This window comes from Ginsengibacter hankyongi (assembly GCF_008710285.1).
Classification (GTDB): domain Bacteria; phylum Bacteroidota; class Bacteroidia; order Chitinophagales; family Chitinophagaceae; genus Ginsengibacter; species Ginsengibacter hankyongi.
The window spans coordinates 1-57671 of the sequence record NZ_VYQF01000013.1 but is presented as its reverse complement, the minus strand read 5'-3'; the positions used below and the strand labels follow the sequence as shown (position 1 = coordinate 57671).

Sequence of the window (57671 nt, the reverse complement as noted above, 5' to 3'; positions counted from 1 at the left end):
TTATCTAACATGTCCACACCAAAAACAATTTCTTCATATGGCAGCCTGCATAAAGTGCCAAACATTCTGTCCCAGATACTGAGAACATCCCCGTAATTGCAGTCAGTATAAGGCTTTTGATAATGATGGTGCACCTGGTGAAGATTGGGCGTTATAAATACTGTGCTCACAATATCATCTAATTTATCAGGCAACCTGCAATTCATATGCACTAATAAATTGGATGTTATCTGGATGAGCTGGCGTAAAAAAACCATCCAGAATAAAGCGCCGCTCAAGAAAATCCATAAGAGTGTAAAACAGTTGCGGATAATATTTTCTCCCGGATGCTCCCGCAAAGTAGTTGAAACATCTACCACATAATCACTATGATGAACCGCATGGAACATCCAGAGCGTATTTACTTTGTGCATGATTACATGATAGATATATTCTCCAAAATCGAGTAAAACAAAGGATACCAGAAATAAAATAAATGCATTTTTTACGTGGAGCAAGTGGTACAACAACCCAACGTGATGCTGTCCTGTCCATTGCATCGTTTTCACAAATAGCAATCCCATCATAAACTGTGGCGCTATACCTGTAATGATAAACTGGACATTTAGAAAAGCATGATTCCATTTTTTATAACCACCTGCAAGGCCCGCAATGTTTTCAATATTCCAGCAAATAAATAAAACAGACGCAAAAATAAGCGCTTCAGTTTCGTCAGAACTGTAAGTGAGAAAATGAAAAATGTGGCGCATAATGAGGAAAGGAAGGATTTGAATTTTTAGAATTATATTTTTATAATCAACCAATAAAATGACAAAAAATCTTTAATAATGGACATAATTACTAATAAAAAGTTTTCGCCGGGATGCTTATAAGCTGATAGATGTAGCCACAGCAAAGGATAGTTGGGTTAAATAAAAAATAATATACTTGGGTGACAATCTTTAGTAAATTGGCGAGTGGGGGGTAGTTCACAAGCAGCATAATTCGTCCTTCAATAATATCTTGTCCAAACGCAAAATAAATATTTGGCTTATGAATAGTATATAAAGAACAGCCAATTCCAGGAAAGGAGTATCTATAAAATCCCGATTACTTTAATAGTTTCCTCCACCATTCTTTCAGTTACATCCAGGTGAAGTACCATTCTCACCTGGGTTTCAGAAATAGCCATTACAAGTATGTCATGTTTTCTGAGGACTTCTGCAAGACCTTTGGCGGTATAGTTTCCAATTACTTCGAAAATAATGATATTAGTTTCAACAGGCATCATTTTGCCGGTGAAAGGTTTTTTTAATAATGCCTCTGCAATTTTTTTTGCATGTTGGTGATCGATAACCAGCCGTTCAATATTGTTTTGCAATGCAAAAATTCCGGCAGCCGCAAGGTAGCCAGCCTGCCGCATTCCGCCCCCAAAAACTTTTCTCACACGTCTTGCTTTACGAATAAAATCCTTTTTGCCCAGCAATACACTTCCTACCGGCGCGCCAAGGCCTTTGCTCAGACAAACGGAAATACTATCAAATGTGGTCCCGTAATCTTTTGGGTTTTCTTTCATTTCCACAATAGCATTAAAAACCCTGGCGCCATCGAGGTGCAACGCGAGATTATTATCCACGCAAACTCCCCTGATATTCTTTATATCATCAAATTGATAGCAGCTTCCACCACCCCGGTTAGCCGTATTTTCAAGGCTTACTAGTCGGGTGACGGGCTTATGCAGGTCATCCGGATTAATAGCACTTCTCACTTGTTCAGCATTAATTCTTCCCCGGTCGCCCTCAATCGGTTTAACCTGGCAGCCAGAATTGAATGCAATGCCACCGCCCTCGTAGATATAAACATGACTTAATTTATCGCAAACTACTTCGTCGCCGGGCTGGGTATGACATTTGATGGCAATTTGATTGGTCATAGTGCCGCTTGGACAAAATAATGCAGCCTCCATACCAAAAGTTTCTGCTGCCAGGGTTTCCAGCTTGTTTACTGTAGGGTCTTCGCCAAAAACATCATCACCTACATCTGCCCTGAACATTGTCTCCAGCATTGCTTGCGAAGGTTTCGTAAATGTATCCGATCGATAATCTGTCATTCCGCTAAATTATTGAAGATTTAATTACTGTTCAGGACGAACTTTAGATTAAATGAACTTTATTGTAATGAAACTGTTATAATCTTAAATGATTTTATCCAATTAGATATTTATTTTAACATTCATTATGAAATGCAAAATCCGCGTTGTAAATTTGCAGATGTTTCATGAAGATTCGGTGATTAACACATCTTTTGCAGCATTCCCCCAACTATTTTTGTCTTATAAGCGTCTTTTAATTATTAACTATATACAAACATGAGGCAACTTAAAATTGCTACCCAGATTACCAATCGCGATTCACAAGCGGTTGAGAAGTATCTGCAGGAAATTTCAAAGATTGGAATGATCACTCCGGAAGAGGAAACTATTTTAGCACAGAAAATTAAAATGGGCGACCAGAGAGCTTTAGAGCGTCTCACAACAGCCAACCTACGTTTCGTAGTTTCAGTTGCAAAACAGTACCAGCACCAGGGGTTATCATTAAGTGATCTTATTAACGAGGGCAACCTCGGATTGATTAAAGCGGCACAGCGCTTTGATGAAACCAAAGGTTTCAAGTTTATTTCATACGCCGTATGGTGGATTCGCCAGTCCATTTTGCAGGCGTTGGCAGAGCAGGGCAGATTAGTCCGCTTGCCTCAAAACAAAATTGGCACGTACAACAAAGCTAATAAAGCTTACATGGCTTTTGAACAGGAACATGAAAGAGAGCCTTCTACGGAAGAACTTTCAGAAATTCTTGAAATGAGCGTAACCGAAATCAACAATATTTTCCAAAGCAATACCAGGCATACTTCATTGGACGCCCCGGTACATGAGGCAGAAGATGTTGCGATGGGCGATCTTTTAAAAGGTGGTGGAGAAACGGATGAAGATGTAATGCACGATTCATTAAAAAATGAAATTCGTCGTGTATTGAAATCATTAAGTCCGCGTGAAGCTGAAATTGTTAACGCATATTTTGGGCTGGATGGTGAAAATGGTGTAACCATTGAACAGATCGGCCAGAAATATGATTTAACTAAGGAGCGCATCCGCCAGATAAAGGAAAGAGCCATTAAGCGCTTGCAAAAAGCAAGATACAGCAGCGCGCTTAAAGCTTATTTAGGATAAAATAAATTTGATTTTTTTAGAAGCCGCCCGTTATGGACGGCTTTTTTTTGGCCTTACCAACCAATTTGCCAAAAACATAATCCTTTTAGTTCATGTTATTCGTGAAGATATCTGCAACACGTTAGCACGTGCAAGTGATAAATTCTGGAGACATTTCCCTTTTCAATAATTTTGCACCATGAAAATCTTTTCCGTACTGATTTGCGCTATCATGTTGTGTTCCTGCGTAAAGAATATTAATTTCAAATTAAAGGTAGTTCCTGATATTCTGGTGGTAGATGCCAGTATTGAAAACAATCAACCACCCGTTGTTGTACTCTCAAAAAGTTTTGACTACTTCAGTAAAATAACTCCGGAGATATTAGACACTTCATTTGTGCATAACGCAGTCGTGTTTATCTCTAATGGAACTCAAACCCAACAATTAAAGGAATATTCCATCAGTGCCTCAGGCGGCTTTTTTCTTTATTATTATTCTATTGATTCAGCCAACATCAATTCAGCTTTTTTAGGACAAGTAAATACAACGTATAATTTAAAAGTGGAAGTCGCAGGTAAAGAATATACTTCATTTACCACTATTCCTCCTTTGGCAAAAAAAATTGACTCGCTTTGGTGGAAGCCTACACCTTTTGCGGATGATTCTACTGAGGCAGATTTATTTGTACGGGCAAAAGATCCGCCGGGACTTGGCAATTATATCCGTTATTACACTAAAATCAATAATGACCTTTATTTTCCCGGGCAACAATCTGTTTTTGACGATCAACTGATTGATGGCACTACCTATGATTTGAAAGTTCAGCCAGGAATTGATAGGAATAATCCAATTGCTTTTGACAAGAATTTTTTTCATCACGGTGACACGGTAACTTTAAAATTGAGTAATATTGATCGGACTACTTACCAATTTTGGCTTACAATGGAATTTGCTTACCAAAGCATTGGTAATCCGTTTGCATCACCCAATAAAGTACTGGGAAATATTTCCGGCGGTGCACTAGGCGCTTTTTGCGGATATGCTTCTGATTTTAAAACCATTATTATTCCCAGGTAGATTTAGGATTTTTATGCAACAGGCTCCGGGTTTTCATTCTCAAAAAAGTTTACATTTGAAAAATTATATTTAAATAAATGGATACAAACAACGAACATGTACACTGTTTAATAATTGGCTCAGGACCGGCTGGTTATACAGCTGCCATTTACGCCGCCAGGGCCAACCTGAAACCAGTATTATACCAGGGAATACAACCAGGCGGGCAACTTACCATCACTACCGAAGTGGAAAATTATCCCGGTTATCCTGACGGGGTGCAAGGGCCTGAGATGATGGTGGAATTTGAGCAGCAGGCAAAGAGAATGGGGACCGATATCCGTTACGGCCTTGCAACCGAAGTCGATTTCTCGGTTCGCCCTTTTAAAGTGCAGGTAGATGAGGAAAAATGGCTTGAGGCCGATGCCGTTATTATGGCCACCGGAGCCAGCGCTCAATGGCTTGGCCTTGAAAGCGAACAAAGATTAAATGGTTTTGGAGTTAGCGCATGCGCAGTATGCGATGGCTTTTTCTTTAAAGGAAAAGAAGTATGCATAATAGGGGGCGGCGATACAGCGGCAGAAGAAGCTTTATACCTAAGTAAAATATGCAGTAAGGTTCACATGTTTGTAAGGCGTGACGAATTAAGAGCCAGTAAGATCATGCAGGAAAGAGTACTGAATGCTTCCAATATAAAAATGTATTGGAATACTGAAGTTGATGAAATATTAGGAGATGATAAAGTGGAAGCGGTAAGAGTTAAAAATAATAAAACAGGGGAGAAGCAGGAGATCGCCGTAAGTGCCTATTTTGTAGCAATCGGTCACAGGCCCAATTCAGATCTTCTAAAAGGCTGGGTGGATATGGACGAAAGCGGTTACGTAAAAACAATTCCCGGTTCAACCAAAACCAATATCGAAGGTGTGTTTGTTGCCGGCGATCTGCAGGATAAAATTTACCGCCAGGCAGTTACAGCCGCTGGAAGCGGATGTATGGCTGCTCTTGACGCGGAAAGGTATTTGAGCATGCTTGAACATTTGAAACATTCCAATAATTCCTTGCAGGAAAATAACCAGCAAATAAAAACCGGATCGTAATTAATTACACGCTAAATCTCCTTTACAATAAAATGGTTACCGTACACCTGCACGATCTTCGTTTCAACGCTTTTCATGGAGTGCATGAGGAAGAACGATTACTGGGCAATGAATATATAATAGATGCATCTGTCGAATTTCATGAAGACCTTCAGGTAATTAATTCAATAAACGATACGATAAATTACGCAGATATCTACAACATCATCAGGGAGAGAATGAATGTACCCACGCCTTTGCTGGAGAATGTTGTTATGGAAATCGGCAATGAAATTCATAACGAGTTCCCCCAGGTGCGGTCAATTAATATTTCTATAAAAAAATTGCATCCACCGATAGAGGGAATACGCGGTTCAGCAGGTGTTAACTGGCAAAAACAGTTTTAGAAGGTTCCGAAATATGAAAATATTCTTATGAAAATTCTTTTTTTTATTTGCCTGGTTGCATACTCCGGATTTTTGCACGCCCAGGATATTTCAGCTATTCTTAAAAACGCGGAACAGTATGAGACATCTATGAATGATGCACAGGCATTTAATGCCTACCAGGAAGCATTAAAAATTCTCCCATCCAATTTGGAAGCTTTGTGCAAATGCAGCGAGCTGTGCACAAGAATTGGCGCAAGGCTAAAGGAGGATAAAGTGCAGCAGGATGATTATTACCGGAAAGCTAAAACCTATGCCCAAACGGCATTACAAGTGAACCGGTTTTCATCAGATGCCAATTTTGTAATGGCTTTGGCGATGGGAAGGGAGGCAATGAAAAAAGACGGGAAGGAAAAAATAGATGCAGTAAGAGATGTAAAAAAATATGCTGATCTTTCGCTAAAGTATAACCCACACAATTATAAGGCTTGGTACGTTTTGGGCAAATGGTATTATGAAATAAACGGCTTAAATTATTTTGAGCGCACGGCGGTAAAACTTTTCTTTGGAGCCCTGCCTCCTGCAAGCATTGATGATGCTATAAATTGTCTTGAAAAAGTAAAATCATTAAACCCTTCTTTTATTTTAAATTATCTTTCTCTTGCGAAGGCATATAAAAGAAAGGATGAAGAAAATATTGCCAGGCAAAACCTTACGGTGATGTTTACTCTGCCTGACAAAACAGAAGATGACGAAAATATAAAGAAGGAAGGAAAGGCACTTCTTAAAAAATGGGATTAAACAATTCACTGCAGATTATTGAAAAGAAACCACAACTTAATTGCTTTAATTATCTTAACCTATATTCATAGTATTACCGGCGATCTGAAAATAATTCCATTTAATATAGTATTGTATTCTTTTATACACAAAGGAAATAATTTCACACAAAAAATAGACTAAGAAAATGAATGCAAAAAAACTAATAGCTTTTTTATTGATTTTATCCTGCGTTGCAGCGAAAGCACAAACTACCAATTCAACGTATGATCAACATGATTTGTTTACGCCCAATTTTTATCCTTCCGCTGTGAATGAGTACCGGGCTGCTGACGGAGAACCTGGCCCCAAATACTGGACTAATAAAGCCAGTTATAAAATAGCAGCCAACTTTGATGATGTAAAGGATGAAATTACCGGGAGTGTAACAATAACTTATACCAACAACAGCCCGGAAGCATTGCCGTTTTTATGGCTTTACCTTGATCAAAATTTATATACTCTTGAATCAAGAGGACAGGCGAAAACTCCTGCCACCGGTAGAAGCCGTTATGGTGATGTAAATTCAAAATTTGAAGGCGGCTTTAATATTAAATCCGTAAAACTTATTTCAACCGCAAAAGGCGGAGCAACTGCAACAAATATAACCAACGTAATTTCTGAAACAAGAATGCAACTGCGTCTACCCGATCCAGTTAAAGCGAACGGAGGAACGGTAAGTTTTAAAATAGACTATTCTTTTTTTATACCAAAATATGGATCAGACAGGACAGGAATACAGGATACCAAAAACGGGAAGATATATGCCATTGCCCAATGGTATCCCCGGATGTGTGTATTTGACGATATTGAAGGATGGAACACATTGCCTTACTTAGGCGCTGGTGAATTTTATCTTGATTATGGTGATTACGATTATAAGATTACAGCGCCTGCCAAAGAAATTATTGTTGGGTCTGGTGAATTGCAGAATGCCCAGGAAGTGTTGACAGCTACGCAAATAAAAAGATTAGCAGCCGCAAGACAAAGCGATAAAACGGTGATGATCCGCACGGCAGCAGAAATTAATGATCCCTCGTCCAGGCCACGGAAAACAAATCTTACCTGGCATTTTAAATTAAAAAACGCAAGAGATGTGTCCTGGGCTGCATCAACTGCTTTTATTTGGGATGCAGCAAGAATGAATTTGCCATCAGGAAGAAAGGCCCTGGCAATGAGTGTTTACCCGATAGAATCAGCAGGAGACAGCGCGTGGGGCAGAGCAACGGAATTTACAAAAGGCAGTATAGAAAATTATTCTAAAAGGTGGTACGAATATCCTTACAATACTGCCACTAACGTGGCCAGTAACATAAGCGGTATGGAATATCCAAGTATTGTATTTTGCGGTTACAAAGCAAAAGGTCGCGGGCTTTTCGGGGTTACTGATCATGAATTTGGGCACACGTGGTTCCCGATGGTTGTTGGCAGCAATGAAAGAAAATATGGTTGGATGGATGAAGGCTTCAACACTTTTATCAATTCATTGGCTAATCTTGATTTTAATAACGGAGAATTCAAGCAAGGACAACGAGACAAAGCTTCTTTCTATAAATATATGTTTGGACCTAAGTCTGAAACCATGATGAGTGAACCTGATGCGCTCAAAGAAGCAAATATTGGATTAGCCCTTTATACAAAACCCGGTTATGCGCTTGCACTTTTACGCGATGAAATCCTCGGGCCCAAGTTATTTGATTATGCTTTTCAAACTTATATAAAAAGGTGGGCTTACAAGCATCCGACTCCATGGGATTTCTTCAGAACCATGGAAAATGCAGGCGGTGAAGATTTAGGATGGTTCTGGAAAGGAATGTTCATAGAGAATGATAAGCTGGATCAGGCAGTTGCCGGTGTGAAATATGTAAATAATGAATCAACCCAGGGAGCCCTTGTTACTATTGAAAATCTTGATAGGATGGCGATGCCAGTTTACCTTCAATACGAAACGGCAAGTGGTAAAACAGGCATGGTTAAAATACCGGTAGAAGTTTGGCAAAATGGCAATACATGGATTGAAAAGCTAAATACAACTGAAAACATTAAAAATGTCACTATTGATCCTGAGCATATTTTCCCTGATATAAATTTTGATAATAATACATGGACTGGAAATTAGCTAATTGGCTAATTGGCTAATTAAATTTACTTTTGCAGCCTTTTATGAAACCCATTAGCGAAATATTTTCTTTAATTGAAAAACCAAAGAACATCGTAATTACTTTCCATCAGAAGCCTGATGCTGATGCGATGGGTTCCGGCCTTGGTTTGTATAATTTCCTTATACAGTTTGGCCATACCGTTTCTGTAATTTCACCTACTAACTGGCCTTCGTTTTTAAACTGGATGCCGGGAAGCAAGAACGTGGTTGATTTTGAAATGCATAATGACAAAGCAAAAACCCTGTTACAAAAAGCTGAATGGCTTTTTTGCCTTGATTTTAATGTGTTGAACCGCACAAAAAGAATGGAACCTGTTATAGAATCGCTCCTGGCTACAAAAATATTAATAGACCACCATCAGCAGCCGCAAACAGAAGCCTTCGATTATGGAATAAGTGATATAAGCAAAAGTTCTACCGCCGAGATGGTTTATGATTTTATTATTGCCGCAGGTTATTCCGACAAAATTAATGCTGAAACTGCAGAATGCTTATATGCAGGCGTAATGACAGATACCGGTTCATTCAGGTTTAATTCTACTTCTGCAAATGTTCACCGGATGATTGCCGATCTTAAAGACAAAGGCCTTGAGCACAGCCAGATTCATGAAAATCTTTTTGATAATTTTTTGGAAGGACGCTTTCGCTTTTTTGGAAATATCCTGCTCAACAGGATGGATGTTTTTTATGAATATAATACGGCGCTTATTGCCATTCCGCAATCTGATCTTATTAAATATAATGTAAAAACTGGCGATACCGAAGGGTTGGTGAACTTCCCGTTGAGTATAAAAGGCATTAAACTCGCCGCGGTTATAATCGATAGGGGAGATGAACGCAAAAGCTCATTTAGGAGCAAAGGCGGTTTTGATGTAAACACTTTTGCAAGAAAATATTTTAATGGGGGAGGTCACTTTAATGCTGCGGGTGGCAAAAACATTGAACCGCTGGACGAAGTGGTGCGAAAATTTAAAGCAGCCATTAAAGAAAATAAAGAACAATTAAACAGTTAACAATTATAAAAAAAATAAACATGAACAAAACAATCGGCCTTGTGGCACTTGCAATTTTACTATTTGCTGTGGGGTGTAAAGATCAAAACTTTAAAAAAACAAAAAGAACGGGGATAGAATATAAAACAAGTGGGGGCAGCGGCGATCCGGTAAAATATGGCAACGCGATCAAGTTCCAGGTGTTTCAATATTACAATGATTCCTTGATGTCAAGCCCATTCGATACCGTTGCACAGGTAATCGAAATTGATTCTACAAAATTAGGCCCTGATTATACCGAGATTTTTACCTCTGCTAGAAAAGGCGATAGCGTTTTTACCCGCATGGCGACTGATTCGTTGGCAAAATCAGGCCCGTTACCTCCCTACGCTAAAAAAGGCGCCGGCCAGTATTTCGGGTACCATTTTAAAATACTTGATATTATCACCGATCCTTCGAAAGTGCCTGCCATTAGAGAAGCTTCTATGGAAAGCATGAGAAGAATTGATTCTCTTTCAATGATCAAACAAAAATCTATTGATGACAGCATACTCACTGCATACTTAACAAAAAATAATATTAAAGCTACTAAGACAGCTAAGGGAACTTATGTAGAAATTACTAATCCCGGCACTGGTGCTGCAATTGACAGCGGCAAAGCCATTACGGTGGATTACAGGGGAATGACGCTGGCAGGAAAAGAGTTTGATTCAAGTTATGATGCAACTGGTAAATCTGTTAAGCCATTTACCTTCGTGGTTGGACAGAGAGGGTCAATCGAAGGATTTTCTGATGGGTTGGTTTATTTTAAGAAAGGAGGTAAAGGAAAATTATTTATTCCTTCTTACCTGGCTTATGGTTCAAGAGGTTCGGGTCCGGATATACTACCCAACACTCCGCTGATGTTTGATGTATCTGTAGTGGATGTTTTAACCCAGGATCAGTATCGTACTAAAATGGAAGCTCAGCAAAAAGAAATGCAGGAGCAAATGAAAAAGATGCAGGAGATGCAAAAGAATACAGCTGATTCCAATAAAAAATAAGTCTGAAAATAAATTAGTTTTAAATAATTAGCGAACGCCGGAATCAAAGATTCCGGCGTTTATGCTTTACCGTAAGCCTCTATAAGTATCGCCGCTTCTCTTGCTTCTTTTACATCATGAACTCTTAATATGGAAGCTCCGTTTTGTAAGGCGATGGTATTTAAAACTGTACTACCGTTCAAAGCATTTTCAGCAGTTGTATGCAACGTTTTATAAATAATTGACTTCCTTGAAAGTCCTGCCATTATTGGCCTTCCTAACATCTTAAATATCGATAACTTTTTAAGCAAGAAAAAATTATGCTGGATCGTTTTACCAAAACCAAAGCCCGGATCTATTATCACATCTTTAATTCCTGCAAGACGGCATTCATTTATTTTATTAATGAAAAAGTCAACCACTTCCTGTAGTATATTTTCGTAATGAATGGTAAGATGCATTGTTTCGGGGACACCCTTCATGTGCATGCAGATATAAGGGACCTCTAACGAAGCAACGGTATTCAACATATTTTTATCCATTTCTCCGGCGCTAATATCATTCACGATAGAAGCGCCTGCCTTTACCGCGGCTTCAGCAACTAACGGATGATAAGTATCTATTGAAAGCAAAGCGTTGTTTAATTTTTTTTCTAACATTTCTATAACCGGCAGAACCCGTTGCATTTCTTCTTCAGCCGTAATACGTTCACTTTCCGGCCTTGTGCTTTGACCTCCGATGTCTATAATATCTGCACCCTCCTCTATCATCTGTTCGGCTTTCATTACGATTGCGTCACGATTTTGAAACCTGCTGCCGGAATAAAAAGAATCATTATTTATATTGAGGATTCCCATTACCAAAGGCTTTTCAATCAATATCAGTTTTCCTTTGCAGTTCAATGTAAACATTGTGTGTTTATGATTAAATTTGGCGATTATTATGATGCAAGTTACCACCGATCAGCAATACAATGGCGCTATAAAAAGTTGCAGGGATATTTTTCTACAGAAAACAAAAGATTACGGGACGTCATGGCGTGTGTACCGCACTATTTCTATTGCAGACCAGATCTACATAAAAGCGAAACGCATCAGAAATATCCAGGAAAAAGGTGTGCAAAAAATTGATGATGATATTTCCGGAGAATTCAAAGGAATTTTAAATTATGCCATCATCGGCTTGATACAACTTGATATAAATGATGATGAAATAGAAGATCTTTCGTTGGAAGAAACAACCAAACGCTACGATGAAAAAGTCGCCATGGCTAAACAATTAATGGAAGATAAAAATCACGATTATGGCGAAGCATGGAGAGATATGAGCCAGGAAAGTTTTGTTGATTTGATTCTCGCCAAAATTCTTCGCATCAAACAAATTGTACAAAACGAAGGAAAGACCTTAATCAGCGAAGGCATTGACGCCAATTATTTTGACATTGTTAATTATGCTGCGTTTGCTTTAATATTATTAGTAAGTGAATAGCATTTAACGGTAGCCATTAGTAGCAATATAAACCTCACAGGTTTTAAAGCCTTTGGGGTTAAATTAAAATAAATACAATGAAAATATTAGTGAATATCTCAAGGGTTTTAGTGGGCGTTCTGTTTATTTTTTCCGGCCTTGTAAAAGCAAATGATCCGTTGGGTCTCTCTTATAAAATGCAGGAATTTTTTGATGTATGGGCGCAAAATCCGTCTCTCACAAACTTCATGCATTGGCTCGATAATTATTCACGTTCGTTTTCAATTATTATGATTACCCTGGAGATAATTGTAGGCGTTGGAATTTTATTAGGGATATGGAAAAAATTTTTCAGCCTCTTGCTTTTGTTGTTAATTGTCTTCTTTACTTTTTTAACAGGCTATGCTGTATTGTCTGGTAAAATAGCTACCTGTGGCTGCTTTGGCGATTGCATTCCGCTAACTGCCACACAATCTTTTTTTAAAGATTTAATATTATTCGTTCTTGTACTATTTATTTTATATGGATTAAAACATATAAAGCCTGTGTTAAATTCGGGTGAGGGTATTATTCTTTTACTCATTTCAACATTCCTCGTTCTCTGGCTTCAATGGTTTGTTTTACGCCACATGCCAATTATGGATTGTCTTCCTTATAAAAAAGGAAACAATCTTATTGAACTCAGGAAAATGCCTGCCAATGCGGTTCCTGATAAAAAGGATTTTAAATTCTTTTACAAAAAAGATGGACGAGAAAAAGAATTTACCGGAAAAAATTTGCCTGATTCAACCTGGGAATTTGTTAGAAGAGAAGATTTTATTGTAGAGAAAGGGAAAAATAATGAGCCGCCTGTAAAAGATTTTTATCTGACAACACTATCTGGAAATGATTCAACAGAAGCAGTCCTTAACACCCCCGGGCCTTATTGTTTATTTTTTATAAAAGATCTCTCCGCCGGTACTGATAACTGGATCAGTAATTTTGTTTCAGTTTATAATGTTACAAAAGCAAAAAATATTCCGTTATACATTGTGGCATCACAGGCTACTGAAGCGCAGGAATTTTTTAACCAAAGAAATAATTATAACCTTCCGGTTTTAAGCCTGGATGCGACGGCTTTAAAAACGGCAGCTCGTACTAATCCCGAATTGTATTTAATGAAGGGGCCGGTTGTAGAAAATAAATGGGGATGGGCTGATCTTAAGGATGCGATTAAATGAATTATGAGTTATGAACTATGAATTGATGCATTTTAATTTTCAATTTTTCATTTTGCATTTTCAATTGTAAGTATGTTTCATCTTCTTATAAAAAAATTATTGTATGGTGTTCTTGTGCTGGCAGGTGTTGTAGTAATTGTTTTTTTTATTTTCCAGGCATTTGCCGATCCTGCAAGATTAGTTGCGGGACAAACGGGCGATAAAAAAACAATGGACAACATCAGGAAAGAACTATACCTTGATCAACCTAAATGGAAACAATTTTTATTATACGTTAATGACGTATCTCCTGTGTCCATTGATACCAAAAAAGAAATTGAAGAAAAAAAATTACACGGATTTTTCATTGGAGGCAACCAACCCGATAGCTATCAGGTAGGTGTTAAAATCCCCTACCTACGCCGCAGCTATCAAACAAAAAAAGACGTTATTGATGTATTGCTCGATGCTTTGCCCGGCACTTTAATATTGGCAGTCGCAGCCATGTTTTTCGCAACGATTGCAGGAATTTTTCTCGGCGTACTGGCCGCAGTAAAGCAAAATACATGGATGGATACTTCTTCTATTTTTGCAAGTGTTATTGGTATTTCCGCTCCATCATTTTTTATGGCAATTGTAATTGCTTATGTGTTTGGTATCGTGCTGCATTCTTATACCGGGCTGTCATTAACAGGAAGCTGGTTCAACATTGATGAAACTAACGGTGAACGCTACCTGACGTTGCAGAATTTAATTCTTCCTGCAATTACATTAGGCATTCGCCCATTAGCGATCATAACACAATTAACGAGAAGTTCCATGCTGGATGTGCTCAACCAGGATTTTATAAGAACTGCTTATGCAAAGGGTTTAAGCCGCCGGCAGGTTGTTTACCGGCATGCGCTGCGCAATGCGTTGAATCCTGTTATTACTGCAATTACCGGGTGGTTTGCCGAATTACTTGCAGGTGCTTTTTTTGTTGAATATATCTTCGGCTGGCAGGGTTTGGGCAAAGTTACGGTAGAAGCATTGGAGAATTTAGACTATCCTGTGGTAATGGGTTCTGTGCTTTTTGCCGCAACAATTTTTGTATTGGTAAATATTCTTGCAGATGTATTATATGGAATAATTGACCCGAGAATAAAAATGAAGTAGGATGGGAGATATCGGGTACGGAATGTAAGAATCTGACTTGAACATTGTACATCAGACATTGTACATCAAACATCATTTTATTACCACTTCTTTAATTACTCTTTCGCCAAGTGCTTCGTTTACCCTCTCTATAATTTTTTCTTTCTGGTATAATAATTCATTCTTTAACGGCGCTACATTAGTTGTAATGTACAACGTAGAATTTATAATCTGGATTTTATCGGTGTACCTGGCAATCGTTTTTCCCATAATCTTTTCCCAGGCTTCTTCTACCTGTAACGCCTGTACGCCGCTTTTTAATTTGCTGTTTTTCAGAAATTGCTTTAACGCTTCACCAATGGATATTTCTGCCATAGAATAAAGGTAACATTTAACCCAATAATTCTATTATTTGAACTTCGCTACGAAATTCAGATAAAGCGTTTTCCAGTCTTTCCCGGTGCGTATCGGTTATAAAGACCTGGCCCGTATTTTCTTTGCAGACATACTGCAGGAGATTTTTCATTCGTAATTCATCCAATTTTTCAAATACATCATCCAGCAACAGAAGAGGTGGCGAGCCTTTCATTGCACGCAATATTTCAAACTCTGCAAGTTTACAGGCAAACAAAAGGCTTTTTCGCTGTCCTTGTGAAGCAAGGTTTTTAAAAATATTTTTATTCAGAAAAAAGACAAGATCATCTTTATGGATGCCCATGTTCGATCGTTGTATAACAATATCTTTTTGCCGTGATGCCTTAATTAACGTTGAAAAATCACCATCTTTTAAATGACTGGTATAGTCCATAGATATGAGTTCATTATTGCCCGATATGTCATTATAAAATTGCTGTACTAATGGAATTATTTTTTTACAAAATTGCGTTCTAACGTGGTGTATATATTCTCCCGGTTTTACCAGTTGTGCATCAAGTGCATCCAAAAACTGGGCGTCAAACTTAGTTTGGAAAGATTCATTTTTTAAAAAACTATTTCTTTGCTGGATAACTTTATTGTAAGTAATCAATTGCTGTAAATATTCTGCATCAACCTGGCTTATTAATGTGTCCAAAAATTTTCTTCGTTCCTCACTTCCGCCTGTTATCATTTCAATATCGTCCGGCGCAATCATTACACACGGAAATTTTCCTACATGATGAGAAAACTTTACATAAGCAACATCATCCAAATAAAATTCTTTTTTTAAAGAGGAACGATAAACACATACAATTTTTGTTGCCATCTCATGCCCGTTTTGTAATTCACCTTCAAGACGAAATCCTTCTGCTCCAAAAAAAATATTTAGCGCATCTGTTTTTGAAAAATAACTTTTAGTAAAACACAAATAATTTATAGCATCGAGCAGGTTGGTTTTGCCCTTGCCATTGAGTCCGCAAATGCCAACAATTCTCTGTTTAAAATAGAACGTTTCTGACTCGTAATTTTTATATCCCGTTAATGCGATTTTAGTGAATGCCATATTACTACGCAAGATACAAAGTATGCCTTTGTTTCAGATTTTGAAAAAACGCTAAAACCTAATAAGTAAATCTTTAAAAAAAAATGTTAACCAATAAGCCTGCGATGATAATTAACCTGCCCAAGGTGATAACTTAAATGTGCCATCAAATGCAAAAGAACATACGATGTAGATGAAGTTTTATTATTTATTGGAACAGGAAAGTCTTTTTCAAGATCTCCTGCTGATAAGCCGGGTAATGTGTTTTTTATAACCTCTATGGTCTTTTTTAAGTCTTCAGTCAATTGCACACGTGGAATATTTTTTAAAGAAAATTCCTTGTCTCTATCTCTTATATACAGCGTCCTGCCTAATGTTGCGCCAATAAAATGATTTAGGTTCCCAATAAGGTGTAGCGTTAAATTTCCGCCTGAATTACTAATGCCTTCTTTAATTTTCCAAAGATCTTCTTCATTCTTGTAGAGGTTTATTTCTTCTATCAATTTATTCAGGTCTCTTTCAAAAAGAGAAACAATTAATGTAGTCATTATTTAAAGAATTTTTACGCAAAAATAGATACTTACGATCTAAAACATTTCCTTCATACAACAATTGAGCAATCATTATTATATTTGCGCCCTATGACACAAGAGCAATTAAAAGATTTAAGAGACCGTTTGGTGGTTTTGAGGAGGTTTCTTTGACGTTGAGAACCGTCAGCAGAAAATAAATAATGATAAGCAACTTTCTCTTTCGCCCGGGTTTTGGAATGACAACCAGCGGGCAACTTCCATTTTAAAAGAAATTAAGTTAAATGAGTTCTGGGTGAACTTATATAATGACGTACAATCTAAACTGGATGACTTTGCCGTGCTTTTTGATTTCTGGAAAGAAGGCGAAGCAACAGAAGAAGAAGTGAAAGAGGCGTTCAACAATTCGGTTGCTGCAATTGAAGAAGCCGAGTTTAAGAGCACTCTCAATAAACCGGAAGACGAAATGGTTGCTATACTCCAGATCAACAGCGGGGCGGGGGGAACAGAAAGCCAGGACTGGGCAGAAATGCTTTTACGCATGTATAGGATGTATGGCGAGAAGCAAGGCTGGGCTGTTACTGAACTGGACTACCAGGCCGGTGACGGCGCGGGTATAAAAAGCGCTACGCTTCAGTTTGACGGCCCGTTTGCCTACGGCTTTTTGAAGGCCGAAAGCGGCGTGCACCGGCTTGTTCGTATTTCACCTTTCGATAGCAACGCAAGGCGTCATACCAGTTTTGCCAGCGTTTATGTTTATCCGTTAGTAGATGACACCGTAGATATAAAAGTGAGCCCTGCTGATGTTGAATGGGCTTTCTTCAGAAGCGGGGGGAGCGGCGGACAAAACGTAAACAAGGTGGAAACGGCAGTGCGGCTAACGCATAAGCCTACAGGTATTATCGTGGAATGCCAGCAGGCACGCACACAGGGTGAGAATCGTGAAAAAGCAATGACCATGTTAAAGAGCAGGCTGTACGAAGAAGAAATGCGTAAACGCCAGGAAAAATTAAACGCATCCAATGCAACCAAGAAAAAAATAGAGTGGGGAAGCCAGATAAGAAGTTATGTTTTTCATCCTTACAAAATGATAAAAGACCACCGTACCGATTATGAAGTGGGAAATATTGGCCCGGTAATGGATGGCGAACTGGATGGATTTATAAAAGCCTATTTGATGATGGAAGCTGAGGTTAACTGATAAAAGCCCTGCCAGCTATGTAATAAGCCAGCTCGATAAGTAATTAACCATAAAACTATCACATAAGAATTAAAACTAATCCGCGTTAATGTCTTAATTCAGTACATTTGAAATACCTGAAAAGAGATTTCCAAAAAATCCATTAAACTATTAAACTATGCCTTCCATTCTTATTATTGATGATGAAAAAAGTATCAGGAAAACGCTGACCGAAATATTAAGTTATGAAGGTTATAAAATTGAAGAAGCTGCCGACGGCGAAGAAGGTTTGAAAAAATTTAAAGAGAAAAATTTTGACCTTGTACTGTGTGATATTAAAATGCCCAAGCTTGATGGAATAGAATTTCTCGAAAAAGCAAAGGAAATAAATGATGAAATACCCATTATCATTATCAGCGGGCATGGAAACATTGAAACGGCTGTAGAGGCCGTAAAGAAAGGCGCGTATGATTATATTTCCAAGCCACCCGATCTTAACCGCATGTTGATTACACTCCGCAATGCAATGGAAAAAAATTCCCTGGTGGCGGAAACGAAAGTGCTCAAAAGGAAAGTAGGGAAGGTACAGGAAATTGTTGGCGAGTCTTTACCGATAAAAAAAATAAAAGAAACCATCGATAAAATTGCACCCACAGAAGCACGGGTTTTAATAACGGGTGATAACGGCGTCGGGAAGGAATTAGTAGCGAGATGGATACACGAAAAAAGTAATCGTTCTGACGGCCCTATGGTGGAAGTCAATTGCGCAGCCATTCCCGGCGAACTTATAGAAAGCGAATTATTCGGCCATGAAAAAGGAAGTTTTACTTCTGCGGTAAAACAAAGGATCGGAAAATTCGAACAGGCAAATGGGGGCACTTTATTCCTCGATGAAATTGGAGATATGAGCCTGAATGCACAAGCCAAGGTTTTGCGTGCATTACAGGAAGCTAAAATTACAAGAGTAGGCGCCGATAAAGATATTAATGTAGATGTACGTGTTATTGCGGCCACTAATAAAGACTTACTTAAAGAAGTTGAAAATAAAAATTTCAGGCTCGATCTTTATCACCGGCTTGGAGTCATAATCGTACATGTTCCTTCTTTGAACGACAGGCTGAGTGATATTCCATTATTGGTGGATCGCTTTCTCGAAGATATAGGAGCCGAATATGGCCAACCCAAAAAAGCCATTGACCGGAAAGCGCTCGATTTATTGCAGAAACACAACTGGACCGGCAACATTCGTGAGCTTCGTAATGTTGTTGAACGTCTGATAATTCTTTCGGGTAAAACGATAACAACAGACGATATTGAAAATTATGTATTGCCCAAAAAATAAATCAGCCTCATTGGCGGGCTAATATTTATGAAACATATTTATTGCATTAGTGGCTTTGGAGCAGATGGAAGGGTTTTTTCCAAATTGAATTTCGCCAATACTGATGTTCATTTTATTCCGTGGTTCAATCCTTTAAAAAAAGAAACGATTGAAGCGTATGCAAAAAGAATGAGTGCGCAAATTCATCATAAAGATCCTATACTTTTTGGTTTGTCTTTTGGTGGAATAATGTGTATTGAAATTGCAAAAATTATTTCAACAGGCAAAGTCATAATAATTTCCAGCATAAAATCATTTCATGAAATGCCGCTATGGATGAAGCTTACAGGCAAATTGCAACTGGATAAAATCGTTCCTTTAAAAACATTTAAGTTTATTGAGCCGTTAGAAAATTTCAATCTTGGAATTGAAAACAATGAAGAATTAAAATTAGTGAGTGAGTATCGTAAAACTATCGGGCAGCAATATACTAACTGGGCTACTCACCAAATATTAAACTGGAAAAATGAATGGCAACCTAAAACTATGGTACATATTCATGGCGGTAAGGATCATATATTTCCTTTAAAAAATATTAAGGCAGATTATGTTATACCCGATGGCGGCCACTTTATGATAATGAACAGGTCCCAAAAAGTAAATAACATCCTTGAAGAAATTTTAAACTAATCGTTTTTGTTAAACTAATGATAACAATTTTCGCATGGTTTTTTAAGTAGAGTTTTAAAACGGTACTTTTGTCCGCATTATAAAATATTTAAAATGAGTATAGGTTTACTTTTATTTATTCTTACGTTTGTTGCTGCTTTAATCGGTTTATACGGGATGTTTAAAAAGGCCGGCATTGCTCCCTGGAAGGCCTTAATTCCACTTTACAATACATGGTGTATGGTAGAAAAAATGGAGTTGAAAAGGATCTGGTTTTTTCTGCAGTTAATTCCAATTGTCGGCCAGTTTATAACAATATGGATTTGTATAAAATTCGTTGAACATTTTGGCAGATTTGGCTTTTTACATCATGCGGCAACAGTGTTGGTTCCCTTTATTTATTTTCCATACCTGGGTTTTTCGGATAAAGAAAGATATGCCGGAATACCCGTGGTAAAAAATTATAAAAAGGGCGCCATACGGGAATGGATAGACGCAGCGGCATTTGCTATAGTTGCGGCAACTATCATCCGCACCTTCGTATTTGAAGCCTATACTATTCCAACTCCTTCCATGGAAAAAACTTTGCTCGTAAATGATTTCCTTTTTGTAAGTAAATTCAGTTATGGCCCCCGTATTCCCAATACGCCCATAGCGATGCCTTTTGTGCATCATACCATCCCGGGGCTTAATACAAAATCTTACGTAGAGTGGATTCACATACCTTATACACGCTGGTTTGCAAGACCCGTCCATCGTAAAGATGTAGTGGTTTTTAATTTCCCGGTAAATGATACGCTAATTAATGATGAAATAAATTTTGGCTCAAGAGTTACCTATTACCAGGAAATAAGGCGAAGAATGCTGGAAGAACATATATCCGAAGCAGAAGCCAGGCAAAGAGTTTGGGATCAATATGGAGATGAAATTATAACACGGCCTGTGGATAAACGAGAGAACTTTATTAAACGATGTGTTGGTATTGCGGGCGATAGTTTACAAATAAAAAACAGGGTAGTGTATATTAATAACGTGGCCGAACCGTTACCCGAATTTCATGAATTTAAGTATGATGTAACCACCAGTGCGCCACTTGACCCGGATGAATTGAACAACATGGGCATTCAATATACTGATGATCCTAACAAAAACCAGGTTTACCAGCTTGAAAATAATTTATATGAAATAAGTATGACCGACGGTGAAATGGCTTCCCTGAAACTTTTACCAATGGTAAAAAATATTCAGCCTGCCGTACTAGGGCCTGGTGATAAAAGCCCCTATTTATTTCCATTTGCAGGCGCAGGAACTGAAAACTGGACGGTGGATAATTATGGCCCCGTATGGATTCCGAAAAAGGGCGCTACTATACAATTAACTGCGGATAACGTTATCCGTTATAAACGCTGCATCGCCGTTTATGAAGGCAATAAATTTGAAGAAAAGAACGGGCAATATTTTATAAATGACAAGCCCGCTACCAGTTATACTTTTAAAATGAATTATTACTGGATGATGGGAGATAACAGGCACAACTCACTGGACAGCCGTTTTTGGGGATTTGTTCCTGAAGACCATATTGTGGGCAAAGCTTCCTTAATCTGGTTCAGTTATGACAAGGGGCCACGCTGGAGCAGGATATTTAAAAAAATAAAATAAAGAAAAACCTCACAGGTTATGAAAACCTGTGAGGTTTTTTATCAATGTATTCTATCACCTCTCACCTCCATATCCTTCATAACATTTGTTTCATAAGCAATCCATTCTTTCCATCTCTTTCTTACTTTTTCTTTATTAATGTAAGCATCAGCCAGGTTAATGAATAGTGTATAATGGCCTGCTTCGCTTTCCATAAATTTCCGGTAAAAATTTTTCAGGTATTTATCATCAAGACCTTCACTCAATCGCTTGAAACGCTCACAGCTCCTTGCTTCTATTAAAGCCATTGTGAGTAATTGATCTAATAATCTCTCTTCGGGACTTCCACCTTTTTTTTGAAAATCCAGCAGTTTATTTACATATTCATCTTTGCGTTGCTTACCCAATTTCAAATTTCTTTTTTGCAATTCTGCGATCACCTGCCGAAAATGCCCCCATTCTTCTGTTACAATTGGCGAGAGTTCATTTACCAATTCTTCTTTATCATTATATTTTTGAATCAACGATATACAACTGCTGGCTGCTTTCTGTTCGCACCATGCGTGATCGGTTAAAATTTCTTCCAGCGAAATAGCGGCAAGATCTACCCACCGCGGATCAGTAACCAATCGAAGACCTAAAATATTTTTTGTATCCTGTGATAAAGTTTCCATTTTTCAAAAATACTTTAATTAGCTAATTAGCTGATTCACCAATTAGCTAATTTTACCAAATGAATGAAGATTTCCTGGAAGAAAAATTAAGTGAGAGAAGACAAAATAATGCTTATCGCTCCCTTATTTTTACAAGTGATAAAACAGATTTTTGCAGCAATGATTATTTGGGTATTGTAAAAAACAATTTGATCGAACAATCAATTCAAACTAATTTGTCGCATGGCAGCTCGGGCTCGCGGCTGCTTTCCGGAAACTATAAGCTTATTGAAGAAACAGAAAACTTAATTGCCAATTTTCATAATGCACCTGCCGGTGTAATTTTTAACTCCGGCTTTGATGCCAATACCGGGCTATTGAGTTGCGTTCCGCAAAAAGGAGATGTGATCATTTACGACCAGTTAAGCCATGCTTCTATAAGAGAAGGAATACGATTATCTTTTGCCTCATCTTTTTCTTTTTTACATAATGATGTTAATGATCTTGAGAAAAAAATAACTGCGTCTATCCCTCTTCATCAAAATATTTTTGTAGTTACTGAATCTGTATTTTCAATGGATGGCGATATGGCGCCGCTTATTGAAATTTCAGAACTCTGTGAAAAATATGATGCAGGTTTAATTGTTGATGAAGCGCATGCCACGGGAATTATTGGAGAAAAAGGAGAGGGGTTGGTTCAGCAATTACGTCTTCAGCAAAAATGTTTCGCACGCATTCATACCTTTGGAAAAGCCTGCGGTTGTCATGGTGCAATTGTATTGGGTTCTGTGCAATTAAAAAATTATCTTATCAATTTTTCGAGACAGTTTATTTATAGCACATCTTTACCACCTTCGGTAACAGCGGCTATTGCCGCATCTTATAATATATTTCCATCGTTAAATAATGAAAGAAATCATTTAAATAATTTAATTGCTTTTTTCAAAAAAGAAAGGCTAAAATATCCGTCATTAAACAGCGACACGCCCATACAAGTGGTTATTATTCCGGGGAACGAAGAGGTAAAAAAGGTTGCCATTTCTCTCCAGGAAAATAAACTCGATGTAAGAGCCATTTTATATCCTACGGTTCCAAAAGGAAAGGAAAGATTGCGGATAGTTTTTCATGCATTTAACACAATGGAAGAAACAGAAAATCTTATTAATTTATTATCGTAAGAGAGATGAATTGAATGAAATGCGTTCTCTTTTATCTTTTTAGTATTTTACATCTTTAAATTTATTTATGCGTATAATTCCTTTCGTCACTTTTGGAGTAATTACTACAGCACTAATTATAATTCTAAATTCAACTTTATTAGTTCCTGCGCCATTAGGTAAATTGTTGAGCCCCCAAAGCGGGATATGGCAAAATGCAGAGCCTGCAGATTATAATTACTCGGCTGATCTTTCTTTTAAACAACTGAAAGGAAAAGTAAATGTGTATTTTGATAACCGTTTGGTGCCACACGTTTTTGCTGAAGATGAAAATGACGCGTTTTTTGTACAAGGTTATCTTCATGCAAAATTTCGTCTATGGCAAATGGAGTTTCAAACACATGCCGCTGCAGGGCGCATCAGCGAATTGATTGGAAAGAAAGCAATTAATTTCGATCGTGATAAACGTAGGCTGGGTATGGTATTTGCCGCAGAGAATTCTTTAAAGGAAGTTGAAAAAGACCCGGAAACATTAGCCGAATGTGATAACTATACTGCTGGTGTTAATGCGTATATTGAATCTTTAAATGAAAGTACGCTTCCGCTAGAATATAAATTATTAGGCTATCATCCTGAAAAATGGACCAATCTAAAAACCGCGCTGTTCCTGAAATACATGAGCCTCGATTTAGCGGGTAGCGAAAATGATTTCGAATACACCAACGCCAAATCAGTTTTTTCTTCAGCAGATTTTGATAAAATATACCCGGTAATTATGGACTCGCTTGATCCGATAGTGCCCAAAGGAACGGTGTTTCCAAAGCCGGGAATAGAATTAAAAATTCCTTCTACTGCTGATTCACTTTATTTTGATGCAAAGGATTCAACCACCATACAGGAACAAAAGCCGGATCCTAATAATGGCAGCAACAACTGGGCAGTAGGTGGTTCGAGGACTAAAAGCGGGTATCCCATTTTATGTAACGATCCGCATCTTGGATTAAACCTACCTTCGCTTTGGTATGAAATGCAAATTTCAACACCAACCTACAACGCTTACGGGGCAACTTTCCCGGGAGCGCCTGCTATTATTATTGGGTTTAATGATAGTTGCGCTTTTGGATTTACCAATGCCATGCGTGATGTAAGAGATTACTACGAAATAAAATTTAAAGACAGTACCCGCAAAGAATATTGGTTTGATAACGAATGGAAGCAAACTTCTTTCCGCATCGAAAAAATAAAAGTAAAAGGTGAACCTGACTATTTAGATACCGTTGCTTATACCAACATTGGCCCCGTTATGTACGACAAAAGTTATAGCGGCGGCAGAGCTACCAACCATAAGTATTATGCCGTAAGATGGAAGGCGCATGACCCCAGCAATGAATTAAAAATGTTTACGCTTTTAGACAAAGCAAAAAATTATAATGATTATCTCGACGCAATTAAATATTTACACACACCCGGGCAAAATTGTTTATTCGCCAGCAAAAGCGGGGACATCGCAATATGGGACCAGGGCGAGTTTCCGGCAAAATGGAAACGCCAGGGCGATTTTGTAATGCCCGGTACCGATAGCTCCTATTTCTGGCAGGAGATGATACCACAGGATGAAAATCCTCATTTGGTAAATCCTGAAAGAGGATACGTAAGCAGCGCTAATCAATTACCAGCCGATACTTCTTATCCCTATTATCTTGGAGGTAGTTATCCGCCTTATCGCAGTTGGGAAATTAATAAACGGTTAAGTGCAATGGATAACATCACTCCTGAAGATATGATGAAGTTGCAAACAGATAACTACAATGTTTTTGGCGAAATGGCCCTGCCGGTTCTGGTAAATAATATGGAGGTTTTAAAACTTAGTAATGATGAGCTAAATTATTTTGAATTTCTTAAAACATGGAATTTAAGAAACGATGTAGATTCCAAAGGCGCTACATTGTTTGTACTTACCTGGGATAGTCTTGAAAATAAAGTTTGGGATGATGAATTTTTGAAAACAAACCTTCAACTGATGATGCCTTACGAAAGCACCTTACTTAACAATATCCTTAAAGATTCTTCCTTTAAATTCTTGGACGATATCAATACCCCACAAATAGAAACATTAGGCGATGATGTAACGGCAGCGTTTAAGAAGGCTGTTTCTGTTGCTGAAGAAGCAGACAGTAATGGGCGACTTGAATGGGGCAAATATAAAGATACCAAGGTATTACATCTTGCACGGCTTGACGCGTTGAGCCGGCTACATTTGCCTATTGGCGGCGGAACAAATACCATTAACGCTGCCAACCAGCAACATGGACCCAGTTGGAGAATGATTGTATCCCTAACGCCGCAAACGCAGGCGTATGGTGTGTATCCGGGCGGGCAGAGCGGAAACCCCGGTAGCAAATTTTATGACAATTTTGTGGATGCATGGGTACAGGGGAAATATTTTACCCTTTGGTTAATGAAGGCAACTGATGTTAATGATGACCGGATAAAATGGACGATGAGTTTTAAGAATGGTTAAGTGGTTAATTAGTTAACAAGTTAACTGGTTTGAATGTATAATCCAATTCGTGTAATTCATTTTAATTTCTATAATAAATAAAGTATGAAATTTATCGTCTCCATAATACTTACTGCTTTACTTAGCTTTTGCGCCTGCCTGTTTTTTCCATGGTGGAGCATTGCTGTTGTAGCATTTTTAGTTGCTGCACTTATTCCCCAGGCACCGTTAGTATCTTTTATTAGTGGCTTTATTGCATTGTTTTTATTGTGGGGGAGTCTCAGCTTTTGGATCAGTACCAACAATGATCATATTCTTGCTCACCGTGTATCCCTGTTAATTTTTAAAGTAGATAACCCGTTCTTGCTAATAATAGTCACCGCCCTGATAGGTGCCTTGGTAGGCGGGTTTGCAGCACTCACCGCGGGTTACATCCGCCCTTCGGGATTTGCTCAAAGCCGTAAGTAAAATATTAACCTGATTTACGTCTTACTTCTCCTTTAAGTAATTTAACTCTATGAAATTTTTTTTATTGCTACTGTTTTGCTTACACCTGGTTTCTGTATCGGCACAAAAAATTGAAGGCAAAGTATTTGACGATAAGGGAAACATTTTACCGTTTGCCTCTATCCTTATCAAAGGAACTACTCAAGGAGTTACTGCCAATAACGAAGGGTATTTCAGTTTCACTTTACAACCCGGCCGCTATACGTTAGTGTGTCATTATATTGGCTACGCTTCACAGGAGAGAAGTGTGACGGTATCATCAACAAACATGGTGGTAAATTTTAATCTCACCGTTCAAACGCTCACCCTAAAACCAATAGTTATAAACAGAGATGGCGAAGACCCTGCGTACGAAATTATAAGGCAGGCTATAAAGAAACGTCCCTTCTATGAAAAGCAGGTGAAAGCATACCAGGCAGAAGTTTATATAAAAGGCATCATGAAATTAAGAAAGCTTCCGGAAAAAGTTTTAGGTAAAAAAATTCCTCAACAGGACAGGAACGATATGGCCCTCGACTCTTCGGGAAAGGGAATTATCTACCTTTCGGAATCCGTTACAAAAATATCGAAGCAACAGCCCGGTAAAAGCAAACTGGAAGTCATTTCCGGCCGCGAGAGCGGCAGTAATGGCTTTGGATTTAACTTCCCCGTAACCATTAGTTTTTATAATAACAATGTAAACATCTTTGACGCACAACTAAATCCGCGTGGCTTTATATCACCCATTGCAGATGGTGCTTTAAACTATTACTATTACCGGCTGCTCGGCAGTTTTTTTGAAGATGGAAAACAAATTAACACGATAAAAGTTATACCCAAAAGAATTTACGAGCCCCTTTTTTCAGGAATAATAAATATTGCTGAAGATGATTGGCGCATTTATAATTGCGATCTCCTGCTTACAAAAGAATCACAGCTCGAAGTCCTGGATTCACTGGAAATCTCGCAAATATTTGTTCCCGTAAGCAATGATGTATGGCGTGTAAAAAACCAGGTACTGCACTTTAATTTCAAACAGTTAGGCATAGACGCAGTTGGCGATTTCGTAAACGTGTATTCAAAATATAATCTTGAACCAAATTTCCCAAAGAACTTTTTTAACCGGGTAGTTATAAAATATGATAGCGCAGCAAATAAAAAAACCAAAGCCTATTGGGATAGCATAAGGCCTGTGCCGCTTGAGCCAGAGGAAATAAAGGATTACAACATTAAAGACAGTATCTATGAAATAAGAAAAGATTCGGCTTACCAAAATATTGATTCACTCAAAAAGAAACAAGGCAAAGTAAAGTTTACAGAAATACTCTGGACAGGCGTAAACAGAACTCATTATAGTAAAACCAACACTTACCGGTACGAAGTTGATCCGTTATTAAAAGTGTTGCAGTATAATACCGTAGAAGGTGTTGCTATTAATCCGTCCTTTACTATTTCCAAACTGGTAAAACAGTGGAACACACGAATAAGTTTTCTAGGCGATATACGTTATGGATTTAATAACCATCATTTCAATGCATGGGCAGGACTCAATTTCAGAACAAGAGACTTTGATAATGATAAAAAATTAAAAAGGCAATCGTTTTATATCGCCGGCGGAAAGCGGGTGAGCCAGTTTTTTAAAGAAAGTACATTGGATGGATTAGGCAACACCATAGGCACGTTACTGTATGGACGCAATGAAATGAAAATATATGAAAACTATTTCGGGAAAGCCGGCTTCTCTAAATTATTTGAAAGCGGCGCCAGGTTTTTAATTGAAGGAGAATATGAAGACCGGATGCCTCTTGATAATACAACCAGTTATATTTTTAACGATAAATATCAATACAGGCTGAAGCCCAATTACCCGGTAGAAATTTTATCATCACAATTCACCCGACACCAGGCTGTGTTATTGCACGCTGCATTTAGTATTAAGCCCGGGCAAAAATATATTGAGTTTCCCAATTCGAAAGTTGCTATCGGGTCCAGGTATCCAACCTTTACCATAGATTACACGAAAGGATTTAAGAATATCCTGGGCAGCGATGTTGATTATGACAAATGGTCGCTGGATATTTCAGATAATGCCAATTTAAAACTGGCAGGTGTTATAAAATACAAATTAGTGGTCGGTGGATTCCTGAACAACAAATCCGTTTACGTACAGGACTACCAGCATTTTTATGGAAACGTTTCGCATATTGCCAAAGAGTATGTGCAAACATTTCAGCTGGCATCGTATTATCAATTTAGTAATACTTCTTCTTTTTATTCTGAATTACATTTTGAGCATCACCTGAATGGATTGCTTACCAATAAAATTCCCGTTTTGAAGACGCTCAACTGGAATTTAGTTTATGGCACCAATGCACTTTACATAAACCCCGATGTTACATACGCGGAAGCTTTTGCCGGCCTTGAAAATATCTTTAAGTTTTTAAGATTCGATGTAGTTGCAGGATTTCAAAACGGCTATAAACCCAACTTTACATATCGTATAGGCTTCGACGGTTTATTAGGCTCGGCAGTTAACTCCATGCGTTTTAGTAAAAGGAAGAAAGTGATTAGTGAGTGGTAACATTCATCTGAATAATTAATTCTTCGGCCTGGAAATATACAAGCCAAAACGAAAGAGCCAAAAAGAAAAAATGATGAAATAAATGGGAGAGGGGTCGGAATGTTGGTTCATCCAGTCGGCATAAATCCTCGTGCGGTCAAAACAAAACCTTTCGCGGTCGAAGCAAAACCTCTTTCGGTTAAACCGAAATCCCTTGCGGTTGGCCAAACATCTCTTGCGGTCGAAAAGAAATGTCATGCGGTTGAAGCAAAATGTTGTGCGGTCGAAGAAAAATTACGTGCGGTCGATGCAAAATATTTAGCGGTCGGGGAGAAATTTTCCGCGGTCGATGCAAAAGCAGTTAATACTTAATAAAATTGCCGGGTAGCATTTTTTATAACGTCGTGGATTTCAACGCTTCATTATTGCGCCATACAGGGGCATTATTTATTTTTCCTGTCTTTTAAGGGGATCACTAACTTAAGCCCCGACCAGGTTTCATCAATTGCGCATACTTTTATATCTACAAGTCCATTGGCTAATGCAATATTCCTGATGTCGTTTTCAGTAATGTTAGTTTTTAATTTAGATGATTTCTTCGGCCATGAAATCCAAATCATGCCATCGGGCAAAATTTCATTTCTTAACCCGCTCATCTCTTTATCCAGGTCTTTTAATTCTTTAGTAAAATAATGAATACAATTTTTAAGAATTTTTTTATCGTTTGTAAAATTCACATCTTGGGGCATGTCAGTAAATAGTGTAAAATAGTTGGAAGGTTCATATATCAGCCTCATTATAAATCCTTCTTTAATGCCTAACTTTTTTGCGAGTGGCGTTCCAGAATAGCCAGTGCTTTGCATGTGCTATTTTTTGTAATATTACAAAAACCTTCCCGGTAAATTCCAAAAAATATGATTTTCAGTAAGCGTTGACAGTAAAGAGCCTCCGATGGAGTCCCATGTTGTACGGAACCGGGGCCAGATGTTTTGTAAACTATGGAATTTGAGTTGAGAGAAGGATTTCTACAGTGTGAAGTGTAGTGAACTGCGTTTACGATTGAGAGTTAGTATTTCAATACAGGAGCACTGAAAGCTTCCCTGATTTCAATAGTCCCGCATATTACCCGTAACCTATTTACTTTTTATAATAATCTTCTCGGTGTATTCATCAATAACATTACTGAAAAACTTGCGGGTTGATAAATATTTATCGGCAGGAATTACATTCTTTGAAAGGGACAACGTAGCAACTGTAGTTACCGTATTGTCTTTTTCATCGTATGTATAATTTGTTTTGAACGAACCATATTCAAATTTATCATCACGGGGTCTGGGTAAATTTTCAACCGTATAATTTGCTGGCAACTGGTATACCGTGGTATCAACCTTCGTAAACGGGTACTCGAAATAATAATCATGCAGCCGCTTATCATCTGCAGGAAGTTTTGCATGCCATATTTTATAAATACGGGGATTAAGAAACATCTTGGTACCGGCTGTAAACTCAGGAATTTTTTCGATATAAAATTTGAAAGCAGTTTCCGCAGAATCTTTTTTAGCATCTTCGGTAAATTCAAAATCATCAGGCTGTATAAAACCAAGATAACTCACCAGGTATTTTTTCTGATCGTCTTTTTTTTCATTCATTACATAATGAATTAATTCCTGCTTGAACTCGCCGGACGTTTTGATATCGCTTTCACTTTCCCCTGACGCATCTTCCTTGAGCGCCACTTTTGTAGTACAGGTAAATATATTTTCAGAAGCCCTGCTGCGCGGCGTTGAAACTAATACGCCACCGGAAGGCGTTATCAATAAGGCATTGCGGTTTTCAGTAAAACTTCCCAGCACTCCAAAATCACTGGTGTTGCTGGTACACTCCAGCCAGGTGGTATCTTTTTGCGAAGGCACGCAAAGTATTACATGGTTGAAGTCATTTTGAGGAAAGGACGGATCTACAGGCGGGCTGTCGTATTCGCAATTTATAATCGCATAATAACTATTGATTCCAACTGCTTCCAGGCAGGCTTTTGCATAGTTGCTCAAAGCCTTGCAATCACCATATTTTTTCTCGTTCACAAAAGCTGCATCAAAGGGCTTATAACCGCCAATGCCCAGTTGTATACTTACATACCTGAAATTCGACTGCAGGTATTTATAAATGATATAGATTTTTTCTTTATCAGTGGCGGCATTTTTTACCATCTCTTTAAGCCTGTTCCTGGTTTCCTCGGGGAGGTTCACCACATCCTTGCAGAGATTATAATACCAGCTTCCAAAACTCTTCCAGCTTGTTAAATCGCCGTCATTGCCATCCATTGAAAATTTAGTAGGAGCCATTAATATCCGGGGGTAAACGCTGTAATCATTTGCAGTTCCTTCTTCTAATGGAACACTTGCCAGTTCCTTAACTTCCCAGCGATAAATTTTATTTTTTCCAACTGCGTTTACGGCCGGCGTTAGTTTTGTGTTACATGCCTTAAACCTGAGATCAAGATCAGCAGGCACGGTGGCTGTATAGCTTGAACTTTCTACCGACTGCCCGGATTCTTCAATGTTATAATCAGGATAATTTAAGGTACCCTTATATTTCACTTCATAGTCATACTGAACGGTAATTGGATAAGATGGGGCTGCCACCCTGAAGTAATAAACCTTTCCATCTTCCACTAAACCTTCACCCACGGCCTCCGCGTGCATTTCTTTCAGCTTATATTTATTTACGAATTTGCCGGTGGCGTCGTATACTTTTATTTCCGCGTCATCAAGTTTCCTAAAGGCTGTTGAATATTCATGAAACAAAAGCAGGTCTTCGCCTTGTGCGTCCAATACTGTATAAACCTGGTGCACGCTAAGTCTTGCGGCATCAACGTCCTTCACGTCAAACTCTATTTTTTCTTCCCGTTTTACACTATGCGCATCCGTTTTTAATGCGGCTGGAATAGTCGAAGCATCCAGCACATTCACCTGCGAAAAGCCCGCAATGACTATTATATTGGTCGTAAGAGCTATAAATATTTTTTTCATTAGGGTGTTGCTTTTTTCTTTTTAATAACGACCTGTTCATTTAATGTGGCGAATAGTTTTTTATAAAACTCCTGGAACAACGGGTAATCTCCCGCAACGTACACCGGCTTTTTAAACTCAAGCCTGATTCTAAGATCAACGCTAGCGCTATCAGCCTGCATCAGCCGGGTAAAAACAATACTCGTATCGGGCATTATCATCTTTATATTTTTTGGAAGCGCATCAAATTGATAGCCGTCGGGAATATAAATCTTACCCACAACCTGGTACGTTTGCTTGTATCCAAAATCAATATCGGTATGCCTTTGGTCGGCTATAAAAGGATTTTTTTCCAGCCCCTGGAAAAGATTTAAGGGAAAATATTCATAGTCACCCGAAGTATTTACCGGCAATGAAAACTTTAGTTTTTGCTCGAGCGGTAAGGTGTCCACATCTTCATTGTACACTTCAAGTGTATCAACTTTTACCCCGGTAAATGACTTTAGAAAATAATCGTTGAAAGAAGACCTGTCCTCTTTCCATTTCTTTACCCGTGGATTTTTACTGTACCCGGAACTATAAATGGTTGCATTCCCTTTCATTAATCCATCGGGAGTAATTTCAGAAAAAATGGAAACCAGGTTCATGTACTTGTCTTTATCATCCGTTAACGTAATCCATCCGCCGTTATCTGCATCTACAATAAAGGCCTGGTTATTTACAACATCGTAAGGAATGAGGTATGCGGGATTGTATTTATCGGCCGCGTTTAAAATGTAGGTTTTATTTTCTGTAACTACGCAAGCCATCGTATTATTAAATTGCTGGAGGAACGGGTATAACGTATTAACGCTTCCATTATCTTTGGTGCTTACCAGCAACGGGTATGCCTTGAGGCCGGCATCTCTTAAAAGATCAATTAAAACAAAATTAATTTCGCAGTTGCTGCCCGATTTTTTATCCCATGCAGAACGTATGCCATCGTAAGAATAGATACTTTCGGAACCATTCCAGTTCATGTTGCGCTGCACATAATCATAAATGAAAACAATTTTTTCCTGTTCAGTTTTTAAAAGCTTCAAACTATCGTCAAGCGTTCCGGTATGCGGAATATTTTTTTTCAGCTGCAGGCCGAAGTCTTCTTCCTGGAGAAGATCTTTAGTAAGCTTTGGCCACGATGACATAACTTCTGTTACTTCGCCGTCCGCATAAATTATTTGAGACAACTGGAAAACAACCCGCTGTAAATAATCTTTTGCAGCACCCATATACGGCTCATCCGTTAATGCAGGAACGTTTTGTACAATATAAGTGTGCTCAGCAGAAGTATAGTTAAAAATACTTCCGTTAGGTAAAGCCATGTTTTCGTTTACATTATCACTGGACTGTTCTACTTTTTGGTAAGCCATAACTTCATTAACAAACCTGAAAATAGACGGCACCAAAATTCTATACATACTCAATCTCGTGGGAATATCATCTTGGAAATACCAGTCAGAAAGGTTTTCGATGGATTCTTTATCATCTGTATATTTATATTCAATAACACTTCCCACTTTTACATCGGGCAATGTGAAAGCTACTTCTGAAAATTTTTTATCTACCGGCTTTTTAAAAATTGATGATTTATCAAGTTTGGTAGTAACTACATTTCCTGAGTTATCAATATTGTACGTAACTCCCGAAATATTGGATATATTTTCATAACCCTGCTTACTATAAAATTTTATTTTAATGTTGGCAAGGTCAAGTCCTTTGTCTTTTAAAATTTTTATACGAATTCTTCGCTGTGTTTCTATCTTAAAAAGATCTTTTCCTCTTACATAGCGTACGTCGCCGTAATCTATCAGTTTATACGCAGCGGCATCTTTATCGAAATCACATTCTTTAAGCAAAAGATCAGCTTTATCGATATTGCCAAATTTGGGTAATTCTTTTTGTGCAAACAGCAGGGGGGAAGTTATTAATGACACAATAACTATCAGCAGTTGTTTCATAATAAGTAGTTAGTTGGTTTAAAGATGAAATATAGGATAAAATAAATAAAAATCCGAATTGCTTATTTTTACAGCAAATAACGTTTTATGAAATTTGTTATTGTGGTTATGTTAATATGTTTTGGAATGGCAGGTTGCCATGCCCAGCAGGAACATTCTTTTTCCATACAAAACAATAATAAAACGCTCCTGTGGCAGGTGAGTGGCAACGGGCTGAAGCAACCATCTTTTCTGTTCGGCACTTTTCATTTATTGTGTAAGGACGATATCCATTTCGGCACGCAGCTAAAGGATGCGGTTAAAGAAAGTAATGAAATATATATGGAGCTTGATATGGATGACCCTTCCACTTTATTGGGCGGCATGTTGTACATGAACATGAAAGATGGAAAAAAATTATCGGATTTATATACGCCGGAAGAGTATCAAAAACTAAAGGCATATTTTACGGATACCCTTAACACGCCCTTCATGATGTTTCAAAAGGCAAAACCCTATTTTTTAGTGGCATTGATCTATCCTAAAATGATGAACTGCCCATCTCCGGCGGGCGTGGAAGAAGAGTTATTAAAAATAGCTAAGGAAGATAAGAAAGAAATAAAAGGCCTGGAAACAATACTGTTCCAGGCGTCAGTATTTGATAGTATTCCTTATGAATGGCAGGCCAAAGAATTGCTGAAAAATATTGACAGCTTTTCAGTGTATAAAAATGAATTTGATGAGATGATACGGTTGTACAAAAACCAGGAATTGGATTCGATGCAATCTATGGTAGGCACCAGCGAGTTCGGATCAGAAAAATACGAAGACCTTTTACTCAACGACCGGAATAAAAAATGGGTGAAAGAATTAAATGAAATTATGAAAACCGAAAGCGTATTTGTAGCAGTGGGAGCGGGGCACCTCAGCGGCAACAATGGGCTTATCGCTCTTTTAAAAAAAGAAGGATATACCGTAGAGCCTTTGGTTAATAAATAATTTACTTAAAACTGTTCCAGCTTGCTAAAGAAAAAATCACCTTCAATTTGTGCATTCTCATCGCTATCACTTCCGTGAACAGCATTTTCGCCAATAGACGCAGCATATAATTTCCTGATGGTACCTTCTGCAGCCTGGGCCGGGTTGGTAGCACCAATTAACTTCCTGAATTCTTCTACCGCATTTTCTTTTTCGAGTATGGCTGCCGTTATAGGGCCGCGGCTCATAAACTCAACCAGTTCTCCATAAAAGGGTCTTTCTTTATGTACTGCATAAAATTCACCGGCTTTTGCTGATGAAAGATGTGTCATTTTCATGGCAACGATGCGAAAGCCTGCCTCATTGATCATTTTTAAAATGGCTCCTGTATTACCTTTCGCAGTTGCATCAGGCTTAATCATCGTGAAGGTTCTATTAGTCATTACTTATTTTTTGGGTGGCAAAGCTAATGAACAATAGTGAATTGTCAATGGGGAATCGTGAATGGTGAAGCGTCAATGGTGAATGGGGAAACGGGAATGGTGAAGCGGGAAGCGTGAATTGTGAATATCTTTATTTTCTATTAATAACCTTTATTTCATCTTACTTAAAGGTTAAAAAAAATGTTTTTAAATTTAAATCATCAAAAGCTTGATTTATACACCGCTTCAAGATTGTTCGTTTTGGAATGCTATAAATTAAGTAAACAACTTCCCGCGGATGAAAAATTTGGAATGATATCGCAAATTCGCAGGGCTGCTTTATCTGTACATTTAAATATTGCTGAAGGCTCCTCCAGGAAATCTGAAGTTGAAAGAAAAAGATATTATGAAATTTCCAGGGGGTCTATCATTGAAATAGATGCCGCAGTTGATATTGCGAACGATTTAAGCTATTTAGGTAATTTTAATTTAGAGCAATTAGGTATCCAAATGATAAGATGCTTTAAAATGTTAACTGCTCTTATTAATTCTCAAATGAAAAGTTGATCATTCACGCTTCACGCTTCACGATTCACATTGACGCTTCACCATTCACGCTTCACGATCAAATCACCTCCCCATGAACTCGCCAATTCCCTTTTTTAATAAACCAAAAAGAAATTAAAAAAATCAGCACCCAGTAAACGAGTTCATTGCTCCATACAACAGCCAGGGAGAGCCTGAATTTCTTTACTATCGTGAACGTGTACACGAGATAAAATACAATAGCCGCCATTTCTATTATAAGATTCATTTTTGTTTTACCGGTTCCCGTAACTGCGTTCAGCCAGATGGCCGCAATGCTCATCATAATCATCCCAATCGACACAACACGCATTACCGGCAGTGCTGCTGCAACAAACAATTCATCCTGCCGGAACAATCCAAGAAAATGATACGGAAAAATATTTAACACTGCGAGCATACACAGGGTAGTCCCTACACTCCACAACATCGTCTTTTGAACGGCTTTCACAACTTTATTTTCCAATCCCTGGCCGATAAGATTACTCACCATGGTATTAGATGTACTGGCAAACGCCCAGATCATAATACCCATCAGTCCAAAAATAGTTCGCATAGCATTGGACACAGCTTTTGCCCTGTCGCCATATTGCTCCAGCAAAATAAAAAATGCCAGCCATGTAACGGTGCTTAAAACAAATTGTAATACGAGCGGCGCAGAAATTTCCAATACTGCCTTTGAATAAATTCTATCATATTTAAAACTTTTAAAAAGATTAAATTCTTTTTTTAATCCCATCCTGAAGATGACGACGTAGACGATGATCATCCCTGAAATCTCTGCAATAACGGAAGCGAAGGCAGCTCCATTGAAACCCAGTTGGGGAAAAGAAAATGCACCATAAATAAGCGTATAATCAAAAAAGATATTAATAACTGCCTGGCCGATGGTACCTACCAGTAAAAAGCGACTGTTTAACGTGCCCACCAAAAATGCATTACCCGCCTGGAATAAAAACAAGAAAGGCAACCCCCATACTCTTATCCGCAGAAAATCCATCTCCTGTATAAAATTATCCGGCGTAATAAAATATTGTAAAATGAACGGGGCAACAAACCACGTAAACAACATGCCGCCTAAGGCAAACCATAAAGTAATCCTAATACCTTGTGCAAACACCTTATGAATGTCTTCCGGCTTTCCCTCTCCACCCTTTCTTGAAATGATGGCCTGCAGGGCATTTCCAAGGCCATTGCCGCCCACCATCAACACAAGATAATATACGCCGGTAATGCCCGCGTTGCCGAGTTCTTTAATACCAAGCCCTCCTAAAAAGATATTATTGGTAATAAAATTTACATTGGGAATAATGAGCGAAGCAGAAATAGGCAAAGCAATTTGCAATATCTGCCGGTTAGTTACCGAAACCTGTAAATTTGTATCAATTGAAGCGGACATAAAGTTCGTAAACCTATATATTAATTTATTGATTTCAATAATTTTCGTCTTTTTTTACAAATGAAAATCACCGGGTTCAATTACACTAAAGAAGACTCAAAAAATTATTCTATTATTGCGCAGTAAAAAACAATGAAAGCATTATTTGAAATATTACCCGGAAGCGTAGACGCAGCAAATTGCATCCTTGTTTGTGAAATAAGCAATGAAAGTTTTTCGTATACCATAAAAAATGAAGAACAAAACAAGTATGTTGGGCTGGCCGTGTATCAATTTGAAAAGGGAACAGACCGCAACGATTATGGTAATGTGGTGCAGGAAGCAATCAAGGCGCAACCGATGTTATCAGGAAACTTTAAGAAAGTATGCGTGGTATATTCTTATTCAGAAAGTGTGTTGATACCTTTTGCTTTGTATAGCTCGCTGGAAAATGAAAATGTTATCAACCTGGTTCACGGGGATATCCAAATCCATACTTCCATTCTTACCGATTTAATTACTGAAAGCGGCGTTTATAATGCATACCGGGTAGCTGCACCGGTGCATCATGCATTCCAATCAACTTTTCCCGGCGCCGTAAACATGCATCAATATTCGGTTTTATTGAAGCAGCCCCGGTTGAACGAAGATAAGTTAAGCGTTATATTTTACCCGCAGCGAATTGTAGTAAAGCTCGACAAACAAGGGCAAACGGAATTGGTAAACAGCTTCTGTTACCAGGCTGCGGAAGACGTATCTTATATTTTATTAAATACCTGTAAGCAATTTAATGTTGAAAATATTCCGGTTGAAGTGACCGGCCTTATTGATAAAGACTCGGCATTATACAAAGAAATTTATAAATATTTTGAAACGGTTGACTTTGCTTCGCTACCTGCCGGTAGCAATTATGCCGAAGAGATTACCCAACAGCCTGCTCATTATTTTAGCCATATTTTTGCAATTGATTCATGCGAATAATTACAGGAAAATATGGAGGCCGAAAAATAAATCCACCTTCTAAGATGCCGCATACGCGGCCCACAACAGATGTTGCCAAAGAAGGATTGTTCAACATCATAGAAAATAATATGTCTATAGAAGGCATAAAAACCCTGGATATTTTTGGCGGAACCGGCAGCATCAGTTATGAGCTTGCTTCAAGAGGAGCTACTGATCTCACTATTATAGAGAAGGACCCTAAAATGCATGCGTTTATTCAACAATCCATTGCTGGTTTGGCAATTGAAAATTGCCGTGTTATAAAAATGGATGTATTCCGGTTTTTAGAAACCACTACAGATACTTATGATCTTATTTTTGCAGGGCCGCCATATGCATTAAAAAACATTGATGACCTGCCGGTAATTATCAGGGAAAAGAAGTTACTTAAACCTAACGGATGGTTTATTCTCGAACATACACCCGCCAATAATTACGAAAAATATCCCATGTTCAAATCATCAAGAAATTACGGAACAACTATATTTTCAATATTTATAAACTCATAAATGAAACCCATATTTATAACAGGAACAGGCACAGATGTTGGCAAAACACTGGTAGCGGCTATTGTTACGGAAGCTTTACAGGCAGACTACTGGAAGCCGGTTCAGGCAGGCTTTGCAGGAGGAACTGATTCATTATGGATTGAACAAATGATATCAAATAATACAACAAAAATCCACCCTGAAATTTATAAACTTAAAATGCCTGCGTCGCCGCATCTTGCGGCAAAGGCAGAGGATGTAAAAATTGTTTTAAAAGATATCGTTCGTCATTTGCCCAAAACAAAAAATACATTAATTATTGAAGGAGCAGGAGGACTGATGGTACCATTAAATAAAAGAGAATTCATCCGTGACCTGCTAAAAAAATTAAAAGCAAAAGTTATCATTGTAAGTAAAAATGAATTAGGAAGTATTAATCATTCTTTACTTACAGCTGCGGTTTTAAAAAAAGAAAAGATAGACGTGGCAGGATGGATATTTAATGAACAATATTTAAATTACGAAAACGAAATTGCTAACTGGAGCGGATACCCGCTGATTGCATCCGTACCGCATTTAAATGAAATTACCAAAGAAACCATTAAAGCAGAAGCGGAGAAAATGAAAGAAAGTCTTCAAAAATTGTTATGACGAAAGCCACCATTAGAAAAATTTATAAAGAAAAAAGAAGCCAGCTTTCTCCGCAGGACATTGAAAAATTTAATGACCTTATCCTTATTAATTTTCAACAAATTCAACTACCGTTTCTTTCATGCATACATACCTATATCGCTTCTGAAAAACTGGGAGAGGCGGATACATCCGCCATTACAAGGTATCTGCAATTTAAAAACCCCGGGCTAAAAATATTGGTGCCAAAAATTAATATAGCCACCGGCGATATGCACCATTTGCGTTTTGATGAAGAAGTGGAACTGGTGCATAATGCATTTGGAATTGCAGAACCATTTTCAGGCGAAATTACCGAGCCGGATGAAATTGATTTGGTGCTGGTGCCTTTACTCGCCTTTGACCAGGAGGGTTACAGGGTTGGCTATGGTAAAGGTTATTACGATAAATTTTTATCGCAATGCCGGGAAGATATTATTAAAATAGGGTTGAGCTTTTTTGAACCTGTGGACGCAATAGACGACACGAATCCATTTGATATCTCTTTAAATTATTGCGTAACGCCGGAGCGGGTGTATGATTTTTCTTAAGTTCTCTGCGAACTTTAAAAAGTTTATCATGCCGAGCTTGTCGTACTCAGCTTGTCGTGCTCAACGTGACAGAAACTTTGTAATGAGCGACATGCTTAATATTTTTTACGTTCTCCTGCGCACTCTAACGAATTTGCCATGCTGAGCTTGTCGAAGCATTGAAGTAAAGAGTTTAAATTGTAAAACTATAGTAGGAAGTTATTTTATAATAACATAAAAGCCAATCTGCAAGTTGCCATTCGACAGGCCCAGGGTGACAGAAACTTTGTAAGGAGGGACAGGAACAGGATGGTGTTTAATATTTTTGAATTTCTCTGCGATCTTTAACGAACGCTTCAAATATGAGCTTAATCTTTGTCCAACTTTGCAAATTTAAAAGAGTTGTCATGCTGAGCTTGTCGAAGCATCGAAGTGGAGACTTTAAATTATAAAAACTTATAGTAGGAAGTTATTTTATAATTTTATCGCCCATGCTTAAAAGCTTCCGGTATATATTATTTCCTTTTTCAATTCTGTGGGGCTTTGTTATCTGGTTTCGGAATAAACTATTTGATAAAAACATCCTGCGTTCTGCAACTTTTAATTTCCCCTTAATTTGTGTCGGAAACCTTGCGGTGGGCGGCACCGGCAAAACGCCGATGGCAGAATATCTCATAAGGTTACTGACAAATAAATATAATGTAGCAACCTTAAGCCGGGGCTATAAACGAAAAACAAAAGGCTTTGCTATTGCCGATGATACTACTACAGCGGTAGACATTGGTGATGAACCCATGCAGCTTCACAAGAAATTCCCCGGTATAACGGTAGCCGTAGCCGAAGAAAGAGTAGTAGGTATTCCCCAATTGCTGCATGCGAAGCCGGCCACGGAAGTTATTATTCTTGATGATGCTTTCCAACACAGGGAGGTACGGGCGGGGCTAAATATTTTACTTACCGAATACGGGGACCTTTATACAAGAGATTTTATTTTACCGGCCGGCAATTTAAGAGACGTAAAGAGCAGCGCTAAAAGAGCCCATGTAATTGTAGTAACCAAATGCAAATCGCACTTGAATGAAGAGGAAAGGCAAAGCATTATTGAAGAAATACATCCCTTACCCGGGCAACAGGTATTCTTTACTAAAATAGAATATGCAAGCCCGTACCATCTTTTTACTAAAGAGAACAGGTTCATTGCACCGGATTGCCATGTGTTATTGGTGTGCGGTATTGCTAATCCCAGGCCCTTGAAAGAAACACTTACCAATTATACTGATACCTATGAAATGATTGTATTCCGCGACCACCATATATTTACGGTAGATGATCTTGCAGAAATAAAAAAGCAGTTTTCAAAAATTGAATCTGCCAATAAAATAATGCTCACCACCGAAAAAGATGGTGTAAGGCTTGCGAAATACGAAAATGAATTAAAGGATCTTCCGGTCTATGTATTGCCCATGCGCCATAAATTCCTGTTTGGCGAACAGGATAAATTCGATGCAACCATCAATGCGTTTGTAGAAACTTTCGCTACAACAGGCAGCCCGTTAACCGCTTAATAATTATCGTATAAAACCATTGCCTGGGCAAATGTTGCGGGTTTCACCGCCGATGGATCTGACGCATCTGGAATTGCATTTTGAATTGCAACACCACCAAATGGCTGCCAGCCTAACCGGATATTATCTTTAATAAGAGACTCAAGATTTTCAACTCCCTTGGAACTTGTGATTACAACGTAATCCAGAATTTTAGCCATTTTTTATTTTTTAAAATGATAGGATTTTAAGTGTGCGAATGTATGACAAGAAGAAAGTTCTTTACCTATTAAAAGCGTAATATTTACAATACTTTACCGTTATATGACCTTTAGCCAACCGATCTCATTTTCATTTCATATATGGTTTTTTTGCTTATAATTTATATTATGTTAAATAGGCGCTACACAGCTAACCTTTGAAAAAGGATAATGAAAAAGCCTGCGCTTCTGTTTTTCATCGAAAGACTTGGTTAGATTAATCTTGATGAGTTATCTTGATGAGCTAAAAAAAATTGAAGATGATAGACAATATTGAAAAATTTGAATCATTCCTTTTCACTAATTATCCAGAAATTTATAAAGAAGTAAAAGGTATTATATGGTATTCTCCATCAAGTATATACGAAAACACTATTAATGTCTTCAATCCTTATTCAGATGATAAGAAAAAAGCACTGGAATTTGAAAATATTATTGCAGAATACGGTCATACTCCTTTGACCCGTTTAACGCCGAAGATTTTAGCAAGATAATCTTCTATTACAGAAAGTAAACTATAATTTGACATAGATCATGTATAGGCCTTCCCTTTGATTGTAAAGGTCAAATGACTTCTGCATGGTCATCTTCAAAGGGGGTTACTAATGCCCATTAAAAGCCACCCCGCTTTTAACAGCCTGCTCCTTACAGCAATGGCAACACCATCATCTTCTGAATAAAGAATAAGGAAATTTAAAAAAGCCCGGAACCATACAATATTTCTCTATCACCACTTGTCTACTTCCTCGTTAGTTTGGGAGGACGGTGAAGAAGCTTGCTGTGACTGTGGTTCTGTCGCAGGAGTTGCAGGAATATCTGCAGGAATATTGTCCGGCTTGTTTTCAGCGGCCGGTTGTTTATTTTCTTCGGGTTTGGTTCCTTCAGAAAAATTGCCTTCATAACCTTCGTGGTTTTCGTGACTGAAAGCATCAAAATCAAAATCGGGCATCAGGTCGGTCTTAACAAAATCAATTGCTTCGGTCATCCCCTTCAAAAATTTATTAAAATCTTCCTTATACAGGAAAATCTTATGCCTGTCATATCCATCTTCGTTAAATCTTTTCCTGCTTTCTGTAATAGTTAAATAATAATCGTTGCCCCTTGTTTCCCTGATATCAAAAAAATAAGTCCTTCTTTTACCGGCCCTGATTCTTTGACTGTAAACACTTTCTACTTTCTTGTCGTTGTTTTCGTTCGGCACTGTTATTTAATTTTTGTTGTTGGATGAATTGATTTTGCTAGGAAGCAAAGATAAAATTGTTTTTCAATTGGCAAAATATATGGCCGGATTTACACCGACAGACCGAATTTAATAAAAATCATATACCTGGTTTATAACACCGCATTCTTTTCCTGTTGCTGCTGGTTGTAATACATTTCAGCGTAGAGGCCTGCCCTTTCCAGCAACTCGCGGTGGGTGCCTTCCTCGGCTATCGCCCCGTCCTGCAACACAATTATTTTATCGAAATTAAAAAGCGAAAAAATGCGATGAGTAATAATAACTGCCGTTTTTGAATGAAGGTAATTATACAGGTTGCCAATAATTTCATTTTCCGTTTTTGCATCTACGGCACTCAGGCAATCATCAAATAAAACGATTTCATGCTCCTTCAGCAAAGCCCTGGCAATCGAGATCCGTTGCTTCTGGCCACCACTTAAGGTTACCCCTCTTTCTCCTATCATGGTAGTATACTTGTGAGGAAAGCCTTCTATCTCCCGTGCCACCGCGGCATTGGCCGCCGCTTTATAAATGCGTTCGGGTGTTGTCTTTTCCAGGGCAAACCCGATGTTATTTTCCACCGTATCGCTGAACAAAAATACATCCTGTGGCACATAGCTTATCTGGGACCGCAGGCTCGTTAAGTCCAGCTGCTTTATATCAATTCCATCATACGTAATGTTTCCTTTTGGGGGATCATACATCCGCAGCATCAACTGCGCAATGGTAGATTTGCCCGACCCGGTTTTTCCTATAATCGCCACCTTTTCACCCTTATTAATAACCAGGCTGAAATTTTTTATAGCATGTATGCCCGTGTGGGGATACACGAAATCAACCTTGTCAAAAGTAATGTTCCCCTTCAGTGTGGTTGTAACGGGAGCCGGTGCATTGGCAACTGTTGGGGTTGTGTGTAAAAATTCGTTTATGCGTCGCTGTGAGGTCGCCGCTCTTTGTATCATACTCGCCGTCCATCCTATCGCCATAACCGGGAAAGTAAGCATGAGAATATACATGATAAATTCGCCGATAACACCAATGTTAATGCTGCCATTGATCACATACAACCCGCCGGTTAATATAGTAAGCAATGTACTGATGCCGATAATTAAACCCATCGAAGGAAAATAGATGGCTTCTGTTTTGGCGAGTGATATCGCGTTGCGGCGGTAGAGTTCACTGTTCTTTTCAAAAAAGCCCAGCATGGCCTTCTCCTGTACAAACGATTTGATCACCCTTATGCCTGAATAAGATTCCTGTGCATTGGTAGTAAGGTCGCTCAGTAAAGATTGTATCTTATCGCTCTTGCGGTTGATAATAGTATTTACATAATAAATGGTAACGGCCAGTATAGGTAACGGCGACAGCACATAAAACGTCAGCTCTTTATTTTCATTATACATGTAGGTAACGGAAAAGCCAATGGTGGCAGCCAGGTTAATCAAATACATAAGGGCAGGGCCCGTGTACATCCGCACCCTGCTAACGTCTTCGGATATACGATTCATGAGGTCGCCCGTATTATGCGTTTTGTAGAAATTCGTATCCAGCTGCTGGTAATGATTAAAGATCTCGTTCTTCTGCGCATATTCGATATGCCTGCTCATTACTATAATGGTCTGCCGCATAAGGAACATAAAAAACCCGCTGATGAGCGCCAGCACCAGCAACATAATTCCGCAATACAGGATCCTGGTTTTAAAGGTGCTGTCTCTTTTAGTAAACTGGTTGATAAATATTCTGACTAACGGATCATAATGGGTTTTTATATGCGAATCCGCGGCAATGCTTTTTTTCTGCAGGCTCACCTCCACGGTATTCAACACATACTTGGTCACCTGCGGCGTAAGTATCCTGAAATAATTGGACAAAATAATAAAGATCATTCCCAGTAAAAAATGCCATTTGTATTTCCAGAAATATTTATTGAGGGAAGCGAGCGGGGACATTATCGTTTGAGTGGTTTATTGGTTGATTTGTTAACTCGTTAACTAGTTAACTGGTTAATGGGTTCATTGGTCGCCTTATTAACTTATTAACTCGTTAACTCGTTAACTTTTTTAACTGAATTAACACCCGCAAAGATATTTCACGTTTTCCATTGTCCATTCTCAATTCTCAATTACTTCAAAGCTGTTGTATATCTTGTTTCCCAGCACCTGGTGAAACAATTCCCGGTTGCGGGGATCAGTAAGCGCCTTTAAATGATTAAAATGGTGAAGATCGGTACCTACAAAGTCGGCAAGGTTATTTTCTACTATATATTTCGCTGCTTTTGCGGCGGCCTTCCCGTAGTAACCGGCTATCGACAGCAGGTTTACCTGCAAGAGGAATCCGAGTTCTTTCATCCGGTGGTATGCGCCGTAGTTCTTATGGTAATAGTGGTACCGCTCGGGGTGCGCCATTAAAGGCTGGTACCCCGCTATATTCAATTCAAAAGCCATCGTCTCCAGGTTCGCCGGTGAGGTGGCATAAGAGAGTTCCGTGAGCAGGTAATTTTTTTTGAGCGTAAGCAAGGGAGCCTTCATCCGCAGCAATTCCATAAAATAATCATCCAGCATGTATTCCGCCGCGGCATTCAATTGTACGTCGAGGTGGTTCTCTTCGCAGGCTTGTCTTAACACGGCGAGGGCGGCATTCACCGTTTCGGGTGTATTACGAAACATGTCACCGATTACGTGTGGTGTACAAATAAATCTGGTGATACCCAATTCTCCAAGGCCACGGATCAGCGCAACCGAGGTTTCCACATCAGGCGAGCCGTCATCTATGCCCGGTAATAAGTGAGAATGAATATCCTGGAACAGGCATGTAAAGTCATACTTTTCATTCCCGGGATTATGTTTTTTAAAAAAATTCAGCATGATTGGAATTACCGGTCGGCCTCAGCTTTCACGTCTGCTGGAAAAACCAACACTTTTGAGCTGAAGAATTTGTGGGGCCTATCCGCACTAACCGCTTCCTGGCCCCTGGCGTTTTTATATTGAGGTATTTTGATAAGTGGTTTTAAAATAGATACCATTAATGCAAACGGTATATTGTTCTTCTTCATAGCAAGATAATCGCGGCGATTGGCCCTTAGCCTCCCGTAAATACTGTTATTGCTCGCTCCCCCGTTCCTCATTTTCACGATCATCTTATCCAGGTAAAAAGAACTTATTTTATGATGGTACAAGTACCTTGCCATAAACTCGTAATCGGCTGCCGTAAAATAGTGATTTTCATAACCGCCAAACTGTTCGATCAGTCCGCGGCGGATATAAAAGGTAGGATGCGCTGGCATCCAGCCATAATTAAACCGGGAGCGTTTATAGGGCAACCCTTTCCAATAACGCATCACCAGCTTCGGGTTGGCAGCGTTTACATATACCAGGTCTCCGTAAACAGAATCCACCTGTTTTTCATCAAAGCAGGCTACAATATCCATAATCACATCCGCCGAAGCCAGCATATCGTCGCTGTTGAGCACCCCGATAATATCACCGCTAGCCATGGCAATGCCTTTATTGATGGCGTCATACATCCCCCTGTCCGGCTCGGAGATCCAACGGGCGATTGAGCCGGCATTTTTTTGAATAATTTTCAGCGTGCGGTCAGTAGATTTTCCATCCACTATAATGTGCTCTATATTGCCATAAGTTTGCTTCCTCACCGAGGCAATGCAATCTTCCAGGTGCTTTTCAGAATTGTATGTTACAGTTATAATGGATACTCTCACGGGCAGATTAGCTGTTTAGCTGGTAAATAAATATTTTTATTGTTACAATCATTTTAATATCAACATTCCACCGGGTAAACAGCACAAACGCAATATACCCGTTTAAAATTGTATTACCTTATTGTATCACTCGTTCTTTAACTTTCAATGCAGGGTTTCCCCGGTAAATGCCCATCGGCTCTAATGCTCCCGTTGCTACAGAACCCACTGTTACCACTGCATGATGGCCGCACGTTACTCCGCCACAAATAACCGCCCCGGCTCCTATCCAAACACCCTCTTCCAAAATGATGGGTTTTACCATCAGGTCAAAGGTGGATTTTGTATAATCGTGGTTGCCGGTAAGTAACAGGCACCACTGCGATAAACAAACATTATCACCCAGGGTTACCATTGCCAGGTTATCAATTCTCACTCCTTCACCAATCCACACATTATTTCCTATTTCAAGAAACCACGGATATTTGATGTTGACCGCCGGCTTTATTAAAACATTATGCCCGATCCTGGCACCAAAGAGCCTTAATAAAACAATTTTAAATTTATACAGAGGAAAAAGAGAGGTCTTAAAAAAAAGGATATTGAAGAGATACCATAACCACCTTTTTACGGGATGTCCGGGCTTGTACCATGAATTATCGTATTCACCAAGATTAGTCATGTAAATTACGGCCTTTTTTTTCGTTGTTCAAAATTTTATTCCCTGATTTTCTGTCGTATAACCAAATTAAAATGAATATCATTCCATAAGCAGCAATGGTAAACCAGGTATGGTGGTCTATCCCTAACGGCATGGGCCATCCCTTATTAATGGCCAGTAAAAGTAAGGTAATGCGGATTACGTTGATGAACCAAAGTATTAATAACCCGGCAAGCATCCACCGGGCCTTTTTCCAAAAGGTGGCGGTATTGGCGGCTACAAAAGCAATCCAGAAGCTATAAACGCCGTAGCCCACGCAGTTCATCGCAATCAGCACTCCCCTTCCCCCTTTGATCCTCAATACAAATCCCGGCTCCCTCAATGTTTGAATATTAAATATAGAAAGAATACCGGCTGTTGCATTAATCAGGGAATTTTTTAGCCAGCTCACATAATCCAAATATTTTTCCACAAAAGGGCTGTACAATCCGCCCGGTGCAGCAAGACCAATTATGGCAAGCGTACCAAAATAGCAGGTGCAGAAGACTCCTGCGAACTTGAGGAGGTAGATGATGAATGGGTTGAGGGGTTTAATGGTTTATTGGTTTATTGGTTTATTGTTTAATCTCTCAAAAGCCTCACCCCTGCCCTCTCCCAGTGGAGAGGGGGAAGACAAAAACATCTCCCTGTACTGTGCCCTTATCTTTTCTATATCTATTGCAGCGACAGCGTAATCCATTGCGCCCTGCTGCCATTGCACGAATGTGGCTTCATCCATGGCGGCAAAAGACCGGATCGCTTCTTTTAATTCAGTTAGATCTTCAACGCCCACATTCCTGCCGGCCCGGGCTTCCTGTAATTGATTCCAGGGGGTGAAATTACTGGTAATTACCGGCCGCCCCGCAGACAACGCCTCGTAGATGGCATGGCCAAAATTTTCACTCTTGCTCGGCAAGATAAAAACATGGGCATCCTGCAGCGCCTCTTTCACGCCGGAAGGCTCAATTTCCTTATGAACCACTACGCTGATATTCGAAGGCAACATACTGATTTTTTGCCTGCATTCTTCCCAATAGGCTATATCGATTACAGGCCCGTAAATATGATATCGTATGCCTGCATCCATTTTCTCCAATGCCTGCAACACCAGCAGGATATTCTTTATCGGGCCGAGGAGGGCAATGCTGATCAGCGTAAGCACTCCGGGGTCTTTTTTTGCAACAGGCAGCGCCCCGATATTATTAGGGAAGTTGCCCGCAATATTTACCACTGCAGGATATCCAAACTGTGCCCGGATATAATTTTCTTCTGCCGTATCGGTCGCATGCAATTGCACTTTGTAGTGGTATTCGAATAGCCTGAACAGCTGCAGGTATATCTTTTTCTTCCATTTTTTTTGAGACAAAGCGCCGGGGTGCAGCATGCCTCTTACCGAAAGAATTTTCTTTGGAACCTTACAGAATATAATGGGTACTATATTAAAATGCCAGGAAAATATACCGATGATGTACAACACATCCGGCTTTATGGTTTCCACCTGTTTAACAAGGCTATCACTTATCTTTTCATGGTCGGCGTACCAAACTTGTGTGTGTTCATTAAAGGGCAGCCACTCCCCTGTTGTGATATTTTCCAGGGCGCCGCCGGTTAAATCGGTATCGCCGCAAAAGATATAATATTCAATATCCTCCCTGAATTCATTTACCAGGTTGGCGATAGATTGTATTGGCCCCCCTGCGCGGAAGGCCGGAAGGAACCAGGGGATCGTGATAAAGACTTTGGTCAAATTTAAATGGTTTAAGTCATGAATTATACCGATGGCCCCGACTTAGGAAGAAGGCCACGGATTACACGGATGAACACGGATTAGGTCATACCAGGTCCGGGATGTATTTTGTGTTTGATTTTGCTTTTTACGCTTTTTAAATTAATGTGAAGTAACAGGATATTTTATATAGACACTCCCGGCGTTACCTTGCACCGGCCCGCTGAAATTGCAATTGTCATAAGTGGCAATACCCGAAAAATGCAGGGTATCATCATACCTCCCATAATACCGGAAGGAACAATTATTGAATTTTATAAAAGTACTATTGGATGTAAATAACGTTTGCCGCCCCGCCTGGGAACTGTAGGCAAAATCAAAGACACAATTATTGATGGTAGTGGGGATATTGTTTTTGGTATCCCCTGCGGTAATGGTTCCAATGGTGCCCAATGATTCACAGAACAGGTTGTAGATATGGGTGGGAAACCATCCTGACTCAGGATTATAAATTAGCCGGATGGGTAGCCCGGCGATGTTCCCACCGTCGATGGTGTAGTTGCCCGCCTGGTGCTTGCCATAGATATTGGTGGCAAAGATGGTGTGAATGCGGCCCCAGCTATACAGTCCCCGGATCACGTTGCCTTTTTCCTGCGCCTGCCCGCAGGAAATGCCGAGCCTCGCATCGCCGCACCGGATGTTTTCCATTACAATAATATCTGCATTATACGTTACCCCGTTTGGCGAGATTTCATAATCGATGGCAAAATTTCCTACGTTCAGATCGTGCAACTGCACGGCGGTAGAGCCACCGGTATTCTTACTCCCATCGTAGTCAATTACTATCCCGGCGAGGTTCCTGCCCACCTTTGGGTCATTATAAGCCGAAAAGGGAATAGCATAATAGGCAGGCCCAGCTATGGCGGGGGAATGAAAATTACCTTTGAGTGTTAAATGGTCTATTTCAGCGCCTTTGAGGTATTGGCCGCCGAGGGCAAAATCATTACCGGTATAATGCAGCACCGTTCCTTCGTCCCAGATACCTCCGTCACCATACAGGTGGATGGCTGCTCCCACATATTGGCCTTTATACAACACAAATATTTGTAGCGACTGCGAATAATTATAGGTTCCCCGCGGAATGTACAGCGGCATGCTGTTGATGCAGGTATTGATGGATTGCTGAAGTGCGGAAGAATTGTCCTTATTATTAGATGATGCACCATACCACATGGCCGAAAATTCCCGGGCCCTGCAACCTGATAATGAAACCGTTGTGTCGAATATTTGAATAAAAGGATTCGCTTCAATCAACGCGTTCCTGATGGTGCCTTTACCGCTGATCTTAGCGGAAATATGTAAGATCTGTCCATGCAGGTCCCACGTGCCCGAGATGGTGGTATCCCTGTCAACGTTGACCGCTGCGGCCTGCATGCAAATTAAAATGGATATTGGGGTAAGTAATGCTTTCATTGGTTGGCACGGATTTCTTATACTGTACTATTGTAAGGTTTCACTTTTATCGCTACGGCACACTGCCGGTTGCAGGAATTGCCGGAGCTCCGGATAATTTATTCGTTCTCTTCTTCATTACTTTACTCAGGTCCTTCTTCCAAAATAAAATCAGCATATAGATAAGGAAGCACGATTTTACCAGATGCCCTAGTGAAGTTTGCAACTCGCAATCGGGACGTATAGGGTAATAAAAGACCAGCGGAACAAACAACAACAAAAAGGGATAATACTTGCTATAGCGGTAGAAGCCGTTAAGCACTTCGCTAAATAAAAGTCCTAGGAAAAACATAAAGATACAACCGCCTGTTACCCCAAAATTCACATAGCCATCTCCAAGTGGACCTAACGCCATAGAAGTTCCCGGCATTAGGTGGATTCCTGAATATTTAGTAAATAAGGCCTGGTCACCGGCATTTAATTTGTTCGGCGCGATGATCCTTGGTAAAAAAGCCGATTGGAGGATCAGACCTAACTCTTCCCCATTGGCATAGGGTATTTGAGCAGGAACATAATTCATAATATTGGTAACAATAAAACCCTGGTTAATTCGGATGTTGCTGGTCGCAAGGCTCCTGGAACTAAATAAAGAATTATTTCCTTCTTTCGCTTCTATGGCGTTTTGAAAAGATTCGATGCCCCCGGTCTGCCCCCCGGTACCACCGCCCCAGGCAATCCTGCGGTAATCTCCCTTCACCTGCTGGATGACCACTGCCATGAGGATGAACCCGGCTGCACAGATTGTTTTGAGTAGAACCGAAGGTTTGTATTTAATCGCCAAAACTGCGCCCAACATTATTAACCAGGTAATTAAATCATGAAACATGGCGTGCTGCAACGTGCTGGCTATAATGGATCCAAACACCAACACCAGTACCCAAGTTTTTAATTGCCGGGTTCCCATTATTACCATAAAAGCCCCAATAAATTTAAACCCACCCAGCAGGTAAAAAACAAAGGCAAATGCTGCACCGAAAAACCCTGCTACGAAAGAGGATAAGAAGCCAACCGCAATAAATATATAAGGAAGATTGCCGGAATTATCAATAAACCTGGCCACTTCCCGTTGATTGATCACTTCCCCTTTTAATTTCCCGGCCGTAATATGCAGGCCGGCAATAAAACAAATCATCGCAGGGATCACGTAAGCAAAATATTCTGCTTCCGGAATTTTCATTTTGTAAACCGGGTTCTTTTGATAGGCATCGAGGCCATTAAAAGCCAGCGTGGGCCCCAGCAACATTTGCAGACACATAAAAGCCCCTGCGAGGTACCTTATCGGGATAACGGCTCCTACAGAATAAAACAGCAATAAGAACTGGTGGAGGGTTATGGCAAGGGCAATAAAACTCAACCAGCTCAAATCAATCCATACCGTCCTAATAAAGATCAATATAAGAATATAAAGACCCCAGTTAAATTTTACCCTGAATAATGTATCCATATTTGTGACCCGGGTTAGTGTGTCAAATGCTGCTACAAGCTATCCACTTTTTCATAAATAAAAAAATCACAGGTCAGCGCCGTATTGTTTGTAATTCTTTTTACCAGGTGCCAGTCTTTCTTATAAAGGGCAATCCATTCTGAAAATTTCCTGTGCCTTACATGGTATTTCTGTTTCCCGTCAACATCCCACGCATAAATTATAACAAAGCGGGAAGAAGATGAAAACAGCTTTTGCATATAATTTTCATACACCTCATCTTCCAGCAAATGATAGATCACGTCGAGCGATAAAACAAGGTCTGCAGTAAATAACTCCGGATTGGCTGCAAAAGTTGTCTCGTTGTAAATATAAAAGCGCTTTGAATTATCCTGTTTAAAAATAGCAACGCATTTCTCTATGGCAGTTGCGGACACATCTAAACCAAGGTATAAGGGAAATTCAAATTGCTTCAGCTGGTTTCCATCACCGCATCCCAACTCAATAACTTTCCGAATATTATTTTCAGCAGCAAATTTATTAATAACTGACGCTTTATAGGCGGCACTTTTGCCATAAGAACCAACGCCCGAATTACCATTTTTCCGGTAGCGGTTCTCCCAATAAGCGGCCGAGCCCGGAAAAGCTATGTTGGATACTTTTACCGCAACAGACTGGCTCAGTTTATTACTCATCAATAACCGGTAACCCATTTGTTTAATGGTTTTCCTCATAGTTTTCCCTGAAATAAAACACGCTTTTTAACTTCTTTTCAACATGATATGCTCTATCAATAATAGAAAATTGTCTCCATACAACCTGCAAAGTCGGCCCGGGGAATTATGACAAAAGAATAAGGGCGCCAATCCTATATTTGTATGGCGATCTTTTAATCGTTTTACTTTCTAGTCAATAACAATATTATGCGAACTGAGAATCTTCGAAGGCTTGAAAACTTGAAGCTGACAAAATTTAATTTTTACTACCTGCATTATAAGTCGTTTTATAAAGAGCTTGCCTTAGCTATCAATAAATATGCTACCGGAAAAGTATTAGATATCGGGTGTGGAAATAAACCTTATGAAAAATTATTTGGTCAAAAAATCACAGATTATATCGGCTGTGATATCGTGCAGTCAAATTCGAGAAAGGTGGATATTTTATGCCAGGGTAATAGCATCCCTTTAGCATCCAATTCTTTCGATACGGTATTTTCTACCCAGACAATTGAACATATGGAAGATCACCAGGGATTGATAAACGAATCATTCAGGTTAATAAAACCCGGTGGGTACTTCATTTTATCGGGACCGATGTATTGGCATTTGCACGAGGAACCACATGATTTTTTCCGGTTTACCAGGTTCGGATTTCAATATATTTTGGAAAAAGCAGGATTTAAGGTTGAAGAGATAAATCCAAATGGTGGAATGTGGGCAATGACCGGGCAAACACTCATACACGCTATTATCAACAGCAATAGCAAATCTTTTTTCATTCGCTCCTCGTGCTACCTGTTTAAGAAGTGTCGTCTTTGCTGGTTCATCAATCTTTTTTTTTCCTGGATGGACAAAGTGGATTATAACCCGCGAAATACATTAAACTATGTGGTAATAGGCAAGAAACCAATCACAGATTTAAACCTTTAAACCCAGACTATTTGAATATAGCGCTGTTTTAATGGAATTAAAAGTTATTATACTATACCCTGTTTAAATAAAACCTTTTCCCAATCGGCTTATCAAATAAAACCCTTCTGACCAGGAATTTTACTTTAGCATAAAAAGACTTACCTCTTAATTTATCAACGGTTATCGACCAGTTTAAATTTGTTATTGTATAAATAATCGCGTAAAACGGCAAGGGCAGAAGTTCTTTCCCGAATTCCTTTTTAATCCGTGCAGGTAAGGAGGCATGACCGGAAAAAAAATTGTTTGATCCCAACGATAATGCCGCCATATCAGTTTGAGGCAGCATATTACGATGAATAATGTGAGTAGAACCACTGATCATATTCATAGCGTAGGGTTGTCTTACATATATGTTTTCAATTGCTATAAAATAATACCCCTTGTTTACGTACCATCCCACCTGGTTGTCTTCTTTATGGCGGATTACATAGTCCACCAAATTTTTTGACACCAGGTCATCCGCATCAAGGCACATTATATATTCATAACCGCTTTCCTTCGCCAACTGTGCTCCATACATTTGTTTACGCCCCTGGTCAAAAAGATATTCAACATCACGGGCGTTTAGATAACCGCTATCTTTAAGTGCTGCATTTCTATCTTCAATTTTTTCAAAATCGCAATAGTCAAATGGCAGTTTTAAATAATCAACTTTAGGGCTGTCAATAAGGCTTTCAGGCATATCATGTGTAATAACAAACACATGATAATCGTCATTAGTTTGATGCAAAATTGACTGTATCGTATTATGAAGGTAGCTGCTGTCTTGTTCCCAATTCGTGGAATTTCTTTTTGGTTTGAACGGAATTATAAAAGCAAGCATTAATTCAGCGTTTTACGGGTATATTTTACATATTCCCCTGTATAAGATATAGCGAAGTAAGGGGTAAGTAAATCATTGATATACTGTGTTGACCCCGGGTTAATTCTTTCATGTATTTCAACGATAATTACATCAACCTTATGAATCCAATCCAGATTTTTACTAAACAACGGCAATTCTGCACCTTCGATATCTAGTTTTAGTAAATCGATTTTATCGATTTGATTTTCTAAGAGGAAATCATTCAGAGAAACTGCATTTATACGGACAACATCATCATTATTTTTGTCGCTAACAGTAAACGAATCGTTAGGATTATTTAAATTCAGGTACAGCTTTTCTGTATCAGTCCATATAGCATGTTCATAGGTTTTAATATTACTATAAGCGCCAACATTTTGTCGTAATAGTTTATAATTTGAATGTTCAGGTTCAAAACAATAAATCAAGGTATACGGATATCGATAATTAAAGTATAAGGCGGCCAACCCAATGTTTGCTCCACAATCCAATATAATCTTCGGAACGGGTAAAGTTTTAATGCCGTTCTCATACTCCTTATTAATAAAAATCTGGGCGAAAATATCGATATCGGATGTAAAGTTTCTGAGGTAGATGGGTACATCGTTCCCTTTAACTGTTAATCTTAATTGCTTTTTGCGCAGGATATGTTTTTCGAAAAAATATTTACTGGTTTTCCAAAATCCCCCTAATTCCTCCAAATGAATTTTGAAACTTCTATATCTTAACCTGATCTTTTGACTGAAATTCATTAATTCCGCTGCCCTGGGTTCAAGGCTATGTGATAGAACGTGATACAATATTTAATACCGGCATAAAATATTTTTCAAAATTAAGCGACTGCCTAAAGTTGAGCTGTGCAGACTCACGGAGCGACGGCACGTCTTTCACAATCGCCTCAATATTTTCTTTAAGTGATTTTACCGAGCCATCGGTAAAAAAGGCCCAGTCATACTTTTCAAGGTATTGCGTAAACTGACTGCTGTTGTATAGTATTACCGGTAAACCGCTCGCCGCATATTCATAGATCTTATTAGAGGCAGTGCCCTGCGCCTGGCTGACGATATCGTTATTCATATTAATCCCTATACCAATGTCACACGACGCAGTTAACGCAGGAAGTTCATAATAAGGACCGATGTCTTTCCAAATTAACTTATTTGCTACGTTGTATTTTTCGGCTAAAGTATTTAAAGCCAACTTATATCCTGGTGTTACCGATCCCTTTAAAACTAAGTTCAATTCATAACCCTGTATTTTTTCCTGCAGCAATTCAATACATTCTTCCAGTGCATGGCCTTTCCCGATAAACCCCTGGTAAATGATCTTTATCTTACTGTTTTCGGTCGTGTTTTTAACGGGCTGGTTATACACTTTTAATGATGGATAATTAGGCAGGACAAAAACAGGAATAGCTGCGTCTACCGCTTTGTAATATTGCAACCTTTCTTTGGACGGCAGTGAAAAGAAATCAATATGCTTCATGGCTTTTGCTTCATATTTTGACGCCATGTAGCCGAGGGAATATTTTCGCTGCATGTACTTATCCGGCATGTCATGATTGTGGTACCAAACTTTTCGTTTACGGCGGATCCCCCGAATCATAAAAAATGAGAAGAGCGCAAAAGGATCATACAATAACACGAGGCTGGTATTTGTATGTTTTGCCTCCCGCAGTAGCGATACAGTAAATTGAAAAAAATAAAGCAGCTTTAGCCAGGCAGGTTGTTTTTCCGAATCCCTCACGGACACCTGCTTCCCTGTTTTTTTTAAACGCACGTTGGAAGGGTAAGGATAATTGCCTAAAGAATTGTTCCTGCTGATAACCACTACTTCCTCCGAATGTTCTGCAAGATTCAATATGGCATTTATAGTTGGCGGAAAAAAATCAGGGTCAATATAAATGGCTACGACAACTCTCTTCACTTGTGCAAACAATTTATTAATGGGTGCGGGCAAGCTTTGTATACCCGGCAAATTAAATTTAAGATACATGAAGCCCCTCGCTTACGTCATTGCGAGACGCATAACAAAAGTTGCAATTTGAAAAAATCTGGTGCGCCGTGGCAATCTGCTCCTTAAGAAGATAATGCCTGTTCTAATTATGAGATTGCCGCGTCGCTATTAAAATTCCCAACACGATTGACATCCACTTAGCTCCTCGCAATGACGTAGCAAATGGTAATCTGTTCCTTAAGAAGACAATCCCCGTTCTAATTATTAGATTGCCGCGTCGCTATTAAAATCCCCTACACGATTGACGTTCACCTAGCTCCTCGCAATGACGTTACAGCAATAGGTATCCACGGGGCTTCTACAGTAATGACGTTGCAAATGGTAATCTGCTCATTTAAGAACTTAAAGCCCTTTGTTTACGTCATTGCGAGGCGCATAATAAGATTGCATTCTTCAAAGATCTGATGCGCCGTGGCAATCTGCTCATTTAAGAACTTAAAGCCCTTTGTTTACGTCATTGCGAGGCGCATAATAAGATTGCATTCTTCAAAGATCTGATGCGCCGTGGCAATCTGCTCATTTAAGAACTTAAAGCCCTTTGTTTACGTCATTGCGAGGCGCATAATAAGATTGCATTCTTCAAAGATCTGATGCGCCGTGGCAATCTGCTCATTATACACAGACTGTTTAGTCATGAGATTGCCGCGTCGCCATTTGAATTCTCTTAGCGATTGGCATCCACTTAGCTCCTCGCAATGACGTTACACCGATAGGCATTTGCCTGGCTCCTCGCAAAGGCGTTGCACTGATTGGTAAAAGTTTAAGCCCCTCATAATGAATATCGCACTTACGACAATAGCTATGCAGGAAAACTCACAGTTTATATCTCCTGAATTTCATCCCACAGATCTTTCCAATCGGGATTCATAATCTTTATCAGTTCCAGCTTCTTTTTCCTGCTACCAGCTTTAATTTGTTTTTCCCGTTCTATCGCTTCACCGATCGTTGGGAAGACCTCGTACCAAACTATTTTTTCACAGTTGTATTTGGCAGAAAAACTGTTCGGAAAAAATTTAGACTTATGTTCCCATATTCTTCCTCGAAGATCAGATGTCACGCCTGTATAGAGAACTGTATTGTTTTTATTCGTAATGATGTAGACACAGCCGCCTTGTTTTATATTCATACTTTTTATTCGTAGTGGTATGATACCCGTTCTAACAATAAGAAAGCAAAACTGTTCTAATTAGGAGATTGCCGCGTCGCTATTAGAATTCTCCAAACGATTGGTATCCACGGTCTTCTACAGCAATGACGTTGCAAATGTTAATCTGCCCATTTAAGGACTTGAAGCCCCTTGTTTACGTCATTGCGAGGCGCATAACAAAAGTTGCAATTTGAAAAGATCTGGTG

At 39.1% G+C, this 57671-nt stretch carries 56 protein-coding genes (1 of these 56 running past the window's edge); 29 read left to right on the top strand and 27 right to left on the bottom strand.

Annotation, left to right across the window (positions count from 1 at the left end; genetic code table 11):
- Both FW778_RS21845 and ltaE read right to left on the bottom strand, forming a co-directional pair.
- A protein-coding gene (locus FW778_RS21845; RefSeq protein ID WP_150417025.1) for a sterol desaturase family protein crosses the window boundary here: on the bottom strand, positions 1-749 show its 5' portion. Its footprint begins 73 nt before the window's first position; only the first 749 of its 822 coding nucleotides appear in the window; its start codon is at positions 747-749; the stop codon falls past the left edge of the window.
- A gap of 326 nt (positions 750-1075) precedes the next feature.
- Positions 1076-2089: a low-specificity L-threonine aldolase gene (gene ltaE, locus FW778_RS21840; protein ID WP_150417024.1), complete on the bottom strand. Its 1014-nt coding sequence runs from the start codon at positions 2087-2089 to the stop codon at positions 1076-1078.
- A gap of 258 nt (positions 2090-2347) precedes the next feature.
- Here ltaE and FW778_RS21835 point away from each other — a divergent pair, with 258 nt between their 5' ends.
- From FW778_RS21835 to FW778_RS21800, 8 genes are all read left to right on the top strand, one after another.
- Positions 2348-3205, top strand: a complete 858-nt coding sequence (locus FW778_RS21835; protein WP_150417023.1) for a sigma-70 family RNA polymerase sigma factor — start codon at positions 2348-2350, stop codon at positions 3203-3205.
- 178 nt (positions 3206-3383) lie between these two features.
- Positions 3384-4262: a DUF4249 domain-containing protein gene (locus FW778_RS21830; protein WP_150417022.1), complete on the top strand. Its 879-nt coding sequence runs from the start codon at positions 3384-3386 to the stop codon at positions 4260-4262.
- 77 nt (positions 4263-4339) lie between these two features.
- Positions 4340-5338, top strand: a complete 999-nt coding sequence (gene trxB, locus FW778_RS21825) for a thioredoxin-disulfide reductase (protein ID WP_150417021.1) — start codon at positions 4340-4342, stop codon at positions 5336-5338.
- Between the two features lie 32 nt (positions 5339-5370).
- Positions 5371-5724 carry a dihydroneopterin aldolase gene (locus tag FW778_RS21820; protein ID WP_150417020.1) on the top strand — a complete coding sequence of 118 codons (354 nt, stop codon included), beginning with the start codon at positions 5371-5373 and terminating at the stop codon, positions 5722-5724.
- Positions 5725-5751: 27 nt separating this feature from the next.
- Positions 5752-6504 carry a tetratricopeptide repeat protein gene (locus FW778_RS21815; protein ID WP_150417019.1) on the top strand — a complete coding sequence of 251 codons (753 nt, stop codon included), beginning with the start codon at positions 5752-5754 and terminating at the stop codon, positions 6502-6504.
- A 166-nt stretch (positions 6505-6670) separates the two neighbouring features.
- A complete protein-coding gene (locus FW778_RS21810) occupies positions 6671-8641 on the top strand; it encodes a M1 family metallopeptidase (protein ID WP_150417018.1) in 1971 nt (656 codons plus the stop codon).
- Between the two features lie 44 nt (positions 8642-8685).
- On the top strand, positions 8686-9696 hold the full coding sequence (locus tag FW778_RS21805) for a DHH family phosphoesterase (RefSeq protein WP_150417017.1): 1011 nt from the start codon (positions 8686-8688) through the stop codon (positions 9694-9696).
- Positions 9697-9716: 20 nt separating this feature from the next.
- Entirely contained in the window at positions 9717-10718 is a 1002-nt protein-coding gene (locus tag FW778_RS21800) for an FKBP-type peptidyl-prolyl cis-trans isomerase (protein ID WP_150417016.1), read from the top strand.
- Between the two features lie 59 nt (positions 10719-10777).
- Here the strand turns inward: FW778_RS21800 and folP are convergent, their stop codons facing one another.
- Positions 10778-11608: a dihydropteroate synthase gene (gene folP, locus FW778_RS21795; protein WP_150417015.1), complete on the bottom strand. Its 831-nt coding sequence runs from the start codon at positions 11606-11608 to the stop codon at positions 10778-10780.
- A 31-nt stretch (positions 11609-11639) separates the two neighbouring features.
- Between folP and FW778_RS21790 the strand changes: the two genes are divergently transcribed.
- From FW778_RS21790 to FW778_RS21780, 3 genes are all read left to right on the top strand, one after another.
- Positions 11640-12185, top strand: coding sequence for a DUF1599 domain-containing protein (locus tag FW778_RS21790; RefSeq protein ID WP_235906537.1), 546 nt, complete (start codon positions 11640-11642; stop codon positions 12183-12185).
- A 77-nt stretch (positions 12186-12262) separates the two neighbouring features.
- On the top strand, positions 12263-13384 hold the full coding sequence (locus tag FW778_RS21785) for a BT_3928 family protein (RefSeq protein WP_150417014.1): 1122 nt from the start codon (positions 12263-12265) through the stop codon (positions 13382-13384).
- Positions 13385-13456: 72 nt separating this feature from the next.
- Positions 13457-14518 carry an ABC transporter permease gene (locus FW778_RS21780; protein WP_150417013.1) on the top strand — a complete coding sequence of 354 codons (1062 nt, stop codon included), beginning with the start codon at positions 13457-13459 and terminating at the stop codon, positions 14516-14518.
- A 72-nt stretch (positions 14519-14590) separates the two neighbouring features.
- Here FW778_RS21780 and FW778_RS21775 read toward each other — a convergent pair whose 3' ends face one another.
- The 3 genes from FW778_RS21775 to FW778_RS21765 all read right to left on the bottom strand — a co-directional run bounded on the left by FW778_RS21775 (position 14591) and on the right by FW778_RS21765 (position 16504).
- Positions 14591-14872: a DUF721 domain-containing protein gene (locus tag FW778_RS21775; protein ID WP_150417012.1), complete on the bottom strand. Its 282-nt coding sequence runs from the start codon at positions 14870-14872 to the stop codon at positions 14591-14593.
- A gap of 16 nt (positions 14873-14888) precedes the next feature.
- Positions 14889-15977 carry a DNA replication/repair protein RecF gene (gene recF, locus FW778_RS21770; RefSeq protein ID WP_150417011.1) on the bottom strand — a complete coding sequence of 363 codons (1089 nt, stop codon included), beginning with the start codon at positions 15975-15977 and terminating at the stop codon, positions 14889-14891.
- An 86-nt stretch (positions 15978-16063) separates the two neighbouring features.
- Complete coding sequence (locus tag FW778_RS21765) at positions 16064-16504, bottom strand: DinB family protein (RefSeq protein ID WP_150417010.1); 441 nt, start codon at positions 16502-16504, stop codon at positions 16064-16066.
- Positions 16505-16597: 93 nt separating this feature from the next.
- On the opposite strand from FW778_RS21765, the gene prfB reads away from it, so the two are divergent.
- From prfB to FW778_RS21745, 4 genes are all read left to right on the top strand, one after another.
- A protein-coding gene (gene prfB / locus FW778_RS21760) for a peptide chain release factor 2 (protein ID WP_150417009.1) occupies positions 16598-17687 on the top strand; the annotation gives its coding sequence in 2 pieces (ribosomal slippage) (positions 16598-16657 and positions 16659-17687; 1089 coding nt in all).
- A 157-nt stretch (positions 17688-17844) separates the two neighbouring features.
- The gene (locus FW778_RS21755; RefSeq protein ID WP_150417008.1) at positions 17845-19008 is read left to right on the top strand and encodes a sigma-54-dependent transcriptional regulator; all 1164 of its coding nucleotides are present in this window, start codon (positions 17845-17847) and stop codon (positions 19006-19008) included.
- Between the two features lie 27 nt (positions 19009-19035).
- Complete coding sequence (locus FW778_RS21750; RefSeq protein WP_150417007.1) at positions 19036-19677, top strand: alpha/beta hydrolase family protein; 642 nt, start codon at positions 19036-19038, stop codon at positions 19675-19677.
- A 93-nt stretch (positions 19678-19770) separates the two neighbouring features.
- The gene (locus FW778_RS21745; RefSeq protein ID WP_150417006.1) at positions 19771-21315 is read left to right on the top strand and encodes a S26 family signal peptidase; all 1545 of its coding nucleotides are present in this window, start codon (positions 19771-19773) and stop codon (positions 21313-21315) included.
- A gap of 41 nt (positions 21316-21356) precedes the next feature.
- Here the strand turns inward: FW778_RS21745 and miaE are convergent, their stop codons facing one another.
- Positions 21357-21968 carry a tRNA-(ms[2]io[6]A)-hydroxylase gene (gene miaE / locus FW778_RS21740; RefSeq protein WP_150417005.1) on the bottom strand — a complete coding sequence of 204 codons (612 nt, stop codon included), beginning with the start codon at positions 21966-21968 and terminating at the stop codon, positions 21357-21359.
- 59 nt (positions 21969-22027) lie between these two features.
- On the opposite strand from miaE, the gene FW778_RS21735 reads away from it, so the two are divergent.
- From FW778_RS21735 to FW778_RS21715, 5 genes are all read left to right on the top strand, one after another.
- On the top strand, positions 22028-23125 hold the full coding sequence (locus tag FW778_RS21735) for an aminotransferase class I/II-fold pyridoxal phosphate-dependent enzyme (RefSeq protein WP_150417004.1): 1098 nt from the start codon (positions 22028-22030) through the stop codon (positions 23123-23125).
- A gap of 67 nt (positions 23126-23192) precedes the next feature.
- Positions 23193-25625, top strand: coding sequence for a penicillin acylase family protein (locus FW778_RS21730; protein WP_150417003.1), 2433 nt, complete (start codon positions 23193-23195; stop codon positions 25623-25625).
- Between the two features lie 84 nt (positions 25626-25709).
- A complete protein-coding gene (locus tag FW778_RS21725; protein ID WP_150417002.1) occupies positions 25710-26072 on the top strand; it encodes a hypothetical protein in 363 nt (120 codons plus the stop codon).
- Between the two features lie 49 nt (positions 26073-26121).
- Positions 26122-28671: a DUF5686 and carboxypeptidase regulatory-like domain-containing protein gene (locus FW778_RS21720; RefSeq protein ID WP_150417001.1), complete on the top strand. Its 2550-nt coding sequence runs from the start codon at positions 26122-26124 to the stop codon at positions 28669-28671.
- Positions 28672-28770: 99 nt separating this feature from the next.
- On the top strand, positions 28771-29022 hold the full coding sequence (locus FW778_RS21715) for a hypothetical protein (protein WP_150417000.1): 252 nt from the start codon (positions 28771-28773) through the stop codon (positions 29020-29022).
- 71 nt (positions 29023-29093) lie between these two features.
- Here the strand turns inward: FW778_RS21715 and FW778_RS21710 are convergent, their stop codons facing one another.
- The 3 genes from FW778_RS21710 to FW778_RS21700 form a co-directional block, all read right to left on the bottom strand.
- Complete coding sequence (locus FW778_RS21710) at positions 29094-29513, bottom strand: DUF3052 family protein (RefSeq protein WP_150416999.1); 420 nt, start codon at positions 29511-29513, stop codon at positions 29094-29096.
- A 270-nt stretch (positions 29514-29783) separates the two neighbouring features.
- The gene (locus tag FW778_RS21705) at positions 29784-31679 is read right to left on the bottom strand and encodes a DUF3857 domain-containing protein (protein ID WP_150416998.1); all 1896 of its coding nucleotides are present in this window, start codon (positions 31677-31679) and stop codon (positions 29784-29786) included.
- A complete protein-coding gene (locus FW778_RS21700; protein WP_150416997.1) occupies positions 31679-33655 on the bottom strand; it encodes a DUF3857 domain-containing protein in 1977 nt (658 codons plus the stop codon). The genes FW778_RS21705 and FW778_RS21700 overlap by 1 nt, the downstream gene beginning before the upstream one ends.
- A gap of 87 nt (positions 33656-33742) precedes the next feature.
- On the opposite strand from FW778_RS21700, the gene FW778_RS21695 reads away from it, so the two are divergent.
- Positions 33743-34633, top strand: coding sequence for a TraB/GumN family protein (locus FW778_RS21695; protein ID WP_150416996.1), 891 nt, complete (start codon positions 33743-33745; stop codon positions 34631-34633).
- A gap of 5 nt (positions 34634-34638) precedes the next feature.
- Here FW778_RS21695 and FW778_RS21690 read toward each other — a convergent pair whose 3' ends face one another.
- Complete coding sequence (locus tag FW778_RS21690; protein WP_150416995.1) at positions 34639-35055, bottom strand: nucleoside-diphosphate kinase; 417 nt, start codon at positions 35053-35055, stop codon at positions 34639-34641.
- Between the two features lie 180 nt (positions 35056-35235).
- On the opposite strand from FW778_RS21690, the gene FW778_RS21685 reads away from it, so the two are divergent.
- The gene (locus FW778_RS21685) at positions 35236-35601 is read left to right on the top strand and encodes a four helix bundle protein (RefSeq protein WP_150416994.1); all 366 of its coding nucleotides are present in this window, start codon (positions 35236-35238) and stop codon (positions 35599-35601) included.
- A gap of 58 nt (positions 35602-35659) precedes the next feature.
- Here the strand turns inward: FW778_RS21685 and FW778_RS21680 are convergent, their stop codons facing one another.
- The gene (locus FW778_RS21680) at positions 35660-37018 is read right to left on the bottom strand and encodes an MATE family efflux transporter (RefSeq protein WP_150416993.1); all 1359 of its coding nucleotides are present in this window, start codon (positions 37016-37018) and stop codon (positions 35660-35662) included.
- Between the two features lie 132 nt (positions 37019-37150).
- Here FW778_RS21680 and FW778_RS21675 point away from each other — a divergent pair, with 132 nt between their 5' ends.
- The 5 genes from FW778_RS21675 (at position 37151) to lpxK (ending at position 41251) form a co-directional block, all read left to right on the top strand.
- Entirely contained in the window at positions 37151-37978 is an 828-nt protein-coding gene (locus FW778_RS21675) for a DUF3822 family protein (RefSeq protein ID WP_150416992.1), read from the top strand.
- Positions 37969-38508 (top strand): RsmD family RNA methyltransferase, encoded by a 540-nt coding sequence (locus tag FW778_RS21670; RefSeq protein ID WP_150416991.1) that lies wholly within the window; start codon positions 37969-37971, stop codon positions 38506-38508. Before FW778_RS21675 ends, FW778_RS21670 begins: the two co-directional genes overlap by 10 nt.
- Entirely contained in the window at positions 38509-39138 is a 630-nt protein-coding gene (bioD, locus tag FW778_RS21665; protein WP_150416990.1) for a dethiobiotin synthase, read from the top strand. It abuts the gene before it with no gap.
- A complete protein-coding gene (locus tag FW778_RS21660) occupies positions 39135-39707 on the top strand; it encodes a 5-formyltetrahydrofolate cyclo-ligase (RefSeq protein ID WP_150416989.1) in 573 nt (190 codons plus the stop codon). Before bioD ends, FW778_RS21660 begins: the two co-directional genes overlap by 4 nt.
- A 470-nt stretch (positions 39708-40177) precedes the next feature.
- Positions 40178-41251 carry a tetraacyldisaccharide 4'-kinase gene (lpxK, locus tag FW778_RS21655; protein ID WP_150416988.1) on the top strand — a complete coding sequence of 358 codons (1074 nt, stop codon included), beginning with the start codon at positions 40178-40180 and terminating at the stop codon, positions 41249-41251.
- Here the strand turns inward: lpxK and FW778_RS21650 are convergent.
- Positions 41248-41451, bottom strand: coding sequence for a hypothetical protein (locus FW778_RS21650; protein ID WP_150416987.1), 204 nt, complete (start codon positions 41449-41451; stop codon positions 41248-41250). The two genes, lpxK and FW778_RS21650, sit on opposite strands and share 4 nt — an antisense overlap.
- 299 nt (positions 41452-41750) lie before the next feature.
- Between FW778_RS21650 and FW778_RS21645 the strand changes: the two genes are divergently transcribed.
- Positions 41751-41984: a hypothetical protein gene (locus tag FW778_RS21645; protein ID WP_150416986.1), complete on the top strand. Its 234-nt coding sequence runs from the start codon at positions 41751-41753 to the stop codon at positions 41982-41984.
- 233 nt (positions 41985-42217) lie between these two features.
- On the opposite strand, the gene FW778_RS21640 is transcribed toward FW778_RS21645, so the two are convergent.
- The 10 genes from FW778_RS21640 to FW778_RS21595 all read right to left on the bottom strand — a co-directional run bounded on the left by FW778_RS21640 (position 42218) and on the right by FW778_RS21595 (position 52501).
- Positions 42218-42691 carry a DUF3276 family protein gene (locus FW778_RS21640; protein WP_150416985.1) on the bottom strand — a complete coding sequence of 158 codons (474 nt, stop codon included), beginning with the start codon at positions 42689-42691 and terminating at the stop codon, positions 42218-42220.
- A 131-nt stretch (positions 42692-42822) separates the two neighbouring features.
- The gene (locus FW778_RS21635) at positions 42823-44658 is read right to left on the bottom strand and encodes an ABC transporter ATP-binding protein (RefSeq protein ID WP_150416984.1); all 1836 of its coding nucleotides are present in this window, start codon (positions 44656-44658) and stop codon (positions 42823-42825) included.
- A gap of 162 nt (positions 44659-44820) precedes the next feature.
- Positions 44821-45573 (bottom strand): tyrosine-protein phosphatase, encoded by a 753-nt coding sequence (locus tag FW778_RS21630; RefSeq protein WP_150416983.1) that lies wholly within the window; start codon positions 45571-45573, stop codon positions 44821-44823.
- Positions 45574-45581: 8 nt separating this feature from the next.
- Complete coding sequence (locus FW778_RS21625) at positions 45582-46427, bottom strand: glycosyltransferase family 2 protein (RefSeq protein WP_202552428.1); 846 nt, start codon at positions 46425-46427, stop codon at positions 45582-45584.
- A gap of 118 nt (positions 46428-46545) precedes the next feature.
- On the bottom strand, positions 46546-47088 hold the full coding sequence (locus FW778_RS21620; RefSeq protein WP_150416981.1) for a WcaF family extracellular polysaccharide biosynthesis acetyltransferase: 543 nt from the start codon (positions 47086-47088) through the stop codon (positions 46546-46548).
- Positions 47081-47539, bottom strand: a complete 459-nt coding sequence (locus tag FW778_RS21615; protein WP_394349807.1) for an exosortase/archaeosortase family protein — start codon at positions 47537-47539, stop codon at positions 47081-47083. Before FW778_RS21615 ends, FW778_RS21620 begins: the two co-directional genes overlap by 8 nt.
- A 126-nt stretch (positions 47540-47665) precedes the next feature.
- Complete coding sequence (locus FW778_RS21610) at positions 47666-48853, bottom strand: glycosyltransferase (RefSeq protein WP_150416979.1); 1188 nt, start codon at positions 48851-48853, stop codon at positions 47666-47668.
- 141 nt (positions 48854-48994) lie between these two features.
- Complete coding sequence (locus tag FW778_RS21605) at positions 48995-50305, bottom strand: hypothetical protein (RefSeq protein WP_150416978.1); 1311 nt, start codon at positions 50303-50305, stop codon at positions 48995-48997.
- A 52-nt stretch (positions 50306-50357) separates the two neighbouring features.
- Positions 50358-51788, bottom strand: a complete 1431-nt coding sequence (locus tag FW778_RS21600) for a hypothetical protein (protein WP_150416977.1) — start codon at positions 51786-51788, stop codon at positions 50358-50360.
- A 32-nt stretch (positions 51789-51820) separates the two neighbouring features.
- The gene (locus FW778_RS21595) at positions 51821-52501 is read right to left on the bottom strand and encodes a class I SAM-dependent methyltransferase (protein WP_150416976.1); all 681 of its coding nucleotides are present in this window, start codon (positions 52499-52501) and stop codon (positions 51821-51823) included.
- 189 nt (positions 52502-52690) lie between these two features.
- On the opposite strand from FW778_RS21595, the gene FW778_RS21590 reads away from it, so the two are divergent.
- On the top strand, positions 52691-53416 hold the full coding sequence (locus tag FW778_RS21590; protein WP_150416975.1) for a class I SAM-dependent methyltransferase: 726 nt from the start codon (positions 52691-52693) through the stop codon (positions 53414-53416).
- A 52-nt stretch (positions 53417-53468) separates the two neighbouring features.
- Here the strand turns inward: FW778_RS21590 and FW778_RS21585 are convergent, their stop codons facing one another.
- The 4 genes from FW778_RS21585 to FW778_RS21570 form a co-directional block, all read right to left on the bottom strand.
- On the bottom strand, positions 53469-54281 hold the full coding sequence (locus FW778_RS21585) for a glycosyltransferase family A protein (protein WP_150416974.1): 813 nt from the start codon (positions 54279-54281) through the stop codon (positions 53469-53471).
- Positions 54281-55102, bottom strand: coding sequence for an FkbM family methyltransferase (locus FW778_RS21580; RefSeq protein WP_150416973.1), 822 nt, complete (start codon positions 55100-55102; stop codon positions 54281-54283). Before FW778_RS21580 ends, FW778_RS21585 begins: the two co-directional genes overlap by 1 nt.
- Positions 55080-56228 carry a glycosyltransferase gene (locus FW778_RS21575; protein ID WP_235906536.1) on the bottom strand — a complete coding sequence of 383 codons (1149 nt, stop codon included), beginning with the start codon at positions 56226-56228 and terminating at the stop codon, positions 55080-55082. The genes FW778_RS21580 and FW778_RS21575 overlap by 23 nt, the downstream gene beginning before the upstream one ends.
- Positions 56229-57138: 910 nt before the next feature.
- Positions 57139-57444 (bottom strand): GIY-YIG nuclease family protein, encoded by a 306-nt coding sequence (locus tag FW778_RS21570; RefSeq protein WP_150416971.1) that lies wholly within the window; start codon positions 57442-57444, stop codon positions 57139-57141.
- Between the last annotated feature and the right edge of the window lie 227 nt (positions 57445-57671).

Bases quoted from the DNA above. Each gene is read 5' to 3' on its own strand.
- ltaE (WP_150417024.1), bottom strand. From the start codon at position 2,089: ATGACAGATTATCGATCGGATACATTTACGAAACCTTCGCAAGCAATG.
- FW778_RS21835 (WP_150417023.1), top strand. From the start codon at position 2,348: ATGAGGCAACTTAAAATTGCTACCCAGATTACCAATCGCGATTCACAA.
- FW778_RS21830 (WP_150417022.1), top strand. From the start codon at position 3,384: ATGAAAATCTTTTCCGTACTGATTTGCGCTATCATGTTGTGTTCCTGC.
- trxB (WP_150417021.1), top strand. From the start codon at position 4,340: ATGGATACAAACAACGAACATGTACACTGTTTAATAATTGGCTCAGGA.
- FW778_RS21820 (WP_150417020.1), top strand. From the start codon at position 5,371: ATGGTTACCGTACACCTGCACGATCTTCGTTTCAACGCTTTTCATGGA.
- FW778_RS21815 (WP_150417019.1), top strand. From the start codon at position 5,752: ATGAAAATTCTTTTTTTTATTTGCCTGGTTGCATACTCCGGATTTTTG.
- FW778_RS21810 (WP_150417018.1), top strand. From the start codon at position 6,671: ATGAATGCAAAAAAACTAATAGCTTTTTTATTGATTTTATCCTGCGTT.
- FW778_RS21805 (WP_150417017.1), top strand. From the start codon at position 8,686: ATGAAACCCATTAGCGAAATATTTTCTTTAATTGAAAAACCAAAGAAC.
- FW778_RS21800 (WP_150417016.1), top strand. From the start codon at position 9,717: ATGAACAAAACAATCGGCCTTGTGGCACTTGCAATTTTACTATTTGCT.
- folP (WP_150417015.1), bottom strand. From the start codon at position 11,608: ATGTTTACATTGAACTGCAAAGGAAAACTGATATTGATTGAAAAGCCT.
- FW778_RS21790 (WP_235906537.1), top strand. From the start codon at position 11,640: ATGATGCAAGTTACCACCGATCAGCAATACAATGGCGCTATAAAAAGT.
- FW778_RS21785 (WP_150417014.1), top strand. From the start codon at position 12,263: ATGAAAATATTAGTGAATATCTCAAGGGTTTTAGTGGGCGTTCTGTTT.
- FW778_RS21780 (WP_150417013.1), top strand. From the start codon at position 13,457: ATGTTTCATCTTCTTATAAAAAAATTATTGTATGGTGTTCTTGTGCTG.
- FW778_RS21775 (WP_150417012.1), bottom strand. From the start codon at position 14,872: ATGGCAGAAATATCCATTGGTGAAGCGTTAAAGCAATTTCTGAAAAAC.
- recF (WP_150417011.1), bottom strand. From the start codon at position 15,977: ATGGCATTCACTAAAATCGCATTAACGGGATATAAAAATTACGAGTCA.
- FW778_RS21765 (WP_150417010.1), bottom strand. From the start codon at position 16,504: ATGACTACATTAATTGTTTCTCTTTTTGAAAGAGACCTGAATAAATTG.
- FW778_RS21755 (WP_150417008.1), top strand. From the start codon at position 17,845: ATGCCTTCCATTCTTATTATTGATGATGAAAAAAGTATCAGGAAAACG.
- FW778_RS21750 (WP_150417007.1), top strand. From the start codon at position 19,036: ATGAAACATATTTATTGCATTAGTGGCTTTGGAGCAGATGGAAGGGTT.
- FW778_RS21745 (WP_150417006.1), top strand. From the start codon at position 19,771: ATGAGTATAGGTTTACTTTTATTTATTCTTACGTTTGTTGCTGCTTTA.
- miaE (WP_150417005.1), bottom strand. From the start codon at position 21,968: ATGGAAACTTTATCACAGGATACAAAAAATATTTTAGGTCTTCGATTG.
- FW778_RS21735 (WP_150417004.1), top strand. From the start codon at position 22,028: ATGAATGAAGATTTCCTGGAAGAAAAATTAAGTGAGAGAAGACAAAAT.
- FW778_RS21730 (WP_150417003.1), top strand. From the start codon at position 23,193: ATGCGTATAATTCCTTTCGTCACTTTTGGAGTAATTACTACAGCACTA.
- FW778_RS21725 (WP_150417002.1), top strand. From the start codon at position 25,710: ATGAAATTTATCGTCTCCATAATACTTACTGCTTTACTTAGCTTTTGC.
- FW778_RS21720 (WP_150417001.1), top strand. From the start codon at position 26,122: ATGAAATTTTTTTTATTGCTACTGTTTTGCTTACACCTGGTTTCTGTA.
- FW778_RS21715 (WP_150417000.1), top strand. From the start codon at position 28,771: ATGTTGGTTCATCCAGTCGGCATAAATCCTCGTGCGGTCAAAACAAAA.
- FW778_RS21710 (WP_150416999.1), bottom strand. From the start codon at position 29,513: ATGCAAAGCACTGGCTATTCTGGAACGCCACTCGCAAAAAAGTTAGGC.
- FW778_RS21705 (WP_150416998.1), bottom strand. From the start codon at position 31,679: ATGAAAAAAATATTTATAGCTCTTACGACCAATATAATAGTCATTGCG.
- FW778_RS21700 (WP_150416997.1), bottom strand. From the start codon at position 33,655: ATGAAACAACTGCTGATAGTTATTGTGTCATTAATAACTTCCCCCCTG.
- FW778_RS21695 (WP_150416996.1), top strand. From the start codon at position 33,743: ATGAAATTTGTTATTGTGGTTATGTTAATATGTTTTGGAATGGCAGGT.
- FW778_RS21690 (WP_150416995.1), bottom strand. From the start codon at position 35,055: ATGACTAATAGAACCTTCACGATGATTAAGCCTGATGCAACTGCGAAA.
- FW778_RS21685 (WP_150416994.1), top strand. From the start codon at position 35,236: ATGTTTTTAAATTTAAATCATCAAAAGCTTGATTTATACACCGCTTCA.
- FW778_RS21680 (WP_150416993.1), bottom strand. From the start codon at position 37,018: ATGTCCGCTTCAATTGATACAAATTTACAGGTTTCGGTAACTAACCGG.
- FW778_RS21675 (WP_150416992.1), top strand. From the start codon at position 37,151: ATGAAAGCATTATTTGAAATATTACCCGGAAGCGTAGACGCAGCAAAT.
- FW778_RS21670 (WP_150416991.1), top strand. From the start codon at position 37,969: ATGCGAATAATTACAGGAAAATATGGAGGCCGAAAAATAAATCCACCT.
- bioD (WP_150416990.1), top strand. From the start codon at position 38,509: ATGAAACCCATATTTATAACAGGAACAGGCACAGATGTTGGCAAAACA.
- FW778_RS21660 (WP_150416989.1), top strand. From the start codon at position 39,135: ATGACGAAAGCCACCATTAGAAAAATTTATAAAGAAAAAAGAAGCCAG.
- lpxK (WP_150416988.1), top strand. From the start codon at position 40,178: ATGCTTAAAAGCTTCCGGTATATATTATTTCCTTTTTCAATTCTGTGG.
- FW778_RS21650 (WP_150416987.1), bottom strand. From the start codon at position 41,451: ATGGCTAAAATTCTGGATTACGTTGTAATCACAAGTTCCAAGGGAGTT.
- FW778_RS21645 (WP_150416986.1), top strand. From the start codon at position 41,751: ATGATAGACAATATTGAAAAATTTGAATCATTCCTTTTCACTAATTAT.
- FW778_RS21635 (WP_150416984.1), bottom strand. From the start codon at position 44,658: ATGTCCCCGCTCGCTTCCCTCAATAAATATTTCTGGAAATACAAATGG.
- FW778_RS21630 (WP_150416983.1), bottom strand. From the start codon at position 45,573: ATGCTGAATTTTTTTAAAAAACATAATCCCGGGAATGAAAAGTATGAC.
- FW778_RS21620 (WP_150416981.1), bottom strand. From the start codon at position 47,088: ATGACTAATCTTGGTGAATACGATAATTCATGGTACAAGCCCGGACAT.
- FW778_RS21605 (WP_150416978.1), bottom strand. From the start codon at position 50,305: ATGAAAGCATTACTTACCCCAATATCCATTTTAATTTGCATGCAGGCC.
- FW778_RS21600 (WP_150416977.1), bottom strand. From the start codon at position 51,788: ATGGATACATTATTCAGGGTAAAATTTAACTGGGGTCTTTATATTCTT.
- FW778_RS21595 (WP_150416976.1), bottom strand. From the start codon at position 52,501: ATGAGGAAAACCATTAAACAAATGGGTTACCGGTTATTGATGAGTAAT.
- FW778_RS21590 (WP_150416975.1), top strand. From the start codon at position 52,691: ATGCGAACTGAGAATCTTCGAAGGCTTGAAAACTTGAAGCTGACAAAA.
- FW778_RS21585 (WP_150416974.1), bottom strand. From the start codon at position 54,281: ATGCTTGCTTTTATAATTCCGTTCAAACCAAAAAGAAATTCCACGAAT.
- FW778_RS21570 (WP_150416971.1), bottom strand. From the start codon at position 57,444: ATGAATATAAAACAAGGCGGCTGTGTCTACATCATTACGAATAAAAAC.